Source organism: Paenibacillus sp. 7541, from assembly GCF_002276395.1.
GTDB lineage: Bacteria > Bacillota > Bacilli > Paenibacillales > Paenibacillaceae > Paenibacillus_AQ > Paenibacillus_AQ campinasensis.
On the sequence record NZ_NQLZ01000021.1, the window covers coordinates 1 to 57,671 of the forward strand.

Consider the following 57,671-nt stretch of genomic DNA (forward strand, 5'->3'; position numbering starts at 1 on the left):
ACAGTAGATCAATGAGATACAATAGATCAATTAGATAAAGTACCTCTATCAGATCAAGTGGATCAATAAGATCAAGGTAAGTAAAAACAGGTGAAAGTGAAAATAATCACATTGAGTCATAGGCTGTTTTCTTTTAAGTCTGGTGCCCTGTTCAGCCGCGACCGCGAGTTCTTTCGTTGCCCTTTTTTCTGACATCTAGCGTCTTTGCGCGAGCAAATCCATGCTTTTTCTCCCCAAATGAATCCCATCCTTTCTTCCTGAACAAAAGGGATAATGGTGCAAAGGTAAAAAAACAATACTGGAATCCGCGGAACGGGGCTCCGGAAAATACTAAATAATGCTAGATTCTACGTTTATATCTTTGCCGAGCGGACATACTGGTAGCATCATAGATTAACGATGAGAGAGGCGATCAGGATGCTGGCAAATAATCAAGAGACTCTTCGTATTGTTGTTAAGAAAATCATGCTGCTATTATCCAGTATGTTCATGGTTATGATGGTGTGGGGAGGTCAAAGAATCGACGCCTCGGTGGTAGGCGGACCGATTCCGCAGGAGTCGATCCGGCTGCGCATTCTGGCTAATTCGGATAGCCCGGCTGACCAGCTTGTGAAGAGAGAAATTCGAGACGCGGTGATCGAGCAGATGCAGCTGTGGGTCATGCAGCTCGACGATCCGCAAAGCCTGGAGGAGGCCAAGGCGCTGACGCAAAAGCACTTGCCTGAGATCCACAAACTTGTAGGAGAAGAGCTTGCCAAGCGCGGATTGAGCTATGGCTATCATGTGGAGCTCGGCGTGGTGCCGTTTCCGACCAAGATGTATGGGGGAACCATCTACCCGGCAGGAGATTATGACGCGGTTCGCATTACGCTGGGAGAGGGACGTGGACAGAACTGGTGGTGCGTCTTGTTTCCACCGCTTTGCTTTATCGACGGGGGCAGCGGCGATGCTGCAGCTCAGCCGGCTCCAGCGGCGTCTGTCAGCACGGCTTCCGCATCGGCGGAAGCGTCAGCGTCCACGGAGACACTGGTCCATGCGAGCGCGAGCGAACCGGAAGTGCGTTTTTTCCTGGTGGATATGTTTCTCGGATTGTGGAATTGGGTGTCGGGTTTGTTTGGATGAATGTGAGATTCCTGATGTTGATGCTTCAGCGTCGCTTGACTGGACCGTGCAAGGTATCGGTACCGGGAGACTTAGGTTTCCAAGGGCTGGAGGGAATATGGCGGGGTGGTAGGGGCGATATTTTCAATCCTGGTATGGTATGATACACTTGATCGGAAAGAGTGCTTTCTCTTGGGCGCGCCAACGTTATCTTGGGTTTGGCCGGGCTTGAAGAATCAAAGCGCTTTTTATTATGGAGCGGTAGCTTTCAGATCGAACTTTCGGATTGAATGAATATACTAGAAGGCATGGGATGTGCTCATGAATATCAATAAAGATCGGGATATGGACAACAAGGAACGCTTGCTTGCCAGGGAGGAGCTTGAACGCGGGATAGACACCCTGGTGTGGCACATCAGGTCGGTGACGGAGCAGGAGACGGGCGTGGCTGCGAGCCGTTTGACTCAATCGTTAGAGAAGGCGGCTGTGCTGCGAGTGAAGCTGGAAGAAGCGGGGCAAACGCTCGCGCATGGCGGAATTGTGGCGTTTCCGACCGAGACGGTATATGGGCTCGGCGCAGATGCAAGAAACACGCAGGCGGTGGAGAACGTATTCGCAGCTAAAGGCCGTCCGTCGGACAATCCGCTGATCGTGCACATTTCGGACCGGTCCCAGCTCGAAGCGCTGGTGACGGGAGTCAATGAGACGGAGCGCGCCTTGATGGACGCATTCTGGCCGGGCCCGCTGACGCTGGTGCTGCCCGTGAAGGAGGGGGCCGTCTCCCCGCGGGTGACGGCCGGGCTGGACACGGTGGCGGTCCGCATGCCGGACCATCCGGTAGCGCTGGCGCTGATCAGCGCTGCCGGATGTCCGCTCGCTGCGCCGAGCGCCAACCGCTCAGGTCGGCCAAGCCCGACGCTGGCCGAGCATGTGCTTGTGGATTTGGCCGGCCGGATTGACGGCGTGGTCGACGGCGGCCCCGCCGGGGTCGGCGTCGAGTCGACGGTGGTGCAGGCCGGCCCGGACGGTGCCGTGACGGTGCTTCGTCCCGGCGGCGTCACGGAGGAGCAGCTTGCCGCAGTGGCGGCAAGCGTGCAGCGCGACCCGGCGCTAGCGCAGGCCGGGTCGCTGGAGAGCCCGGCGCCGCGCTCGCCGGGCATGAAGTACACGCACTATGCGCCGAAGGGCGCGATGTGCGTGGTGCAGGGCCGGGACGCCGATGCCGTGGCGTCCCGCATGGCGGCCGAGCTCGAGGCAGCGGCGCGGCGCGGGGAGGTGACCGGTGTGCTGTCGTACGACGAGCACATCGATCGCTTCCGCGCCGGCGTAGCCGTCTCGCTCGGCAGTGCGGCGGCACCGGAGGAAGCCGCCCGCCGGCTGTACGCCGGGCTGCGCCGGTTCGACGATGAAGGGGTCACCTTCATCGTCGCCGAGGCATGCCCGGAGCAAGGGCTTGGCGCAGCCGTCATGAACCGGCTGCTGAAGGCGGCGGGGCATCATGTCATCCATACGGATTGAACGCCCCGCCCTGCCTCACGCCTCTGCCTGCGCCGCATATCATTAAGGCGCCGCAGGTATGGACAAGCTGCCGCTCGGGCAGCTGTCCATATGATTATTGCCCCGCGTCTTAATCTGCGCGGCGCCAGTCAAGGCACAGCCATCACGAGCGGCTGTAGGCGCAAGCCGCGTATCGGCGCATGCGTGGTTGTGCCATGGCCCGATAACGCGGGCGGGCCGCTGCAGCGCCTTTCCAGGCATCTTTTCCCCCTTGTCCGCATAAGGTGTACAAGACCACAGAACTTGGGGGAATCGGCATGCAGATGGCATCTGTCCATTCGGGACAGCTTGCGACAATACTCATGATGGCGTTTGCGCTTGGGCTTGACGCCTTCTCGCTGGGCATCGGCATGGGCATGAGAGGAATCCGGTGGAGGCATGTCTTGATGACCAGCCTGCTCATTGCCGTGTTCCACATGATTTTGCCAATGCTCGGCATGATGGCTGGCCGCTATATGGGCCTGCTGCTCGGTCAGGTGACCGGGTTGGCAGCGGGCGGGCTGCTGGCTCTGCTTGGGATGCATATGATCTACAATGCCTTCCGCGGCGGCGGACAAGTGATGAAGCCTACCGCCTGGTTCGGAATGCTGCTGTTCTCCCTCAGCGTCAGCATGGATTCGTTTTCCGTCGGCCTCTCGCTCGGGATGGTTGTCAACGATATGGTGCTGATTGCGCTCAGCTTCGGCGCCGTTGGCGGGCTGATGTCCGTGCTTGGACTGACAGTGGGACGGCAGGTAAGCGGCAGACTGAGCGAGTATGGCGAGATGCTCGGGGGCATTATTTTGTTTGTGTTTGGTTTGATGTTTATCTTTTGATAGAATACTGGGTAATAGATACTTCGGGAGGTGGGGGTCGTGAAACATATTTTATTCGTCTGCACCGGGAATACGTGCCGTAGTCCCATGGCCGAAGGGTTGCTGCGCAAGCTGGCCAAGCAGCGTGGAATCGAGCTTGAGGTTCGCTCTGCCGGCGTTGCGGCGGTAGAAGGGATGCCGATATCACGGCATGCGGAATCGGTGCTGAAGGACCAGGATATTCACGATCAATTCTATTCCAAGTCGCTCACGGGCGAACTGGTTAATTGGGCGGACTTGGTGCTCACGTTAACGCAGTCCCATAAGCAGTATGCGATCCGCCAGTTCCCTGATGCTGCGGACAAGACTTATACCCTTAAGGAATATGTGGAAAATGACGAGCGGGTGCTCGGCGATCTGAAGGAACAGGACAGCCTGTACGTGTCGATGGAGCTTGCCAAATCGCTGGGCAATGACATCAGCGACGCGGACAGGGAGCGGCTGATCGAGCTGCGGCAGCGCATACCGAGCTTTGACATCTCCGATCCGTTCGGCGGATCCCGAGAAGAGTATGAAGCGACAGCTGCGGAAATCCGCACCGCTTTATTCCGGCTGCTGGACAAGCTGGCGTCCTCGGACCAGAATCGGGCTTGATCCGATCATCGGATGTTCGTCTCATCCTGCGTTCTCATCAGGCCCTACATTTTTTTGTTTATTGTTAAAGATGCGTGATGGTGGCGGTGAGGTTTATTTGGGGCCTTATTTATGAAATGTTGTCAGGCGCCTGAGGCGCGAAAGCAGTCTGGTTTATCATCAGGGCATCCGCAAATGGCGCTTGCCTTTCATCTGCAATTGCTTTAAGATGAAGGGGAACCTAAAGATCCGGTGTAACTGGCGACGAAGTGGATGAAACCACGATGGAGCATCGGATGATACGGCCGGTCGCCTGGGCAAAGAGCATTTAGTACACTATCGGTGTGCTGACTGCTCTTTTTTCGTCTTTTGCGCGGAAATTGCGGTATAATGAAACAAGCTTAGTCGCAAAAGCGAACATGAATGAGGGGGTTATTCATAGATGAAGGTAGCACTCGGAACAGATCATGCTGGGATTCGCTTGAGAGAGGAAATTGCCAGCGTCATTACGGGTCTCGGACATGAGGTCATCGATCTCGGATGCGGCTGCACGGATTCCGTCGATTATCCGGACTACGCGCTTCCGGTCTGCGAGAAAGTCGTATCGGGCGAGGCGGATCGGGGGATATTGATATGCGGAACAGGAATTGGCATGAGCATTGCTGCCAACAAAGTGCCTGGCATCCGGTGCGCATTGACGCATGACGTATTCTCCGCCAAGGCGACCCGCGAGCATAATGACAGCAATGTGCTGGCGCTCGGGGAGCGAGTCATCGGTCCGGGTCTGGCAGCAGAGATCGTCACCGCCTGGCTGACTACGGAATTCAGTCATGGCGAGCGTCATGTGGGCCGTGTTGACAAGATCAAGGCGATTGAAGAGCGGTATTTGAAGCGTTAATCGTCCGGTGACGGAATCGAGCAGGGCGCTGAATCGCATCCCTTATAGGTTTGGGGGCTTGTGCGCAGCTGCTTGTCCGGCAGATCAGCGGTATGAAAGGAGACGATCGACTTGAGTACATCTTCGAACATATCTTTCAGCGAACAGACAGCGGCCATCGTCCGGGAATTGGCCGAGGCGGCGAAGCTGGGTCCGGGCAAAGTGCTGGTGGTCGGTGCGAGCACCAGCGAGGTGGCTGGTCGGCGAATCGGCACCGGCGGTGCGGTGGAGACGGCGGAGGCGCTGTATCAGGGCATCGCGGAAGTCCAGGCGGCGTTCGGTTTCGCAGTGGCCTTTCAATGCTGCGAGCATCTGAACCGGGCGCTGGTCATGGAGCGTGAGCTGCTGGAGACGCTGGGCCTGAATGAAGTGGCTGCGGTGCCGGTTCCCGGAGCTGGCGGCTCAATGGCGGCTTACGCCTACCGGAAGCTGAACGATCCTTGTCTCGCGGAGCGGATGGAGGCCCATGCGGGCATCGATATCGGCGAAACCTTGATCGGCATGCATCTGCGGAGTGTGGCGGTGCCCTTCCGTCCGAGTCTGAGGTATATCGGCGAGGCTCGTGTGAACGCGGCCTATTCCCGGCCGAAGCTGATCGGCGGCCAGAGGGCGGTGTACCAACTGGAGTCTGAGGGCGGCTCGGCCCTGTGTGATTAATTCGATGAGACGCTTGGTGTACAGCTGCGCCTGACATAAGGTGCGGACACAATAATCTACAATATGGGAGGATTCGAATCATGATGGAACACTTGCGGAAGAATGACCCAGCGGTGCTGGAAGCGATGGACCTGGAGCTGAAGCGTCAGCGCAGCAATATCGAGCTGATTGCCTCGGAGAACATTGTCAGCGAGGCGGTTATGGAAGCGATGGGCTCGGTGCTGACCAATAAATATGCGGAAGGGTATCCTGGCAAACGCTATTACGGCGGATGCGAGCGCGTGGATATCGTGGAGGATATTGCGCGCGATCGTGCCAAGCAATTGTTCGGTGCGGATCATGCCAATGTGCAGCCGCATTCCGGAGCTCAGGCCAATATGGCGGTATATCTGGCGGCGCTTAATCCAGGCGATACCGTGCTCGGGATGAATCTGGCCCACGGCGGTCACCTGACTCACGGCAGCCCTGTGAACGCATCGGGTGTGCTGTACAATTTCGTGGCTTATGGCGTGCAAGAGGATACGTTCCTCATCGATTATGATGAAGTGCGCAAAGCGGCTTTCAAGCACCGTCCGCGCCTGATTGTTGCCGGAGCGAGCGCATACCCGCGCATTATTGATTTTGAAGCGCTGGCTTCCATCGCGAATGACGTGGGTGCCCTGTTCATGGTTGACATGGCTCATATTGCAGGTCTGGTAGCTGCAGGTGTTCATCCAAGCCCGGTTCCTCATGCCCATTTTGTAACAACGACCACTCATAAAACGCTTCGCGGCCCGCGCGGCGGCATGATTCTGTGCAAACAGCCTTGGGCGCAGGCGATTGATAAAGCGGTGTTCCCGGGAAGCCAGGGCGGTCCGCTCATGCATGTCATTGCATCCAAAGCGGTAGCTCTCGGCGAGGCGCTGTCCCCGTCCTTCAAGACCTATGCCGAGCAAGTGGTGAAGAATGCCAAAGTGCTGGCTGACACGCTCACGGAGGAAGGTCTGAACATCGTCTCCGGCGGCACGGATAACCATCTGATGCTTGTGGATACCCGCAACCTGGACATCACAGGCAAGGATGCGGAGAAGGTGCTGGATTCCGTTGGCATCACCGTCAACAAGAACGCCATTCCGTTTGACCCGACAAGCCCGTTTGTCACAAGCGGCATCCGGATCGGTACGCCAGCGGTCACTTCGCGCGGCATGGACGAGAAGGCGATGGCTGCGATCGGCAAAATCATTGCTATGACGCTCAGAGCGCCGAAGGATGAAGCTACGCTTGAGAAAGCGAGCAAGATGGTTGCGGAGCTGACCGAGCAATATCCATTGTATGCGGACATGAAATATTAATTATACACCGGTCAATATAGAATCGAATGAGGCCTCATCTTCCCGTTTGGGAAGATGGGGCTGTTTTTATGCGGAAAATAGCTGGAGAATCGCGGATATGTGGATGAGCTGCATATCGTTCTCTTATATCCCAACATATACTGCAAGAATGAAAGGGGGACAGACCAAAAATCAGCAAGGCCAATGCATAGGTGCGCCCTGGCATCATTCTGCTGAGATCTGGAAATCCTAGTAAGGAAGCCCGGCCCGGCTGCCGCCCTCCGCAGCCTTTGGCGAACGATGAAGAAACATGACTTGTGCAGGTGTAAAATCGCGAATGGGAATGATATAATAGACAAGATTTATGGAGCTTACGCTGTTTTTTGCCCATATTTGATGAGGATTAAGCAAATCCTGTAATAACATTTGGATTAAACCGGAGGGACCTGAAATGGGAAAATTGGTGATATGTGATCACCCATTGATTCAACACAAACTGACCTTTATACGCGATATGCGCACCAACACGAAAGATTTTCGTGAACTGGTTGATGAAGTCGCCACTTTGATGGCTTACGAGATTACGAGGGAGGTTCCTCTTGAGACGATATCGGTACAGACACCGGTAGCCGAAACGGAAGGCAAGGTCATTTCAGGAAGAATGCTGGGCTTGATCCCGATTCTCCGCGCGGGTCTTGGCATGCTTGACGGCGTTGTGAAGCTTCTTCCAGCGGCCAAAGTCGGACATGTCGGGCTGTTCCGCGATCCCGAAACCCTCAAGCCGGTTGAATATTACACCAAACTGCCAACCGATGTGACCGAGCGCGAGCTGATTGTGATCGATCCGATGCTGGCGACCGGCGGCTCTGCGATTGCGGCGATCGACGTGCTGAAGAAGCGGGGCTGCACCCAGATCAAGATGATGAATCTTGTAGCCGCGCCGGAAGGCGTTAAGGCGGTGCATGATGCGCATCCGGATGTGGATATCTATGTTGCTGCGCTGGACGAGGGACTGAACGATCACGGTTATATCGTACCGGGTCTCGGCGATGCCGGAGACCGCCTGTACGGCACGAAGTAGATAATGATAATGACCAATGGCCTGGAATATACGCTTAGAGTAGAACCAGGCCTAGCATGTATACAGAGGGGGAAATCGAAGCATGTCAAAGATAAAAGTAATGACGATCTTCGGCGTTCGTCCGGAAGCGATCAAAATGGCGCCGCTCATTCTCGAGCTGCAGCGTCACCCGGAGCATATTGAATCCATCGTGTGTGTGACCGCCCAGCATCGGCAGATGCTTGATCAGGTACTGGACGTATTCAAGATTGTGCCGGACTACGATCTGGACGTCATGAAGGACCGTCAGACGCTGAATGAGATCACCGTTCGCGTTCTGGAGGGCCTGGAGCCGGTTCTGAAGGAAGCGAAGCCGGATATTGTACTTGTCCACGGTGACACGCTCACGACGTTCCTGGCAAGCTATGCCGCGTTCCTGCAGCAAATTCAAGTCGGGCATGTGGAGGCCGGCCTCAGAACGTGGAACAAGCTGTCTCCTTATCCGGAAGAGATGAACCGCCAGCTCACGGGCGTGCTGGCCGATATTCATTTCGCGCCAACCGAATGGTCTGCTGGCAATCTTCGTAAGGAGAACAAGAAAGAGTCAAGCATTTACATCACAGGCAATACGGTGACGGATGTGTTTCAATATACCGTACGGCAGGACTATACCCACCCTGTTCTGGAATGGGCCGAAGGGAAACGGCTTGTGCTGATGACCGCTCATCGCCGGGAATCCCAAGGGGAGCCGCACCGCAACATTTTCCGGGCGATCAAGCGGATTGCCGACGAGTTTGAGGATATCGCTATTGTGTATCCGGTCCATCCGAGCCCTGCGGTGAAGGAGCCCGCACATGAGATTCTGGGCGGCCACCCGCGCATCAAGCTGATCGAGCCGCTGGACGTTGTGGATTTCCATAACATCTATGCGCACACCCATCTGATTGTCACGGATTCCGGCGGAATGCAGGAGGAGGCGCCTTCATTCGGCGTGCCGGTTCTGGTACTGCGTGACACGACTGAGCGTCCGGAAGGCATCGATGCGGGCACGCTGGAGCTGGTGGGTACGAATGAGGAGGATGTCTATGGACGTACGAAGGCATTGCTGAGCGATCAGGAGCTGTACAACGCGATGAGCAAGGCAGCGAACCCTTACGGCGATGGACGCGCTTCCGAACGAATTGTCAATGCGATTTTGCACCATTTCGGGGTTCGAAAGGATCGTCCGGAAGAATTTCACAGAATGTTCACAAAGTAATTATTGGCTGCATTCTGACCGCAAAGTTGACAGCATACAGTTGAACTGTACGGTTATTGCGGCGTTTTATGTAGTTCCGGCTGCATAAAACGCCTGTTTTTCACCATAAATCCGGCAAATCGATTCATTGACAAACGCTTGTTATGTTAAGTAAAATGAGTTGGGATTAGAGGTTCATATGAAAAATCCGAGAAGTCAAGATAGCCCTTGGTTGATAGCGCTCTATATTAGCGGGGCCGGTGGCATGCTGGCCGCTTACATTGTTGTCGGTTTTTTTGTCGGCAGATGGCTGATGCTGCAGTTGGACGGGCCCAGAGCTTGGCTCGCTGTTGGAACCGTGACGGGACTGTTTTTGGGGATTTTGAATATCGCTCTTCTCATTAAAAAGTTTCTTGGGGGCACAAAGTGAATGATTTGACGACATCCATTGTGAATGCCGTAACCAGGACTGTGCTGCTGTGCTTATCCGCCTTCCTGTTGGGATGGGCGCTGTACCCGAATCTACAGTCGGTATTTGCCGGTCTGACTCTCGGGGTCGTTGGCGGCCTGTTCAATGTCCGCTACCTGTCCGTCAAGATCAGACAGATTGCTGACATGGCTGTGAACCAGGATCACAGAAGGCTGGGCTTTGGATTTGTCACAAGACTTTGTATTGCTTTCTTGGTTGTAATGCTTGCTGCCAGACTGGACCAGGTGTCTCTGGGTGCAACTATTGCAGGGCTGTTTATCCCCCAGTTGTTGACCATTCCAGTCAGCATTATTGTTAGCTTGAGGAACAAGAAATGATCAGCGCTAATTGGAAAGGGGTGAATACAATTTCATGCATGAATCACCGATCATAAAATTTGGCGGATTCCATCTCGATCTGTCGGCCGTCATTATGCTGTTTGTAACATGTACCATCGTGTTTGTGTTAGTGCGGCTGGCCGTTCGTAATCTATCTGTCGAAAACCCTTCCAAATTGCAGAACTTTATGGAGTGGGTCGTGGAATTTGTGCAAGGCATCGTAGCGAGTGCTATGGATTTGAAGAAGGGGAAGGGGTACATATCGCTTGGTCTAACCTTGATCCTGTTTATCTTCGTAGCTAACCTGCTAGGCTTGCCATTTGCCATCATCACGGACTTGCCTGCGAACTTCCAGGTGTTTGGCAAGACGATCGAAGCTACAAGAGAGCTTCATGACGGCCATTTGGCTCACGTTCTTTGGTGGAAATCGCCGACAGCGGACATCTCGATTACAGCAGGGCTTGCGATCATCGTCTTTATTCTGATGAACTATCTCGGATTGAAGCTGAACCGCAAGCATTACCTGAAGCACTATCTGGAGCCGTTTCCGATTTTCCTGCCGCTGAACATCATCGAGAACCTGGCGAAGCCGGTCGCGCTGGCCATCCGTTTGTTTGCAAACATCTTTGCCGGTGAGGTGCTCATTACGGTGATTTTGAAAATGGGGATCCTCGGGATTCCGTTCCTGGCTGTATGGCAAGGGTTCAGTATCTTTGTCGGTGCCCTTCAGGCCTTCATTTTCACAATTCTGACGATGGTTTACATCGCACAGACTACGATTCACGAAGAAGCAGCACATTAATAAACTCCAACGGATTACCTGATCTTTTATCGGTACTTCGAAAGAGATATATTATAGTAACTATAATTTTGTAAATGTATAAGGAGGATATTTATCAATGGAATTTTTAGCAGCAGCTATTGCAGTAGGTTTGGGCGCACTTGGCGCAGGTTTGGGTAACGGTATGATCGTGAGCAGAACAGTAGAATCCATCGCTCGTCAGCCAGAGGCTCGTGGTCCGCTTCAAACAACGATGTTTATCGGTGTTGGTATCGTCGAGGTAGTACCACTCGCTGCTACCGTTATTGCTTTCTTGATCATGTTTTCTTAATAAATATACAACGGTTTGGCGGGGAGGGCCGATGCCATCCGCGCCTTCGTTTTGTTAAGAACAGTACGCGCATTAACGGAAAGGAGTGAGCTTAATCCATGGAGGTACTTTGGGAGAATATTTTAATCTCGATCGTAGCATTTGCCATCCTATACTTTCTGCTTCACAAATATGCGTTCAGCAAATTGTTCGCCATTATGGAGCAGCGCCGTGAACTGGTGATGAATCAGATGAATGAGGCCGCGGAGACGCGTAAGCAGGCGGCATTGTATGTCGAAGAGCAGAAGAAGGCGCTGGATCAGGCTCGGCAGGAGGCTCACGAAATTATCGAGCGTTCGAGACAGACCAGCAACAAGCAGGCTGAGCAGCTTATCGAGCAAGCTAAGGAAGAAACGGTTCGCTTGAAAGCCGAAGCCGTTCGCGATATTGAGAATGAGAAGAACAAAGCGGTTGAAGAACTCCGCGGCGAGCTTGGCAGCGTATCTGTGAAGATCGCATCCAAGCTGATCGAACGCGAAGTGAAAACCGATGAGGCCCAGGAACAGTTGGTCGACCAATACCTTAAAGAGGTAGGAGGCAGATCATGAGCCAAAATACAGTAGCAGCCAAGCGGTATGCGCGAGCGCTGTTCGAAGTGGCGGCTCAGCAGCAGAAGGGGCTGGAAGTAGAAGAGGAATTGCGGGCGATCGTCTCTGCCATCGAGGGAGATGGCGACATCCAGAAATTCATCGCTACTCCGAATATTCCCCAGTCCGTGAAGGTAAACGTTCTTAAGCAGGCACTGGAGGGCAAAGTATCCCAACCGGTGCTGAGCACACTGGAACTGCTTCTGGACAAAGGGCGCACGGAATTGTTCGCCGAATTATTGAACAGCTATGTGAAGATTCAGGGTGAAGCTCTTGGATTCGCGGATGCTGTCGTATATTCGACCTACCCGCTCAATGATTCGGAGAAGGAACAGGTGGCTGCCGAATTCGGAACGGTCGCGAACAAGAAAATCCGCGTGAACAACGTTGTTGACAAAGGCTTGCTCGGCGGACTGAAAGTGGTTATCGGCGACAAGCTGTACGACGGCAGTCTCGCAGGGAAGCTGGAACGTCTTGAAAAGTCTTTTAATAGACGAGCAAAGTAGATAGGGGTGAAAATGTTGAGCATCAGACCTGAAGAAATTAGCACTTTAATTAAAAGTCAAATTGAGGAATATAAATCCGATATCGCGGTTTCTGAAGTGGGAACGGTGATTCAAGTTAGTGACGGTATTGCTCGCGTTTACGGCCTGGAGAATGCGATGTCCGGGGAACTCCTGGAATTCCAGAGCGGCGTGTTCGGTCTTGCACTGAACCTTGAGGAAAGCAATGTCGGTGTCGTTATCCTCGGTCCTTACTCTGACATTAAAGAGGGCGATCAGGTTAAACGTACCGGACGGATTATGGAGGTTCCAGTAGGGGAAGCTCTGCTCGGCCGCGTCGTCAATCCGCTCGGACAACCGCTTGATGGCAAAGGCCCGATTGAGGCGGCAGCGTTCCGTCCGGTAGAAAGCGCGGCTCCTGGCGTTATCGATCGTAAATCGGTACATGAGCCAATGCAGACCGGGATTAAAGCGATTGATGCGATGGTTCCGATTGGCCGCGGACAGCGTGAGCTTATCATCGGGGACCGTCAAACTGGTAAAACCTCCATCGCCATCGATACGATTCTGAACCAAAAGGGCAGTGGCGTGAAATGTATCTACGTTGCGATTGGTCAAAAACAATCCACGGTAGCTCAAGTAGTGGAAACACTTCGTCGTCACGGCGCCCTTGAGTATACCATCGTCGTTACAGCATCGGCTTCCGAGCCAGCTCCACTGCAATACATCGCACCATATGCGGGCTGCGCGATGGGTGAATATTTCATGTTTAAAGGTGAGCATGCGCTCATCATCTACGATGACTTGTCGAAACAAGCAGCAGCTTATCGTGAGCTGTCCTTGCTTCTCCGTCGTCCTCCGGGCCGTGAGGCTTATCCGGGTGACGTATTCTATCTGCATTCCCGTTTGCTGGAGCGTGCTGCGAAGCTTAGCGATGAGCTTGGCGGTGGTTCGTTGACGGCGCTGCCGTTCATTGAAACACAGGCTTCCGACGTATCCGCATATATCCCGACAAACGTAATTTCGATTACCGACGGTCAGATCTTCCTGGAGTCCGATCTGTTCTATGCAGGTCAGCGTCCGGCGGTTAACGTAGGTATTTCCGTATCCCGTGTCGGCGGTTCCGCACAGATCAAGGCGATGAAGAAGGTTGCCGGCGGTCTGAAGCTCGACCTGGCGCAATATCGTGAGCTTCAAGCGTTCTCCCAGTTCGGGTCCGACCTGGATAAATCGACGCTGGCTCGTCTGAACCGCGGTTCGAAGCTGATGGAGATCCTGAAGCAGGGCGTAAACCAGCCGCTGTCGGTTGAACAGCAGGTTGTCAGCCTGTACACCGCAGTCAGAGGCTACCTCGATGACATCGAAGTTGCCGACGTTCGCCGCTTCGAGAAGGAATTCCTGGAGTTTGTGGAAGGCAACAAACCGGAAATCCTGCAATCGATCACAGATACGAAGGACCTGACTTCTGAAAATGAAGAGGCGCTGAAAGCTGCGATCGAACAATTCAAGAAGGGCTTTGCCGCTTCGGTGTAAGCTCCTCGGGCACACTTTAGGAGGGGAGCCGGGCCTTGAAGTCCGGCATCCTCTTTCATCATATGGAATATAACGGTGGCTGCATTGCCAGCGACAGAATTGATAGATTTGCGAAGTAGCTTTGGCTTTGCCAAAGTTAGGCTTATGCTTACGAAGTAACTTTGGCTCAGCCAAAGTTTTAAGGTGGTGAAAACATGGCAAGAGGCTTACGTGATATTAAACGGCAAATCAAGAGCATCCAGAACACCAAACAGATCACCAAGGCAATGGAGATGGTGGCCGCCGCGAAGCTGAGAAGAGCGCAGGAGAAGGCAACGGCCGCTCTGCCGTATTCAGATAAGCTGAAGGAAGTGGTTTCCAGCATTGCAGCCGGTACGCAAGGCATTAGCCACCCTATGCTGGAGAAGCGCGAAGTCAAAAAGACCGGTTACCTGGTTATTACGTCTGACCGCGGTCTTGCCGGTGCGTCGAACTCCAACATTTTGCGTAAAGTGTACAATTTCATTTCCGAGCGTCATCAATCCAAAGACGAGTATGCGATCTTTGTGATCGGGCGCAAAGGGCGCGATTATTTCCGCCGTCGTGAAATGCCGGTTGTAGAGGAGCTTACCGACCTGTCGGACAGCCCGACCTTCGGGGATATCAAGTCCATTGCTAATGCGGCCGTGGGGCAGTACGAGCGTGGAGAGATTGACGAGCTGTTTGTATGCTATAACCGCTTTGTCAATGCCTTGACGCAGGATCCTCAAGTGGACCAGCTGCTTCCAATGGAGAACATTGGCGGCGGTGACTCCGCGGCAAGCTATGAATATGAGCCTTCCCCGGAAAGAGTGCTTGAGGTGCTTCTTCCAAAATATGCGGAAACCCTCATTTTCAGCGCAATGCTGAATGCAAAAGCAAGCGAATTGGGAGCGAAGATGACGGCTATGGGAGCGGCTACGAAGAACGCCAGCAAGCTGATCTCCGAGCTGACGCTGACATACAACCGTGCGCGTCAGGCAGCGATTACGCAGGAAATCTCCGAGATCGTCGCTGGGGCGAATGCTCAGCAATAATTGCACTGAAAATTTGTTTATAACGGATATGCGGCTGAGGTTATGGCCGCGCTAAGAAGATCGTTCGCCGCCTAGAGAGGTGAGCGTGTAGGAGGGAATACGTTAACATGAAAAAAGGACGCGTTGTCAGCATTACAGGCGCTGTTGTTGACATTGAATTTGAACGCGGTCATCTTCCCGAGATTTTTAACGCCATCAAAGTAAGCTCGGAAGGCGATCGCCCCATAAACCTGACTCTTGAAGTAGCCAACCACCTGGGAGACAATCTGGTTCGTTGTATCGCGATGTCTTCGACGGACGGTCTCGTTCGCGGCATGGAAGCTGTTGACCTTGGCGCTCCGATTACGGTGCCGGTTGGCGCTCCAACGCTGGGCCGTGTATTTAACGTGCTTGGCGAGCCTATCGATAATGCAGGGGATGTTGTAGCTGAGATCAACGAACCGATCCACCGTGAAGCTCCTGCTTATGATGAGCTTTCTACGCAAGCAGAAATGCTTGAAACAGGTATCAAGGTTATCGACCTGCTGGCTCCGTACCAAAAGGGTGGTAAAATCGGTCTGTTCGGTGGTGCCGGTGTAGGTAAAACCGTAACAATTCAGGAACTGATTAACAATATCGCACAGGAGCATGGCGGTATTTCCGTATTTGCGGGCGTAGGCGAGCGTACTCGTGAAGGAAACGACTTGTACCATGAGATGAGCGATTCCGGCGTTATCAGCAAAACCGCGATGGTGTTCGGACAGATGAACGAGCCTCCGGGCGCGCGTCTTCGCGTAGCATTGACCGGCTTGACGATGGCGGAATATTTCCGCGATCAAGAAGGCAAGGACGTGCTTCTGTTTATCGACAACATCTTCCGTTTCACACAAGCAGGCTCCGAAGTGTCCGCACTTCTCGGACGTATGCCTTCCGCGGTAGGTTACCAGCCAACGCTGGCTAGTGAGATGGGTCGTCTGCAAGAGCGGATTACTTCCACTAAAAAAGGATCGGTTACATCCATTCAGGCGATTTACGTACCTGCGGATGACTATACGGATCCGGCTCCTGCAACAACGTTCGCTCACTTGGATGCGACAACAAACCTGGAGCGTAAAATTTCCGAGATGGGGATTTACCCTGCCGTTGACCCGCTGGCATCTTCATCCCGTATCCTGACACCGGAAGTGGTAGGCGAAGAGCATTACAACGTTGCTCAAGGCGTGAAACAGATTCTCGCCCGTTATAATGAGCTTCAGGATATCATTGCGATCCTCGGTATGGACGAGCTGAGTGAGGAAGACAAAGCGATCGTTGCTCGCGCACGTCGTGTACAACGCTTCCTGTCCCAGCCATTCCACGTTGCCGAAGCGTTTAACGGTATTCCTGGTAAATACGTGCCGGTTAAAGAAACGGTACGCAGCTTCAAGGAAATCCTGGAAGGAAAGTATGACCATCTTCCTGAAGCAGCCTTCCTGTTCGTAGGTACGATCGAAGAGGCAGTTGAAAAAGCAAAAACATTGTAATCTGACACTATTGTGTTCGGTTGACCGTACCCGTGCGGCTTGATTAGGCCTGTACGCGAGTTTTTCGCGGATAACGGTTAGGAGGGATGGAAGTGAGCACCTTTTTGTTGGAAATCGTAACGCCGGACCGTGTTGTGTACTCGGAACAGGTTAATGGGGTTACGGTTCGCGGTGTGGAAGGGGAACTGGGTATTTTGCCTGGCCACATCCCGTTTGTTACACCGCTTCAGATAGCACCCGTTTATGTCAAGATCGGGAATAACAGACAGCCGTTTGCCGTTCAGGGCGGATTTATCGAGGTGCGCAAGGAGAAGGTTGTTATTCTTGCCGAAAGCGCCGAGAAGGCTGACGAAATCGATCTGGAGCGCGCGGAAGCCGCGAAGGAGAGAGCACAGACCCGTCTGAATGCCAAAGGCAGACAGGACGAAATCGACCATCGCCGTGCAGAGCTGGCTCTGCAAAGAGCGATGAACCGGATCAAAATTTCCGGCAACACCAAGCACTAACATCACCAAGGCAGCAGTTTCTGCGAAAGCGGACTGCTGTCTTTTTTTGTGGGGAGGAGGATACTCTATGTTTAAGTTCCGTGCTAGATTTCCATCAGGAAGCATTTCCTGCGGAAACAATGCCTTAATGATCGAACCGTTCCTCTGTATCCGGACCTCATCGACCTCATCGCAGCACTGCGATCAGCCCTCAACCCACGGATTACTCCTGCAAGATGAGTCGTCAAGTACATATGGTTTTGCTATATATAATAGAAGTTTGAGGTCTAAGAAGGGAACCTAAGTGGGGAATCAAAGATATCAATCTCTTATTCTCTTAAATGTGCGAATCTCCTATGATATCTACCATTCCACTTACTAGAGTCATAGCATAGAATATTCTATCTAAGAGGAAGGGAGGAATCACAGATGGCTGTACTTCTTCCACTGCAAGTGTTCTCGCTGGCCCCTAATGTTGGCAAGTCATACTATGAAAATCTGAATGGAGGCGCGGATGCGGCTGTAACGGTGAACAACTTGTCTGAATTTGATGTTGCGCTCGTGATCACCAGTGTCAACGCGCCTGTTCAAACCTATGTCATTCCAGGCAACAACAGTCTCACCCTGGTTGTGCCTCGGCTTCTGGTGGCTGCGCTGTTGACCGGCGCTGTGCCTGCTTTTGGCACCATTCAGGTGGTGTCTGCACAATTGTAATGGAGAAGAAGCATAACGGAAAGCCGGCCCTGTAGGGTCGGCTTTTTGTTAGCAGCAGAGAATGAATACCGGATAAACATAATAAAAGCAGAGCTGAAAAAGGCGAGAGCTGCAAAGGGAGCTGACAGACCCCATCGAGCGCGCAGTGCTTTGCTGTAGGGAAGCGCCCGTCAACGACATAAGGGGGCTAGCGAGCGTAGTATAAAAAAACGTTTGAACCAAAAGCCCAGATGATACATATTGTATTTTATGACAAGTTTCTTGAATTATTAAGGGAATTTAATTATTTCCGAGGAAATGGAGTGTAGAAAGGTCTGGATTCTTGGCGACTTGCCAAGTATTATAGAAGAGTCGGGCCCTTAAGGGCTGAAACTGTACGAGATGGAGGGAGGAGTATGCGCGAGGATATCCTTGGAAATTCGGTTATGAACACTGTGGGTGTGAATGGACTGATATCCATTATTGTATCATTGGTCTGTATAGCGCTGGCATGGTGGGCTCTGCAGCAAGTAAAGCTGGATTTGGTCGTTCGAAATCCCAAAGGTCCGCAAGGCAAGCTGCTTCATGTGCTGCTGGCCGTGGTACTTGGGCGTTTTGTCGCCCAATTCCTGATTGACTATATTACTTGGAGCCAAATGATCCGATATATATTTTAGCGGGTTTACCGCATTAAATACTCGACATACTTATGTGGGCCGTGAGCCTGATCATAAATGGCATGGAACCGTGAGGCTAAAAGGTGATCCGGAGCGAGCATCATGACGCTGCTGTTTCGTGTGAATAAGGACGATTATCGTCATGTTTGAATTGGCAAGCAAATGGTTATATCTCTGTTAGGCTGCTAAGAGAAGATGTCGAATAAACGTATTTTATTATGTTAACACTGAAAACAAGGATAAGGTCTGGGGAACGAAACCGTGTGACTTCGGGACTATGGCGTTCACCCGGAACAGTTGGGCTTTAGGGGGCAGCCGTGGAAATGAATGGCATCCGCTCACAACCTAAACTGCGAATAACAGGCGTTTCACGGGCGCATGGTTCCATGAATCGTAAATAGTTCAAAAAACGCTTGTACAGCTTAATTCATCGGTGATATGATGAAGCTTAGTGATTTAGCAATGAACTACTCAACTTATTGAATAAAAGGAAAAATATGGACGCGGAGGGAACCATGATGAGCAAATTTATCGTCCGCGGTGGCAAAAGACTGACCGGAAGCGTCAAAGTCAGCGGAGCAAAAAATTCTGTTCTTCCGATCATCGCTGCCTCTCTCTTAGGGGAAGTAGGGGAAAGTGTTATTATGGACGCACCTCCTCTTGACGATGTAATTACAATCAGCAAAGTGTTAGAGTCACTCGGTGCGGGCATTACATACGAGGGCGAAGTGATACGTGTTAATGCAGAGCACATAACATCCTGTGAGGCGCCTTACGAATGGGTGCGCAAGATGCGGGCATCTTTTCTGGTTATGGGGCCTTTGCTGGCGCGTTGTGGCCAAACACGAATTTCCCTTCCGGGCGGATGCGCAATTGGTACAAGACCGATTGATCAGCATTTGAAGGGGTTTGAGGCACTCGGTGCTGACATCAGTCTGGGCCAGGGATATATAGAGGCGAAGAGTAATGGCAGACTGCGCGGGGCGAAGATCTACTTGGATGTTGCCAGCGTAGGAGCCACTGAAAATATTATGATGGCAGCCACATTGGCTGAAGGGGTAACCACGATCGAAAATGCGGCGAAAGAGCCGGAAATTGTCGATTTGGCCAATTATCTCAATGCGATGGGAGCCAAAGTTCGCGGCGCCGGTACCGGGGTCATCCGAATCGAAGGGGTTGAGCAGCTGCACGGTGTTCAGCATAACGTCATTCCTGACCGGATTGAAGCAGGCACCTTCATGGTCGCTGCGGCCATTACGGGCGGAGACGTCTATGTCGAAGGCGCTATTGCCGATCATCTGGGACCTGTCATTTCCAAAATGGAGGAGATGGGAGTCACTGTCCTGCCGGATGAGAACGGAATTCGCGTCATTGCCGACAAGCCGCTCAAGTCCGTGGATGTGAAGACACTCCCTTATCCAGGATTCCCTACGGATATGCAGTCTCAGATGATGGCGCTGCTGCTTGTATCCGAAGGTACAAGTGTCGTGACGGAAACGGTGTTTGAGAACCGGTTCATGCATGTGGATGAATTCCAGCTGATGAATGCGGAGATCAAGGTAGAAGGCCGATCTGCGATCGTGACGGGCGGAAGCAAGCTGCAGGGCGCGAAGGTGTGCGCGACAGACTTGCGCGCCGGTGCGGCGCTTATTCTGGCTGGTCTCGTAGCTGAAGGTACAACGGAAGTTAGCGGTGTGCATCATATTGACCGGGGTTACGTGGACCTGGCTGAGAAGCTGTCGGGGCTTGGTGCCGATATTTGGCGGATTTCGGCGGATGAAGCACCGAAGCCAGTGTCGCCGTCGACTCCTGTCGAAGCGAAGGACACACCGGTCTTGAAAGTACAGCCAACCTGGGTATAAATCCGGTTCGTTATTTTATTTATTACTGAAGTGAGAGAAGCTCTGCCGTTTGCGGCAGGGCTTTTTTTGTACATATATGATTTGTGCAGTACAGATGAAGGACAGACATTATAAGCTGAGGGTGAAGTACCATGGGGGGCCGTTGTCTCCCAATAACCTGGGGTGATTTGTATGATATGTCGCACAAAACTCACTTATACTCGATGAAATGGCTGGGTTTGTAGATTTGGCGCACAAAATCGGAGGGTTGGATGGGGTGACGAGCATATTTGTATGATGGATCGTATAAGTTGCTTGTCATCCTGGGATTCCGTATAGACCTTATACGATAAATCGTACAAAGTCATCGTGGTGAAGCGCGTAGGCCCCGATCATGCTGCCTGAGCAGAGTGAATGGGGATTTTATTGTAGTTGTTACATCCAGGAAGGTTCCTTTGGCCTTCTCGATGCATATGCGGCATTGATGCCGGCGTATGCCGAGCCTTCTTTTCGATTGGTCAACGATGAAGTGCTGTTGTCTTTATCCCCTAATTGCTCGAATGGCTCCCTTCTGCCGCACCCGTTCGACCAGCCGCATTTCGCTCCGGGGCGCCTTACCCGGGTTACTCCATCGCCGCATCCCTTCTACAACCCATCCCTCGCACATTGTTTATGGAATATATATCGAGGAGCGTTCCCAAACTGAGGATATAGGTATCTATTTCAAGTCATCTACTTAAGGTCATCTACTTTTCTCTTAAACAGGTTCTATCAAATGGCCGGGCCCCATAATTATAAGTAGAACGAGCCGTCACGGCAGGATGCAGCAATTGCACAGGAGGGAAGACAGATGAAAGATTCGAAGTATCGGATTCATGTAGCCTTGCATCAGGAGGAAGCGCAGCGAGTGGGACCGGATGATAGGAAGCTTGAGGCCCGCCGCGTGGAGACGTCGAAGGATCAGGGAGCAAATGTGCTCACGTGGCGGTTCCCGAGCGAGCAGGCTGCACAGCCGGGGCACCCGGCTGCCGATCAGCATGCAGGCGAGCGAGGGCCGGCAGTCACGCGGGCGCAGCCGCGTGACGCCGCGGGGACGCCGGACGCCTCCGGCATGTCCGGCGCTGCCTCCCGGGCGGCCGCACCGCCGCCCGGGAGCCGGGCCGGGGCGGCTCCTGCGGATGCCGCCCCAGGCGGCGGGCCAGCGGCACAGCCGGGCCCGCCCCTCGCGGCCGAGCCGCCGCGCCTGGCGCAGCCGGCGGCGGCTGGCCGCGTCCCGCGCGAGGGCCGCACGTTCCGTGCGCGGCCCTCGCGCGCCGGGCGCCGCGGCTTCGCTGCGCGGCGCGGCACGGCCGCCCGCCCGGGGCGGCGGGTGCGGGTGCACCCGGCCCTGTGGGCGGTGGCCGTGCTGCTGGCCCTGGCGCTCGCGCTGCCGCTGCTTGTGGTTGACCCCGGCAACCACAAGCAGGCGCCGCTCCCGCCGGGCCCGGCCCCGCTGCCGTCCGCGGAGCCTAGCGGCGCGGACGAACCGGTGGTGTCCGTCTACCTAAGTGCGACGGACACCGTGGAGGAGCTCCCGCTGGAAACGTACCTGGTCGGCGTGCTCGCCGCCGAGATGCCGGCCGAGTTCCAGCTGGAGGCACTCAAGGCGCAGGCCATCGCTGCACGGACTTACATCGTGCAGCGGCTCGCGTCCGGCGACCGCAGCGGCGTGCCGGACGAGCGGGCGCTGGTGACCGATACGGTCAGTCACCAGGCCTACATCTCCAGCGAGCGCCTGACCAAGGAATGGGCCGGCGCCGGCAAGGAAGCCGAGCTTGCCAAGCTCGCCCGGGCCGTTAAAGAAACCGAAGGCGTGGTCATGACGTATGAGGGAAAGCCGATCACGGCTTCTTTTTTCTCGACCAGTAACGGCTATACTGAAAATTCAGAGGATTATTGGAAGAACGAGATTCCTTACCTGCGGAGCGTAGCGAGTCCCTGGGACCGAGAGATCTCTCCTAAATATGAGGATACGGTGACGATCCCCCGGTCGGAGTTTCTATCGAAACTCGGGCTGTCCGAGGGAGCCGTTCCCGTCGCTGCAGGAGGAGAGGGAGCCTCTTCTTTCATCAAGATCCTATCTTATACGCAAGGCAAACGGATTGAGAACGTGAGAATCGGAGGGAAGACATTCACGGGCAGGGAAGTAAGAGAGAGACTCGGGCTGCGCTCCAGCCAGTTCAGCTGGAAGGTGGAGGACGGGAACGTCGTCATTACCACTTACGGATATGGCCATGGCGTAGGCATGAGCCAGTATGGGGCCGAAGGAATGGCACGGGAAGGGCGTACCGCCGAAGAGATATTGGCCCACTACTATACGGGCATTTCTTTTGATAAAACTTCAAATCTTCTGTCTTCAAAAAAATAATAGTCAAATACGTATAAAAGAGTTGGCCCCGGTAACAATGGTTACTGAGGTGATAGCCAATGAATGAACAGAACAAAAATACCAAACCCCATGAAGAAGCTCCTAAAACCAATCAGGGAGATCAGGCGCAAGCGCCGGCTTCATGGAAGAAAGTGTTGTCCAAACGGTGGGTGTTCCCGGCAGCATACTTAGCGGCAGCGGCAATTATACTAACCCTCGTGTGGGTCTACCAGGACGCCAGCCAGAAAGAGTTGAAGCCGCTAGAGAACGCGTCGGAGGTTTCCAGCACGGCCACAGGTTCAGAGCTTGATCCAGCAGCCGAAGGTCAGAATAACGAAGCTGTTGAAGTGGTTGCCAATGCCGAGGATATGATCTGGCCGGTAGCCGATGATGCAGCGGTTAACGTCGTGAAGCCTTTCTTTGACGAAAGCGATCCGGAGACGCATCAAGCAGCGATGGTTCAATACAACGATACGTTCAGTCCGAACCTCGGCATTGACCTGGGAACGGAAGACGATCAGTCCTTCGAAGTCAGAGCTGCGCTCAGCGGAAAAGTAACGCATGTGGAGAACCATCCAATCAACGGTTACGTGGTTGAGATTACCCACCCGGGCGAGCTCAAGACCGTATACCAAAGCTTGACGGATGTAAAGGTTGAACAAGGCGCTGAGGTGAAGCAGGGCGACGCGATCGCCATGGCTGGCCGCAGCGAGTATGAGAAGGACCTGGGCAACCACGTACACTTTGAAGTGTATGAGAACGGGAACCTGGTGAACCCTTCGAAGCTGCTTCCGCAGCGCTAAGCTTGTCCTTGCATCCATAACGAAATGCGCCCACCGCGCACATGATTCAGGCAGGAACATTTGGTTCCTGCCTTTTTTCTTTGCTCATTTGCAGACGAAGCTGAAAACCCTTCCCCCGCCTTGGTTTTTCGCGTTGTGGTCCAAGCCCTGACCCGGCATGTCCGGAAAATAAATGGGCCCGGGCAAGCTTGTCAGCCCGTGAAACCGCGAATATCCCGTCATGCCCCTCATATAATGTACCAAACTATCCACACAGTAGGGAGGCGGGAGCGTGCACGATTACATCAAAGAGCGGACCATTAAGATCGGACGCTGTATCGTGGAAACGAGGCATACGGTTCGAACAATTGCCAAAGAGTTTGGCGTGTCGAAGAGCACGGTGCATAAGGATCTAACCGAACGTCTGCCGGAGATTAACCCGGACCTGGCGGATCAGGTAAAGCACATTCTCGAGTACCACAAGTCCATCCGTCATTTGCGAGGCGGAGAAGCGACCAAGATCAAGTACAAAAAAACCGGCAGCAACCGTGAGCCGGTAGCTACGGCAAAATCCTGAGTTTTTTAGGGCTCAGGTCGCTAGATTGTCGTTGAATCCCTCCCCTAAAGTATGATATGTTAAAAGCTGGTATAGGATCGAATTATGGGACCTGATTTGCCGAAGATCATCATGAAATGCAGGATTTTGTCGAGAATCGGAAACCGGCGCAGTGTACACAGACTCTTTACCATAAAATAATTACTTTGGGGGCTTTTCATGATGTTGAGCAAGGATATTGGAATCGATCTCGGGACAGCAAACGTGCTTATTCACGTAAAAGGGAAGGGGGTAGTGCTTGACGAACCTTCCGTAGTCACTATTGAGGCCGACACCAAACGAGTCCTTGCCGTAGGAGAAGAGGCGCGGCGTATGGTCGGGCGAACTCCTGGCAACATTACGGCGATCCGCCCGCTGAGGGACGGGGTCATCGCCGATTTCGAAATTACAGAAGCCATGCTGAAGTACTTTATTGATCGCGTAGGCGGACGCAGCTGGTACAGCCGGCCCCGCATTCTGATCTGCGCACCGACGAACATTACCTCGGTGGAGCAGAAGTCGATTCGGGAGGCAGCTGAGCGCAGCGGTGCCCGGGATGTTTTCCTCGAAGAGGAGCCGAAGGCGGCAGCAATCGGAGCAGGCATGGACATTTATCAGCCAAGCGGTAACATGGTCGTGGATATCGGGGGCGGCACGACAGACGTAGCCGTCCTGTCCATGGGCGATGTCGTCACCGCCTCTTCGATTAAAATCGCAGGGGACAAGTTCGACGAAGCGATCACGAAGTACATCAAGCATAAATATAAATTGTTGATCGGGGAACGGACAGCAGAGGATCTGAAAATTGTGATCGGCACGGTTCGCCCGGGCGGGCGCCAGGCGGAGATGGATATCCGGGGCCGGGACATGGTTTCGGGCCTGCCGCTGACGGTGACGGTTTCCTCGTCAGAGGTGCAGGAAGCGCTGTGGGACCCGGTGTCCTCCATTGTACAAGCAGCCAAGTCGGTGCTGGAACGCACGCCGCCGGAGCTGTCGGCGGATATTATTGACCGCGGTGTCATTCTGACAGGCGGAGGCGCGATGCTTCACGGCCTGGACGAGCTCTTGACCGATGAGCTGCGGGTACCGGTCCTCATTGCAGAGGATCCGATGCACTGTGTGGTAAAGGGTACGGGAATTATGCTTGATAATTTGGACAAGGTCGTTAAGAAAAACTTCTAACCTTCCGATATATAAAGTAATCATTCATCAATATGCATCGTTGATATGGACCTTGAATTTGGAAGGGAGTGCCTCCATGATAAGAGGATTGTATAATGCAGCTTCCGGGATGATCGCCCAGGAGCGCAGGCACGATACGGTAACCCAAAATATCGCCAACATCAATACGAACGGATATAAGCAGGTGAACAGCGTTCAGCGCACCTTTCCGGAGATGCTGATCTCCATGATCGGGGGGAACGCTCAGAATCCGAACCGTCAGGTGGGAAGAATGAGCACCGGCGTTTTTGCCGAAGAGAGCATCTCGATGCATCTTCAAGGAGCGCTTCGGGAGACCGGGAAGACCACGGATCTCGCGCTGGTCACCAGCCTCGAATTGTTGAATCCGGCAACCGGCGAGAATTATCCTTTTGACGCTTCGGGCAAATACGTGAATGAGAATGGCGATGTGGTCTACCGTCCGGAAGGATTTTTCACGGTACAGAACGCAAACGGTGATGTTTTATACACAAGAGATGGCAGCTTCCGCGTCAGTCCGGAAGGAAATCTGATCACCTCCGGCGGTTATCAGGTGCTGGATAACAATAACAACCCGATTGTGTTGACAGGCCCGGTCTCGAACCTTAAAGTGAATGAACAAGGACAAATCGTGGACGCGGACGGAAATGTGGATGCAACGATCGGAATCAGCGTTGTGCAGCAGCCGCATCAGCTAATCCGGGAGGGTGAAGGCGTATTCCGCTTGAGAGACCAGAATGGCAGCGAAGTTCGCTGGCTCGCCGCCGAGGACAATGCGGTGATCCGCCAAGGGTATATTGAGGCTTCGAATGTGGATCCGGCACAAGCGATGGTAGATTTGATGGCCGCTTTGCGTGCTTATGAAACGAACCAGAAGGTGGTTCAATTTTATGATAAGTCACTTGAGAAAGCGGTCAACGAAATCGGCAGAGTCTGATCATCTCGTTTGAAATATAGCGGAGCTGCATAATTGCAGCTTTCATTGAAGTAAGCTAACAGGAGGTTAGTGATGAACAACTCCATGATCAGTGCCATGGTCTCCCTGAACACCCTCCAGCAGCGTCTGGATGTGATCGCGGACAATTTGGCCAATCAGAATACAGTCGGCTATAAGAAGAAGGAAGCGTCCTTCGAGGATGTTCTGACCCAGGTTCAGCGGCATCATCAGGATTTCAGCAGACCGGGCCGGGCGACGCCGCCGGGCTTCACGCTCGGGTATGGCATGAAGCTGTCTTCAATCACCCAGAGCATGGAGCAAGGCCAGCTTCTGGAGACGGGCTATCCGCTCGATCTGGCGATCCAGGGCAACGCGATGTTTGTCGTGCGAAGCGGAGGCGAACTGCGTTATACCCGTGATGGCAGCTTTAACCTGGTGCCTGATCCAACCGCCGATGGCAATCTGCTGCTTGTGGATGCCAAGGGCAATCCGGTGCTGAACACCAACAATGCTACAATCTCCATTCCGGATAACGGCAAGGTAGCGGTGGATGAAGAGGGACGGATCCTTGTTGAAACGGCTGCCGGCCGGACGGAGGCTGGCCAGCTTCGCTTGGTCGAGCTGCAGCGGCAGGATGGTCTGGTGCCGATGGAGGACAATCTGTATATGATCGGCAATGGCCTGGCGGAAGGGGATGTGTTCGATCTGGCACCGCCTGCGGATGGCATGCGCCGTTCCACGGTGTCTTCCGGGTTTCTTGAACAGTCCAACGTCAATATGGCGGATGAGATGACCCGCATGATGGAAGTGCAGCGGGCATATCAACTGACCGCACGCGCGCTATCGTCCAGCGATACGATGATGAACCTTGCCAACACAATGCGAGGGTAGGTGGGCTTCCCATGAGTGAATCGAAGGAGAATAACCGCCCGAGAACATCCGGGTGGAAAATCACGCTTCGGATTATGGTGCCGGTGCTGATGGTGCTGGCCTTGTTCGGAGGGATGACCTTCGGCTATGTTGTTTTAGGCAAGCAGGAGCTCAGCGAGGTTTTTGAATGGAGCACGTGGCGGCATGTGTATGATCTGATCTTCGCGCCGTAACGGAGGTGAAGAGATGTGGAGCCTGTCCGGATCCCCGGATGGATTCCAGTGGACACGCCGCATATGGTAACCTTATGGCAATTTACAGAAACTCCCCTTTAAGGGAGTTTTCTTTTTTTTCGGTTAAACGGTATAATGGGATGGGACTTAGCATTCTTTCGGGTGAGGATGAGTGCGCGGTAAAAGGGCCTTCCCCATGAACAATAATGTCGAAGGAGAAAGCCCCTTATCTTAACCTTCACGTCTGCAGTCATGAAGGATATTACTCATTTTTTCCGTAAACCTGTGAATTTATGCAAGGCTCTTTTATTCTGTCGAAATTCGAGATTTTTGATAGCCCGAGACGTTCCTGTGAGCTGCTTTTGACAACCTATTCGGATCAGGCAGGAAACGATATTTTTTTCAAACGCCCTCGCTGGCGGGTAAGTACATAAGGTGGATTTTGCAAAAGTCCAGGTGTGATGTTTTGCATCTTCCTGAAGGAGGAAATACCGTGTTGAACATTAAACAAATTCAAGAGATTATTCCGCATCGCCCTCCATTTTTGCTGGTGGACAAAATTGTGGAGATCGAGGATGGCAAACGCGCCGTCGGGATTAAAAACGTAACGATTAACGAGCCTTTTTTTGTCGGACATTTTCCTGAGTATGCCGTTATGCCGGGTGTGCTGATCGTTGAGGCACTGGCTCAGGTCGGTGCTGTAGCGATTCTGAACGTAGAGAGCAACCGGGGCAAGCTGGGCTTTCTTGCGGGGGTGGACGGCTTCCGTTTCCGTGGACAAGTTGTTCCTGGAGACACGCTTCGCCTGGAAGTTGAAATAGTTCGTCTTAAAGGTATGATCGGAAAAGGAAAAGCGACGGCTACCGTAGACGGCCGCGTGGTTGCCGAAGGCGAGATTATGTTCGCGCTGGCGGATAAGGAGTAATTCCATCATCACTCTTGTTGGTCGAAGGAGGAGACTTTGTTCATGACAATGATAAGTCCAAAATCAATGGAAACGGTTCAGCGCTGGCTGAACGACCCCTACGTAGATGAGGAGACCAAGAGCGAGCTTCGCGCATTGGAGAATGATCAGGCAGAGCTAGAGGACCGCTTTTATCGCGATCTGGAATTTGGTACAGGCGGACTGCGTGGCGTCATTGGTGCAGGAAGCAATCGAATCAACAAGTATACGGTAGGACGAGCCACGCAAGGCTTGGCCGAATACATTAAAGCAATTCACGGGGATGCGGATGGCAAGCCTTCTGTCGTGATCGCGCATGACTCCCGCCACTTCTCGCCGGAATTTGCGCTGGAAGCGGCGCTCGTATTGGCGGGCAACGGCATTGTAGCGAAGCTGTACCCTTCCCTTCGTTCCACGCCGCAGCTGTCCTTCAGCGTTCGTCATCTGGGGGCGACCGGAGGCATTGTCATTACGGCAAGCCATAATCCGCCGGAGTACAATGGATACAAGGTGTACAACAGCGAAGGCGGGCAGCTGGTGCCCCATGAGGCGGAGAGGGTAATCGCTCTGATCCAGCAGGTGGACTCCTTTGCAGCCATTCGGCGATTGTCGAGGGAGGAAGCCGAGGCGCAGGGCCTGTTGGTATGGCTCGGCGAAGCGGAGGATCGGGCGTTTATTGATACGGTGGCCAGCGTTAGCGTCAATCGGGAGCTGATTGCCTCCAAGCTGGCAGACGATTTCACAATCGTGTTCACCCCGCTGCACGGGACAGGCAATATGCCGGTGCGGCAGGTGCTGGAGACGATCGGATTCAAGCATGTGCATGTGGTGAAGGAGCAGGAGCAGCCGGATGGCGGATTTCCGACTGTGAAGTCCCCGAACCCGGAGGAGCGCGAAGCCTTCACGCTGGCCATGAAGGTTGGCGAGGAGATTCAGGCCGACATTCTGATCGGAACGGACCCGGACGCTGACCGGATGGGAGCGGTCGTGAAGAATGGCAAAGGGGAGTACGTCGTTCTGACTGGCAATCAATCCGGAGCGATTATGATTCACTATCTGCTGAGTCAGTTGAAGGAAACGGGTAAGCTGCCTCATAACGGCGCCGTCATCAAAACGATTGTGACCAGCGAGATGGGGGCGGCGATTGCCGAGCATTACGGGGCAACCATCTTCAATACGCTAACCGGATTTAAATATATCGGGGAGAAAATGACACAGTTCGAGCAGACCGGCGATTATACGTACTTGTTCGGGTATGAGGAGAGCTACGGCTACCTGGCTGGCAACTACGCCCGTGATAAGGATGCAGTGCTTGCATCCATGCTGATCTGTGAAGCGGCAGCTTACTACAAGGCTCAGGGCAAGACCTTGTATGATGTGCTGCAGGAGCTGTACGAGCAGTTCGGATTTTTCCTTGAAAGTCTGGAGTCGCGCACGCTGAAGGGTAAGGATGGTCTCGCACAGATTCAGGCCAAAATGGCGGACTGGCGCAGTCAGCCGCCACAGCAGGTGGCTGGGCTTGCGGTCGAGAAGGTGCTTGATTATTCACAAGGGCTGGACGGGCTGCCGAAAGAAAATGTGCTGAAATATATGCTGGAGGACGGATCATGGTTCTGCCTCAGACCTTCCGGCACGGAGCCGAAGATCAAAGTATACTTTGCCGTCCGCGGAGCATCGCTGGAGGATGCCGAGCGTAAGATCGAGTCGCTGCGGGACGAGGTTATGGCCCGGGTCGACGGTTAATGGAATGAAATGATCATCAGTGAATGAGAACGATGGGACTTCCTTGCTGAACATTGCGGAAGCGATGAGGCGAGGGGTCCCTGTGGTTCGATGAGGAGGTACTTTAGTGGTTCAGAAATGGAAACGCTGGAACACGGCAGCCCGGAAGTGGCTGTGGATTCTGGTTGTTCTTGGCGTGGCAGCTGCCCTGCCGGTTGGATATGACCGACTGCAGACAGAAACAACATCCAAAAATGTAGAATTGGTGTTTAATTATCGCGATTTGGTTGACATATCTGCGTATCAGGCTCATCCGCAAGATTTCATCAGTGAACAACTGGATCGTCTTCAAGCTGCAGGTGTCACAAGCATGGCGCTGTTTGAGAGCACGCTGGACGAGCTTGTGAAGTCCCGCCGGGTGGTGCTGTACGATTCACAGCAGGTTGCCGATCTTACCGGGAACGTAATTTCCCCCAACGAGAATTTTACTTATGTAACCTTCACGAATGAGGATCAGGCACTCCGGATTCGCCCCATCATTGAACAGACGTTCATGATGCTCGATATTCCGGTCCGCAGCTGGGAGTATAACGGCAGTGAAGGGTTGGTGATTGAGACCCCTCGGGCGAATGCCATCATCAAACCGTTGTCACCGGATCCTATTGCCTTTGAGATGCTCCGAGACCGTGGTTTTCAGATTGTGCCTCGTTTAACGGACAGCCTGCCGTACAATCAAGAGCACACGGAAAATCTGATCGCTTATTTTGCTGAAAACGGGGTGAAGCGGATCCTTTTTGATGGTGAAGCCGTCAAGGGATTTAATGATGAGGCCGAGCAGGAGAGTATGACAGCTTTTGCTGAATTGCTTAATAAGTATGATATCGGTCTAGTTGCTATTGAAAATATCCGGAATCAGCAGAAAGGGTTCGCAAAGCTGGCCTACCTTACGGATTATAACGTTACCCGCGTTTATTCACTTAGCGCGCGGGATGCGAACCTGGATGTGGACGTAATCAGTGATCGTTTTGCCCTTGCGTCCAAGGATCGCAACATCCGGATGTTCTATCTCAATGCGGAGCCAAGCCGGGATATGACGAAAGCTTCGATCACCCATCCGTTGGATAATCTGATCGAGAGCTTGACCGAACCGGGACATGCGATCAAGAAGATAGAGGATAACGGCTTTACGATTGGGCCGGCTGAAGCATTTAAGGTGACGGACTCTTCCCTTCAACGTTATTTCAAAATGGTCGTTGTTGTCGGAGCCGTTGCGCTGATCGCGCTGATGATTTCCTTCTACATTCCGTTTCTAACGATAGCGGCCTTCTTGTTCGGTATGGTGGGCAGCGCGGGCTTGTATGTGTTGAACGCCTCCTTGATGGAGCAGGCGTTAGCGCTCTTCACGGCGATTAGCGCACCGACGTTGGCTGTTATTCTGGCGATCCGCAAGGTCGATCATAGCCGCAAACAAGTGCAGAATATGAAGACAGGCCAAAGATTGTCGAATGCCATTGTTCTGATGCTTACAACAACCGTTCTGACGTTGATTGCAGTGCCGCTTGTTGTCGCACTTTTGAACAATGTCACGTACATGCTCGTATTGGATCAGTTCCGTGGTGTCAGCTTGCTTGCTGCTGCGCCGATCGCACTGATTGCCTTGTATGTTGTGCTGTATCGCGGAAGCTCGGCGGGCTCCACCTTTGCAGCGATTCGTAAACTGCTCCAAACGCCGATTACGCTGGTATGGATCATTGGAGCAGGTGTCGTGGGCATTGTGGGCATGTATTACTTGAGCAGAACCGGTAATGCTGGCACGGTGTCGTCCATTGAGATGGCGTTCCGTTCCTTCCTCGAGAATACGTTCGGGGTACGCCCGCGCAATAAGGAGTTCCTGCTGGCTCATCCTCTGATGGTGCTTGGGTTGTTCCTGTCGTTTAAGTACCGCTACGGGGTGTACTTGCTCATCATCGGTGTGATGGGGCAGCTGTCGATGGTCGGAACCTTTACGCATATTCATACGCCGCTGGATATTTCGGCGATCCGGGTCGTTCTCGGGCTTGTGCTGGGTCTTCTGATCGGATTGATTGCCGTAGGGGTATGGCAGGTCGCAGAAAGGATATGGAAACAATGGTCTCCACAATTAAAACGATAGTCATATCCGGATATTACGGATTCAAGAACAGCGGGGATGAAGCCGTGCTCAAGTCGATCCTCACCGCGCTGGAGCAAGAGGGACAGGCTGCGGGCATACAGGTGCAGCCCGTGGTCCTGTCCATCGATCCGGAATGGACGGAGCGGACCTATGGTGTGAAGTCTGTGCACCGGATGAAGCTGGGTGAAGTGCGCCGGGCGATTAAGGAAAGCGACGGATTGATCAGTGGCGGGGGCAGTCTGCTGCAGGATGCCACCAGTCCGAAAACGATTCCCTACTATCTTGGCATCTTGAAGCTGGCCCAATGGGCAAACAAGCCGACCTTCATCTATGCCCAGGGCGTCGGTCCGGTGAACCGGGGCTTGTTCCATCCGATGATCCGGTCCGTGTTTCGCAAATGTTCGTATATCTCGGTTCGGGATGTGCAGTCAGCCGAACTGCTTCAGTCGTTCGGGATTGATCAAGCCAGCATACAGGTAGTACCAGACCCGGTCATGGGGCTTCCGCTTCCAGAAGAAATCGGGGCAGGGGTAGATACAGGGGCACCAGGTACTTCAGTTGAAGCTGCCGAGCGCAGTGTATCCGAGGCGCCGCCTGTAGATAGCGAGGTTCAAGATCGCAGTCCTGTGCCTGTTGTCGGGATATCAGTCCGGTACTGGAACCCGGAGAAACGCGAGCTGGCAGCGATCGCCGAAGCTCTTCGGGAGATCAGCTCCGACCGTGCAGTGCATTTTCGGTTTCTGCCTTTTCATCAGCCTGATGATTTGCAGGCTTCGCGGTATATTGAGCAGCTGATGGGGGATATTACGCGCGATGGATCCCGAATCAGCTACTATCTTGAGGAGAAGCAGGCTCAAGATATGCTGCGCGAGGTGGGCAGCTGTGACGTGGTGCTGGGCATGAGGCTGCACAGCTTGATCTATGCAGCGAACCGAAAGGTGCCATTGATCGGCATTTCGTATGACCCGAAGATCAATCACTTTTTGAACAGATTAGACAGTGAGCCGGCCGGCAGCAGTGATTCGCTGGATCCGGCCGTATTGAAGGATCGGTTGTTGAAGCTGCTGGATGATGCTGAATCCTGGAAGGCCGAACACGAGGAGCAGATTGCCGTGCTGAAGCGGGAGGCGGCTTTGCCTGCACGCCGTATTGTTGAATATTTACGCCACAGAGGATGATGAACATGAATGAAACCACTCAAATTCCGACCGTATCGGTTTTTGGAGTCCCTTTTTCCAAACTGGATATGAAGGAAACGGTGAAATACTTGACGGAGGCGGTGCAGTCGGGACAGCCGCATCAGGTGATTACGGCAAATCCGATTATGGTGATGACGGCCCTTGATCGTCCGGAGTACAAGCAGATGATGAAAAGTGCGGAATTGATCGTTCCGGACGGGACGGGGATTGTCTGGGCTGCGGGGGTCGGCGGCGATCCGCTCGACGGGCGTGTAACCGGCTTCGATCTTTTACATGAATTGTTCAAGGCAGGGGAAACCTATAGATGGAGATTTTATCTGCTGGGTACGACGACCGAAGTGATTCAGGAAGCTGCCAAGCGGTTACAAATGCAGTATCCGGCTGCAGTGATTTGCGGCTATCGGGACGGATTTTTTGGAGCGGACGAGGATGTGGCTGTCATTGAAGATATTCGGGCTGCCCAGCCGGATATTTTGTTTGTCGCCCGTGGTGCGGACAATCAGGAGCCGTGGATCGCTCAGCATAAGGAAGCGCTTGGTGTTCCGGTCATGATGGGTGTTGGCGGTTCCTTCGATATCATTTCCGGCAAGCTGAAGCGGGCGCCGAAGGTGTTCCAGAAGCTGAGATTGGAATGGTTTTATCGTCTGCTCAGGGAGCCAAGCCGGTATAAGCGAATGCTTGCGCTGCCGAAATTCGCCCTGAAAGTGCTCCGTGAGAAAGAGAATGTGACAAAACCAGGCTATTAAGTATGATTTTGCACGTTTAGTCCGGTTAATCGCCGGATATTGGCATTGGATTTCGTCCTTGAAGGGAGTATAATTCAACCGGTAGACAATATTGGGGGTCGAATGATTACATGTTAACGCTATACATCGTCGGGTTTGTTGTGTCGCTCCTGCTGGCGCTGCTCCTGACTCCTTTCGTCAAGAAGCTTGCGGTGCGTATTGGGGCTGTTGACGTGCCAAACGCCCGAAAAGTGCATACAAGAATCATGCCCCGGCTTGGCGGGCTTGGCATATATCTGGCTTTTGTGCTCGGACTGATTGCCGTGCTTCCGTTTTTTCCTGAGACGCTCTCGGCGCGTGATGCCAATTTTATGAAGGCATTTCTGATCGGTGGTTCGATGATCGTGTTGATCGGAGCGCTGGATGATCGCTTTGAGCTGTCGGCCAAAGTCAAGTTTCTGGCTCAAATCGCCGCAGCTTGCGTCGTTGTGTTTGGTTTTAATATTACGGTGGATTTTGTTAATATTCCGTTTCAGGATCGCTACTCCTCGCTGGAGAGCTGGGTGTCGATTCCGCTTACGATATTCTGGATTGTCGGCGTGACCAACGCCATCAATTTGATTGATGGGCTGGATGGTCTGGCTGCCGGGGTGTCGGGAATTGCCATCGGGACGATCCTGGTCATGGCTTTCTTGATGGGCAATACAACGGTGGCGTTGCTGTGCCTCTTACTGCTGGGCAGCATTATCGGGTTCCTGTACTTTAATTTCCATCCGGCTAAAATTTTCATGGGTGATACAGGCTCGCTGTTCCTTGGATTCAGTCTGGCTATGCTGTCACTGCTTGGCTTCAAGCAGATTGCCATCGTATCGTTCATTACTCCGCTGATCATTATCGGTGTGCCGCTGTCGGATACCTTCTTTGCTATCATTAGAAGAAAGATCCAGAAGAAGCCGATCTTCTCGCCGGACAAGGGACATTTGCATCACTGCCTGCGTGAGCTTGGCTTCAGCCACCGCCAGACGGTGCTGATCATATATGTTATTGCTGCGTTCTTCGGTGTGCTGGCTGTGATTCAGTCTTCAGCCGCCATGTACGAAGCCAACTGGGTAACGTTTGTTGTTATCTGTATTATGATGTGCTTCATGCAGATTGGGGCTGAAGTGATAGGACTTGTCAGCAAGACCAAGCGGCCGATCCTAAGTTTGATCAATCGGCTGCGGATGAAGGCGAATACGGAAAGCCGTTCGAAATAATTTCTATTTTTTTACTGAATAAACCAATTTATTTGGACCTCACCTTTTTTTGGTGGGGTTTTTTTGATATATTCTAAAAATTTGGATATCTGTAACCGATACATATGGAAGATACCTTCGAAACTAAATGCAAGGGAGAGATTAATCAGAGATGAAGCGAGCGAAACGTATCATGGTCTGGTTGATGCTGACGACCATGCTGGTCACGCTGGTCCCGGCGGGAATCATCAAGCCTGTCCAGGCGGCATCTGCAGCAACCTACTTTATTCCGGATATTGTTGAGATCAGAAATACGGCTTTGTTAACGACGGAACCGGGGACTTCCCAGATTACGCGGGAAAATGTGTACAGAACCAACAACCCGGCACTGTCCATCACAGGTACGTATTCTCATGTGGCAAGTGATACTCTGTCGGTCAAAATCGAGCGCCTCAGCTCTGAGCCTGTAACCGGGGGCGGTGTAAGATGGGTGACGGACAGCTCGACTGCGATTACAGCGCCTGTAACTGCAGACACAACCTCCACGAACAAGTTCACCGCAAGTAATATGACCTTGTTCTCAGGGTTTAACAAAATTACATTTTCCGGGATGCAAGGCAGTGTTGAGCGTTCCGATACATTCTATGTATTGTATGACAGAATTCCATATATCGAAGGCCTGCAGCTCATGGGTGGCGCAACACCGGTGAACCTTAATGAAGGTACGCGCGTGGTTGTGACAAACCCGATGGGAACACTTCAAGGTAACGCGAAGAATGCAACGCAGGTCACGGTGTCTTTGAATGGTGGAACAGCGTTTGTTTCGTCTTTATTGGAAGACGGTACCTTCTTCACACCTGCGCTGAACTTTACTCCAGGACTCAATACGATTGATCTCGAAATTAAGAATGCTTCGGATTCGATCCGTGTAAGTCGCGGGGTGTATTTCTTCGATCCGGCTGAGCCTTTCATCGGAATTGATATCGTTCACGGAGGAACTTCTTATCCGTCGATTAATAAAGTGCCTGTTCTGACGAGTCCAGCGACAGACGCTACACTTGAGGTTGAGGCATTGGTTCCATACAGTGCAAATGCTTTTGCCGGGAATGCCACATATAGCCTTGGCGGACAAGCTGCAGTTCCAGTGACGGCGGCGGATGTGATCAGCGAGACGGTCATTCCGGGTCCTGACGGTGTTACGCCTGCTTATCGCCTTGTGAAGTTCAGAACCGGAACGTTTCCAGTAGCTGCTGGAACACAATATTTGAATTTGGCTTTAACCTATGAAACGTTCTCAGCCGCTTACAATATTAGTTACAGATATCTTCCTGGCGAGGTCGTAATCACAGGTATCGATCTCCTTCCAGGCTACAACGGAACGGATAATGTATCGACAGTAACCCGCATTCCGCTGAATAAGTCGGAGACCGAGACCGCTGATTTTTACATTGTGGTCAAAGCGGATAAAGCGCCAACGACGACTGTAGAAGCTAAGTATTTGCCGATAAGCGCAAATGCTGTCAATATTACTCGCGTGAATCCACAGCCAGCAGGGCTTGGAGCCAATGAGGAAGTATACAGAATTACGGGCTTCTCTAACGGTCAGCATATGATTGGCTTCAACTACCAGGGCTCGACCTCAGTGTACAACGCTGAAATTTCTTATGTTTCGAAGAACTACATTTATGTAGCGAATTTGCATGATGGTCAGACCTATTCGTTTGATTCTCGTTCGACACATACCCTTAATGTAGAAGGGGAGTACATCGGGTTTGAGAATATTAACAGCCCTTATTTCAACGCCCAAGTGTTCGTGAACGGAATTAACGGTGATCCGAACCCAGCCAATCCGGGTCAATGGCTGACGATTAATGGAGGCAGAGCGACCTTCAATTTAAACTTTACAATTGATGCCGCTGGCCCACTTGTTTACGGGGAAAACCGCATTGTATTTACCGGTACGGCTACGGATGCTGCAGGAAACGCGCGGGAAATCCGTAAAGAGCTCAGAATTTATATCATTGATACGAATATTTCCAAGATTACAAACTTCATGCCTACCTTGGCAGTTCAGGGCAGAGAGCCATTTGATAATCAGGACCCAAGCACATACCCTGATGACAAAATGAACCGCATCTTTAATGTTTCACCTGAGTTTGTGTGGAACAACGAGCGATATGTAACCAGCGAGCAACGATATGACCTGGTGATTCGCGGTAACGGCGCTTCCAAACTCAATGTCTATTTTGGATCACAGCCATTCTTCTCACGAGATATTAGAGATAGAGGCAACTTTGATCATATTCCGTCCTCCGTGTTTACATATAACGGAAGAGACTACACTTACAGCTTTGCAGGGAATGAATCGGACTTCATCCTGCGGATTCAAGATATTCCGTTTGAAGAGCCAGGAAGTCATGTATACAGTCTGGAGCTTATAAACGGTACAGGTGCACGTGCCACACAGCGCCTTGAAATTGTACGCGAGGTATTGCCTTATCGTATTCTTTCGCCTCAACCTACCGTTGGCGAGGAAATTGTCGTAAACAAAAACTTTGTACGGTTTGACATCGAGGCCGAAGGGGCCACCGAGGTTCTGATTGGCAAGGAACGCGCGATTAAGCGTGAAGATATGGATAATCGTTTTGTGTACGACTACGTTGGGCTGAAGCCAAACAGATCGAACAAAATTGATATCCAGGTTGTCCGTCCTGGTGGAACCATCAAAGAGTCTATCTATGTGTATTACACCGGAACGGTGACGGTCGACAGCCAGTTCATGGCGGAGAAGGTAGCTAACAAGTATACTGCGTTCAACAAAAAACTGGAGCTTTCGTTCCCGAAAGGCACCATTCTGCAATCTGCAAGCACATCCGGTAATGGGATTACAAAGTTCTATCCGGACAACAAAATCCTCTTCGGAATCGCGGATCCGCGGGACGGGGTTGTGGAGCGGCGTAACGATTATGGAAACATCATCAATGTAACGCCGGATGATCGTACTTCAGGCGGAGCTGGCATGATCCGTATTCCGGAATACCTGGTGCAGCGCTTTAACTCGACGGCAGATACGAACAACTTCACACTCGCATCAGATATTTACTGGATTCATGGCGGGATCGGCGAGCAGAATGATCGTGGGCAGATCGGCTATAAGCCAAGCACGAACGGACTGTCTCCTTACTCGCTCGAAGGTAACTTTACCGAGTTTACACCAGATCGTAAGATCGTTCCTTCCCAGCGCGGCACCCTGAAGCTGTCCTTCAACAGCAACATTGTGGATGAAGCCGGAACGACAGTATCGGTATTCCGTTATGCGGATAATGGCCGGTGGGTAAATATCGGCGGGGAAGTCGACATGAAGAACAACACGATCACCGTGCCTTTTGACGAGTTTGGCTACTATAAAGTAATGAAGATGCGCCTTGGATTTAGCGATATTACGAACCATCCGTGGGCGAGAAACATTTTGAATGCTCTATATGCGAAAGGAATCATGAACAACCTCCGCTTCGGTGAATTCGGTGCGGATGACCAGACAACTCGCGGCGAATTTGCGATGCTGCTGGTGAAGGGGCTGAATCTGCCGCTGAATTACGACAATCAGCCAACCTTTGTGGACATTCAGCCGGGAACCGGCACGACAACCTGGGATTATGCCCATATAGAAACAGCAGCAAGAGCAGGTATTATTCAGGGACTGGGCGACGGCTTCTTCGGCCCGACTCAGCGTGTTACACGGGAACAGGCAGCTGTGATGATCGCCCGCGCGCTGGATCTGAAGATGGCAGCCAATGACAGCAAGCTGGAGCAGTCACTGTCCAAAGCGTTTGCGGATGCTGGCAGAGCTGATTACTATGCGCGTCCGGCCATCCTAGCCGTGTCCAATGCGAAGATTATGCAGGGTAGTCCATTCACAGTACAAGGGCAGAGCAAGCCGCTGTACAACTTCAATCCGAAGGGCAATCTGACCCGTGCGGAGGCAGGGAAAATTGCGGTTGAGCTGTTGAAGAAAAGCACGAAGATTTTCCCTAAAAACTTGAGCTAGTCCATTTTGAAATCTTGCCAAAGCTGCTCCTGAAGCGGAATAATCCGCGGCAGGGGCGGCTTTTTTTTCCGAGGCTGGCCCCGATTACCAGAATCTATTGTTTTGTAATTTATTGTAGAATACGCTACAATAGCGGAAGCACATACTATTTTTAAAGGGTGAAGATGAATTATGAAGCCGATCTTATCGAAAGCGCAGCTCGATTACATGAAGGCCAAAACGAAGTTTGAGGATAAAGCCAAAGTGATGGAGAAGAAGATTGAGCTGGCTCGCGCCGCTCAAAATGAGATATCGCAGGAAGTCATGGAGGAGCTCGTCGTTGAGACAGGTTTTCATGATGCATTTAACGAGTTGACGATGGCAGAGAATGCGCTGATTCAGTGGTCGCATTCCACGATTAAGCATGAGAAAACTTACCGTGATAACAAGGCAGAGATTGAACTGATGTACAGCCGGCTGAATGACGATCCGAAGATGCGGAACCGAATTATCCAGCTTGCTATGAAGATTCGATAGATTTCAACAGAAGGCGCCAAACAGGCGTCTTTTTTTGTTGTCGTTTGGTGGCGGAAGCGTATTGTTACTGGAAATTGCGGTTTCCGAAAAAAAAATTAAAAAAACTTTGCAACTGCCGCAACTTTTTAAGAAACAGAACGTTTAAAGATATAGAACGCGGCGAGCGATCCAGGATTAACCGAAAGAAGAAACTTGTCTATAAATTAGAAAAATGTTCTTTACGGTTATAGGGACTCGTTGTATAATACCTAGGTAGGATTCTATTCTAGTTATGAAGTGTTCTCTCGTTAACAGGATTCTGTGATATCATCACAGACATCATTATTGATTACTGCTCAACTCGGGAAAGGAGGTGCACGGCTATGAGTGATAAGAGCTACCAAATTAAAGAAAACAATCAAGTGATGATTCAAGGAGGAGAAAAAAAGGTTATGAAGAAAATTTTATCCGTGGCACTGTCTACAGCAATGGCATTCTCCATGTTTGCTTCTGTTGCATTCGGTGACGACGCACTGACTTCTCAACAAAAGTTTGACATTCTTAAAGAAGAAGGCATCTTCACTGGTTATCCAGATGGAACTGCTGGTCTGGACAAGGAAATGACTCGCGGCGAGTTCGCCAAAGTCCTGGTTGAACTGCTTGGTCTTGAGCCAATTCAAAACAAAGCTTCCTTCAATGACAAAAACTACGCTGCTGGTAAATGGCCGGCTCCATACGTAGAGGCAGTATACGCTGCTGGTATCATGGAAGGTAAGAACACAACGAAAATGATTTTCGACTTCAACGGTAACATCACCGTTCAAGAAATGGCGAAAGTCCTCGTTACTGTTCAAAACCTGGAAATTCCATCCGAGACAAACAACAACGCATCCAACTGGGCTAAAGGTTATGTTCAAGCAGCAATCAATGCTGGTCTGATCAACAGCAGCGTGAACCCACTGGCTAACGCTAACAGAACTCAGCTGGTTGAAGTTGCTTACGCAATCTACCTGGCTCAAAACAAACCAAAAGTTGCTTCTTATGACGTTCAAGAAGACGGTAAAGTGGTTGAGTTCACCCTCGCTAACAGCGAAAAAGTGAAAGTAACCCTTGAAACTCCTCTGAAAGCAAACGTTGCAACTGAGGTTAAATTTACTTACAACAACTACGAGTACACTGAAAGTGTAACTTGGGTAGTAACTGCTGCTACTAAGATCGAAGGCGTATCTGCAACTAACTACAAAGAACTCACTGTTAACTTTGACGGTGAAGTAGATACTGCTACTGCAGAGAACGAAGATAACTACAAAGTAACTGGTGTTACTTTCGAATCTGCAAAATTGTCCGATGACAAGCGCAGCGTAACATTGCTTGTTGCAGAAAATTCTGCAAACAACTTGCCTCAACAAAAAGACGCTAAACTGGAAATTAACAATGTTAAGAACTCTGATGGTTCCAGAACGTTCAAAGAGACAATTACATTCAGAGCGGTTGACACTCAACTTCCAGAAGTGACTGAGGTTGTTGGTCTGGGAACTAAGGCATTCAAGGTTGTATTCTCTGAGCCTGTTCAAGCTAACACTGCAGCGAACATTTCTAACTACAAAATCGATGGAAAAGCAATTTCCGGCTGGGTGAAATTCACTTATCCTAATGTTGCTTTCATTACAACAGACATCGCCGTAGGCGAGCACACACTGAGCGTTCAAGGTGTAACAGACTTTGCTAACTTCCAAGTGAAGCCAGTTGACGTTCAGTTCAATGTTGCTGAAGATACTACAGCTCCTGAGGTTGTTTCCGTTAAAACTAAGGATCTGACAAAAGTTGAAGTTGAATTCAACGAATCCGTTAAATCCGTTGACAAAGTGTATCACACTTCTTCCAGTAGAACTGCTGACAAAGTCGAAATCAAAGACAATGTTGTAGTTCTGGAATTCAACGGCGACAAAAAACTTAGCCTGGGCGAGAATACAATCTATCTCCAAGGCGTAAAAGACTACAGCGACAACTCCGCTAATCGCGAAGCTAAAGTAACTCCAGTACTGGATACTACTCGTCCTGTTGTGAATGATGTCAAGGTAGAAGTTGAAGATAATGCTACTGTTATGACTGTAGAATTCTCTAAAGACGTAAACCTGGATGACATCCAAAAACGTGACAACTTCGTTCTGAAAAACTCTAAAGGTGAAGTTGTGACTGATAAAGGCTTTAATAGCGGTAAACCTGTAAATGCTCCTGCTTATGTAGTTAAGGATGCTAAAACTTACAAAAACCGTGTTGAAATTAGGTCCATTGGCAAACTTCCAGCTGGTACGTACACTCTCGAAGTAGCAAACATTCGTGATACTGCTACCATCGGGAACACAATGCTGCCACAAACTTTGACAGTTGAAGTTACCAACTCCGAGACTCTGCAAGTTGTTAGAGCTTGGGTAGACACAACTTCCAGCAACGATGATCTGTACATCGATGTCCAATTCAACAGAGCTGTAGCGGTTGATGGAAATGGAACAGCACTTGACATTAACAAATATAGCTATGTAACTGGTAGTGTATACAAAGTATTCCCTACGAAGAATGCTCCACAACCTTCGTTGAGAAATGCTGAAACAGTGCGTATTACACTGCCTAAGAAGGACATTAGTGCCGATGAACTTAAAGGTGCAGAGCTGCGCGTAGTTAACGTTGCTGACCTTAACGGAAACTACCTGACTACTGCTCAGACTCCTATCGCTGATTCTGTAGCAATTCCTGTGAAATCTGCTAAGGCAACTGCTGAAGATAAAGTAACTGTTGAATTCAACGGGAACATTACTTCGGTATTCTCTAGCGACTTCTACTTCGGAACACTGAGAGGAACAGCTGGCGAGCCTAAGTATAACGACGGTGTTACAAAAGTTGAGTTTACTTTGAATGGTAAGTTCAGCGATGTTACAAACTTGCCTCTACTGACAACTGTTGCTAACCCTCAATCCTCTGATAATCTTGGACACAAGATTGCCAAGGTCGATGGTCTGCAAATCACAGACGGAATTGCTCCGAAAGCAATTGAAGCTAGATCGGTTGTTGGCGATGTTTATGTAGATATCGAGTTCAACGAAGAAATCAACGTATACTTTACTCCAGATGCATTTAAAGTTTATGTAAATGGAGGAGAAGTTAAAGTTAAAGGTGCTACTAAAGCTAGTGCCAACGTTGTTCGCGTAGAACTGGAACAACCATTCAACCCAACAATTCCAGGTGCTCAAGTTTCGGTACCAAACAACAAAAACGGTAAATATATCGTCGATCTGGAAGGAAATGCTCCAGACACTGTTTACGAATCCATTAAGTACTAATTATTGTACTTCAGAAAACTGCCCGGACTTGATCCGGGCAGTTTTTTTATTAAAAAATGAAGGAGATAACAGCATGATGACAAAAAGGAAATACTTCGCTGCAATCATTTCTGCCTGTATTTGTATCGGTGCCGGTTCGATTCTCAGTGTAAAGGTAAACAGTGCAAGCACCACCCCAGGCACGACCGACGATCCGGTTGTCACCAAGAGCTATGTGGATCAGCAGATCCAGAAAGCGCTGGGTGGCGGGGCCACCAATCCAACACCGACTCCTTCTACTCCAGAGCAAAACTCAAATGAAGTAAAAAATGTATCGTTGAAACCCGGACAGATCCTGGTTGCTGATGCGGGTACCGAGTTTATTGTACGCTCTGGCCATGCGGTCATCTATACAGAGGATTCGAACGGCGTTGCAGACTTGACAGCGGGTGTTGACCTGTTGAATGGACAAGCTGCTCCTAAAAACCATCTGCTCTCCTTCCCGCGTGATGGGCGCGGCATTCAAGTAAAGCCTGGGCAAACGAGCGGTCTGATCGTCATGGTACGCGGTGGCTACACAGTTAAATAAGATAAAGGCTACTTTTCCGCCAGTCTTAGCTTTGCCATCTGTTGATTCGTTGATCCGTTGTATATTCATTACCCTATCCAAACAGATCTTAATATCTATAATTATTACCAACAGTGACAACGTTTAATACGTGTTGCGGTCATGCTTACAACACATAATACGTCTGTAAACAATTACAGGAGGTGTTGGTCATGGCGCGCAGCAATCGGAATCGACAAGTTGTACCAGAGAGCAGACAGATGCTGAATCAAATGAAATATGAAATTGCAGCAGAATTTGGTTTGCCTGTCGGATATGGTGGTGGCTCAGACGGAGCCGATACGGAATTCGGATCTGAACTAGGGATGATGAGTACAGCAAACAGCCGTCGTCCGGGATGGGGGTATTTAACTTCCCGTGACAACGGATCTGTCGGAGGAGAAATCACCAAACGTCTGGTACGCAATGCTGAACAGTCCCTGTTCGGACAACTGTAAATGATTCATGGATTTATGAACTTATACCTGTATGAAAAGCATATTGAAAAAATATCGAAAACCCTCGAAAACTGCTTGTTTATTGGATTGACAGGGGGTAGCAAATAAGTTAATATGCATGTTGAGGATTGTACATTCAAACCTTTTCCAATCGGGAAAGGTTCATTTTTTGTGTAGGACCTCTTAATATTTCACATACTACTATATGGGAGGTTGATCTCATGTCTTTAACAGGGCGACGTTTATTTACATCCGAGTCCGTAACAGAAGGACATCCGGATAAAATCTGTGACCAGATTTCCGATGCGGTACTCGATGCATTTTTGGCCAACGACCCTTATGCTCGCGTAGCTTGCGAAGTTTCCGTGGCAACTGGTCTAGTGTTGGTAATTGGTGAAATCAGCACCAAATCCGAATATGTGGATATTCCATCCATCGTGAGAAATACTGTGAAGGAAATCGGGTACACCCGTGCAAAATACGGTTTTGATTCCAATACATGTGCTGTGTTAACATCGTTGAACGAGCAATCTGCCGATATTGCACAGGGGGTAAACGCTGCACTGGAAAGCCGTGATCCTTCCCAAGTGGATAAGGAAACCGAAAACATTGGCGCTGGTGACCAGGGCTTGATGTTTGGCTTTGCCACCAATGAAACGCCTGAATATATGCCGCTCCCGATTGCGCTTTCTCACCGGATCGCTCGTCGTTTGTCCGAAGTGCGTAAGGACGGTACTTTGGAGTACCTTCGTCCAGACGGTAAGACCCAAGTGACGATTGAATACGATGGCGACAAGCCTGTACGTGTAGACACCATCGTTGTGTCCACACAGCATTCCGAGGAAGCGACGCTGGAGCAAATCCAGAAGGATATTAAGGAAAAGGTAATTCTTCCTGTTGTACCGGCAGAGCTGCTGGATTCGGAAACGAAGTATTTTATTAACCCAACAGGCCGTTTTGTTATTGGTGGTCCTCAAGGGGATGCCGGCTTGACCGGTCGTAAAATCATCGTGGACACTTACGGTGGATATGCCCGCCATGGCGGTGGAGCTTTCTCTGGCAAGGATCCTACGAAGGTTGACCGTTCTGCGGCATATGCTGCCCGCTACGTAGCTAAGAACCTCGTTGCCGCAGGTTTGGCTGACAAATGTGAAATCCAGCTTGCTTATGCGATCGGCGTTGCGAATCCGGTTTCCATCAGTGTCGACACCTATGGAACAGGAAAAATCAGCGAAGATAAGCTGGTTCAACTCGTACGCGACAATTTCGATCTTCGTCCGGCTGGCATTATCCGCATGCTGGATCTTCGTCGCCCAATTTACAAGCAGACCGCTGCTTATGGACATTTTGGCCGCACGGATCTGGATCTCCCATGGGAGCGTTTGGATAAAGCTGAAGCGCTCAAGGAGCAGGCAGCAGCGCTCTAAACCGATGCGTGGGTTAGGGGCAGTAGATCTGAAACCTGTGAACGTTACAATTTAGACATCATAAAGGGCCGGTATCCGTTATAGGGTATCGGCTTTTTGGTATTTAATATTTGGAAATACAGGAAATTGAACTTGTACTTTGCCCTATTTTTTTATATATAAATACTAGAACAGGAATTATCCCCCTGCTAGACCAGGAACCCCCGCTTTGATACCGCAAAAGGTTGAGTTAAAATACGCGCATGCAATTTTTTATAACAAAATCGTAACTTTTCCGCTAAAACGAAGTCTATTAAATATAGACTTTATTTGTTCGGGCAGTGGTTCTGAACAAGAGATGGGAGAGTTACAAGAACATGAGAGGTCAGGAAAACGCGTTACGCAATGCGGGGAAAAAATGGGCTATTATTACGCTTGCAGGTGTCATTTTTATAACTCCTGTTCTGGGAAGCGGAGTACCGATCATCGAAAGATTGGCCCCCGTGTCGGTCGCTCATGCGGCGGCATCCTCAGTCCAGAAGCTGGGTGAGGAGATCATTACCTCGGGTGCGGTGTTGATGAAGTATCAATACACGAGCACCACCGGTACGAAATCACTGGCGAATGTGATCCGCGTCGATCTGAGCAACAAGCACGTGAAGCTAGATGTGATGACAGGGCAAGGGAACCAATTTACAACAAGACAAAGCACAGGCGGTATGGCAAAAGAGTATGGAGCTGTTGCCGCATTAAATGGAGATTTCTTTAATACGAGCAGGGAAGGGGCGCCAATTGGGGGACAAGTGACAAGCGGGGTTCTCATGTCTACCCCTTCGGAGCTTAAAGGGATGTACGCTTTTGCCGTGACGAAGGACGGTAGGCCGATCGTGGATGAATTTGCATTCTCCGGGAGCGTCACAGCCGAGAATGGAGCATCTTTCCCTCTGGCAGGTATGAACAAAACGGCCTACAATCCTGAAGGAACGGGATCGAGCTACAGCCATGTGGATGCTGCATATATCTACACAAGTGCCTGGAAAGCAGTGGAGCGTCCGCAGAACAGCTCAACGACACCGACGGAAGTGCTCGTGAAGGATGGCGTCGTTGTCGAAATTTCGGATCGTGCCGGTCTGCCAACATCTGTGCCGGAAGGCAGTTATATTTTGCGTACACATGGCCAGGCGGCTACCTTTGTTCGAAATAATCTGGCTGTTGGACAAACGCTGAAAACCGATTATGCACTTGTCTCCAAAACGACAGGGCAAAAGCTGGACCCATTGAGCCTCCAGATGATGATTGGCGGCCATTCGATTCTGGTTAACGACGGAAAGGCTTCCTCTTTCTCTCGTGACGTGAGCAGCCTTGGGGGCTCCCGTGCACGCTCAGCCGTTGGATACTCCAAGGATGGGCGCTACGCGTATCTGGTTGCGGCAGAGCGCAATGACAACAGCCCGGGCATGACATTGGCACAGCTGCAGGACTTCATGGTGAAGGTTGGCGTGTGGAAGGGTGTCAATCTGGACGGCGGCGGATCGACGACGATGGTGAACCGTCCTTTGGCGGAGACGAGCACGCAATTGACCTTCCATACGGAGTATGGCACAACACAGCGCAGCATTGTTAACGCCCTGGGCGTCTTCTCTACAGCACCGCAAGGCACCTTGAAAGGTTTGAAGGTAAGCGGCAGCAATACGCTCTTGATCGGGCAGACAGGCTCTTATCAACTGAAGGGCTATGATACTTACTATAATCCGATCGAAGCGGGATCGATCACGCCAACGTGGAAATCGAGCAACGGCAATCTGACGGTTAGCGGGCAAGCGATTAAGGGCGTGAAGCCGGGAACGGCTACGTTGACAGCGGTGAGCGGCAGTGCAAGTGCCTCAATGCAGGTTAAGGTGCTTGGAGCCGATGATATTACGGCCCTTACATCAACCGTATCCAGTGCGCCGCTGAAAGCAGGCACGAAGGTGTCTGTACCGGTAACGGCAGTGACAAGCAGCGGCCAGAGCCTGGAGGTGCCGAGCAGCGCGCTCAAATGGGAGTTCATTGGGTTCAAGGGCAGCGTATCGGACGGGCAGCTGACGGTCTCCTCTGTGAACAGCGGGACGAAGGTGGGCTATGCTATCGCCCGTTATGACGGCTTTAGCACGGTGATCATTCTCTCGGCAGCAGGGGAGAGCACATGGGAGGATTTTGAGAAAGTCAATTATCCGATCGCTTTCACAACCAATGTGTCCGGTGTGACCGGGACAGCCAAAGTGGAAAAGGGCAGCGGCAACCGATCCGACTCGAACGTGCTGAAGCTGACTTATGATATGACCGCCGGGCTGGGACAGAAAGTATACGCCTATGCCCAGCTTAATGGAACAACCGGCAAAACGATTCCGGCTCAGGCAACTTCGATGACCCTGGATGTGGAAGGGGACAACAGCTTGAACTGGCTGCGTGCCGAGCTGAGAGATAACAATGGCAAAACGGTGTACGTCGATCTTGCCAAAGCGATTGATTGGACCGGCTGGAAGACGCTCCAGATTGATCTGACAGGATACAATATTGCTTTCCCGGCCGAGATGAAACGCATGTATGTCGTGAATGTAGAAGAAGGTCAGGATGAGCGGGCGCTGACGGGGTCGGTAGCTTTTGATAATATTCGCTTTACCATGCCGTCTCTATCCAGCAATGAAGGGCTGCCAACAGGAAAAGCCGTCATGACGATTGGCCAGAAATCAATGATGGTGAATGGGTCAAAAGTAGCGATTGATTCAGCCCCTGTACTCCGCGGAGGAACGACATATGTGCCGATTCGGCATGTGCTCGATGTCTTTGGCGGACAGGCTTCTTGGAACAAGGACGCGCAGCGCGTCAGTGTGCTTCGAGGCGCAGTACTGCTGGATTTAACGGTTGGCAAGAAGGAGTACGTGATGAATGGAAAACGCCACTCAGCGGCTGTTGCACCTGTCATTATTGGTGGAAGGACTTTAGTCCCATTAAGGCTGGTTTCCGAGCAGCTGGGAATGAACGTAAAATGGGACAAGAAAACGAAGACCGTCACGATCGAATCATGATATGGTATGATATGTATATGAAACGTTAGAAATGGAGTAGAGTGCGTGGATTATCAAGCCGATGCCATTGATCGTGTCATAAAAAATGCCCTCAAAGTCATGGAGGACAGCAAGTACCAAATGTTTGACATTCTAGAAGCCTCTAGACAGGAGCTGCTGTCTCTCAACCAGGAATTGAAACGAACTTTAAAAGAAACAACCGAAACCATCGAGAAGGTGGACCAGCTCGAGAAGAATTACCGTAAATCCCGGATCCGGCTGACAGAGGTCAGCCGGGACTTCGTCCGGTATAAGGAAGAGGACATCAAGCAGGCGTATGAGAAAGCGACGCAGCTGCAGCTGGACCTCATGATATACCGGGAGAAGGAGATGTATTTGAAAGCTAGGCGGGAGGAACTGCAGAAGCGTGTTCGCAACGTAGAAAAAACGGTCGAGCGCGCGGAACTGATCGGGTCCCAGATGGGGGTCGTCCTGGAGTATTTATCCGGCGAGCTTGGTCAGGTCTCCAGAATTATTGAAAGTGCCAAGAACAGACAGGCAATTGGGCTCAAAATTATTTTGGCCCAGGAGGAAGAACGCAAACGCATATCCCGGGAGATTCATGACGGACCTGCTCAACTGCTGGCAAATCTGGTTCTTAGGACGGAAATTGTAGAAAGAATGCTCGCAAAGCAGGAATTTAAGATGGTGCAGGACGAAATAGTAGATTTGAAGGGTCAGGTCCGATCCAGCCTGGAGGAAATGCGAAAGGTTATCTTTAATCTGCGTCCTATGGCACTAGATGACTTGGGATTAATCCCGACGCTGCGGAAGTATGTTCACGACTATGAAGAAAAATCGAAAATCCGCACAATTTTTGAGACACGGGGCAAGGAGCATCGTCTCTCTTCTGCGATGGAGGCGGCCATCTACCGCTTGGTGCAGGAAGCACTCACGAATGCTGCAAAGCATGCTTACCCGACCTATGTGCTTGTGGAGATTACCTACCAGGCGCAGCTGGTCAAGATCGTGGTACAGGACAATGGCCTGGGCTTCAACGTAAGAATGCTGGAACAGAAAAGCAAGGAGCACTTTGGGTTAATAGGCATGCGGGAGAGGGTTGAGCTGCTCGAAGGGAGAATGGAGATCGAGTCAGCCGAGAATCAAGGAACGAAAATCGTGATTCATATCCCGACGAACGTAGAAAAGAGAAAGGAGTAATAGGATGGAAAATATGGAGAATGAAAAATCAATTATTAAAGTCCTTTTAGCCGATGATCACCAGTTATTTCGGGAGGGCTTGAAGCGCATTCTGAACATGGAGGATGACATTGATGTCATTGGAGAATGCGGCGACGGCATTCAGGTGCTGGAGTTCTGCAACGACGTCAAGCCGGATATCGTTCTGATGGATATTAATATGCCAACGGAGAACGGGGTTCAGGCAACGGAGAAGCTGCGTGAGATGTTCCCGGAGATCAAGGTCATTATTTTGTCGATTCATGACGATGAAAGCTATGTGTTTGAGACGCTCCGCAAGGGAGCCAACGGCTATCTTCTGAAAGATATGGAGGCCGAGTCACTGATTAACGCCATTCGCTCCGTGCATGAAGGCTATGCCTTTATTCATCCGAAAGTGACAGGGAAGCTTATCCATCAGCTGCGCCGCATGACGTATGTCAACGAGGCTGGGGCGATGTCCGAGAACGGCTCGCGTGAGGCTGGTGTGAAGTTTGTAGCCGGGGAGAACAACCCGTTGACCCGCCGTGAAGCGGAAGTGCTTCGTCTGATGGCTGAAGGCAAGAGCAACAAGATGATTGGTGAATACCTGTTTATCAGTGAGAAGACAGTGAAAAACCATGTCAGCAGCATTTTGCAAAAAATGGAGGTTGATGATCGTACCCAGGCGGTAATCAACTCGATTAAATATGGCTGGGTAACATTATAAGCAGGCCAGTCCGAATCCAGGACCTGGCATACATAGGGGAGAGGGGCTGCCGAGGGGCGGTCCTTTTTGTTTACGCGGCTCTTCGTGGCGAACTAAGGCGTTCACTGGACAGTAGTTCGTTCATTGAGGCGATTGTAGAAGACGTTAAGTGTCCCCGCCCATCCCGGACCATGACGTGTGGGCTCCGGTTACACCTTTGTCACCGTCCAATCTGAACCGGCATATAGTGGTGGTATCAGAAGGAGGTGAGTCTCATGGTTGCCCATTTGTTATGGATTCTCGCGGTGTATGGAGCTGCGGTGGCGCTCGTCCATATCATCCATCGACGCAGCCGGGACGGATACGATCAAGGCCGGACCCGTACCAAACATTACGTATTGATCACGTCCAATCATGAACATCGGGTGGAATGGTATTTACGAGCTTTGTCGCTGTACGCTCTGTTAAGCGGGAGTCGGGTGAAAGTCACCGTCCTTGATAAGCAATCGGATGATGATACAATGAAAATTGTCAGCAGGCTAAAAGGATTGACCGGCATTGAACTCGAGTATCACAGCCTGGGAGCTGAAGACCCAAACCTGGTCGCGACCGATCGGAATCCTCTTCATGATCTCCTATTCTATGTCGATCTTAGACTGCCAAGAGAGGCTGCTCGAATTCCATATGTACAAGGATAGATGCAGGCGGCCAGCGAGACGTGATATAGCGAGACGTGATATAATGAAGAAGCAGGTTCATAGCATGCGGCGAATAGCATACAGCAAGTTGGTGTGAAGCACACTCCGGACTGTCTGATCGACAGGGGAGTGTGCTTTTTTTGTGGGAAAAGAAGAGCGAGAATCAGCCGGAGTGCTGCCTATAGCAGCGATCTGCATCCGATTGCCTGTGCCTTGCATGATTATCCCGTTTGATCAGGAGGGGGCGGATGACTGAACATTACATAATTAATGTCAGGTGTGTGACGGATGACTGAACATTGAACTGTCAATGTGATCAGGTGGAGGATGAACGAGCACTGAATCGTCATTTTGTCGGAATCTGTCCGCCTGGGTTTGAAGTCTGGAAGTCAGAACATTAAAAAGTCAGAAAGTTATCCATACTTGAAATCTCAAATCTTAAACCTGCTCAAATCTTGAACCTTCTCGAATCTCGACCTGTTTAAATCGAATGTCTCTCTTCTAGCATCCGATTGTCCTCCTGAACGAAAGGGATAACGGGGCAAGGCGAAAGCCAGACGAGGGGCAGGGCAAGGACCTGGCTCTTCAAATAACAAGCGGGTTCTTCACCCTTAACTTGGAAGTGGACGTCCGCATCCTCGCAATGGCGTTGAACTGAATCATATCTCGTTAGACGACCAGCTTTTGTTCAAAGCGAGGAAATTATAGTAAGGAAAGGATGAAACCTGATGCGGGTGGCGCTGTATATGCTTCGGAACGAAGAGCAATGGAATTGCTGCTTATCGCTCGATCTGCGCGTGGATATAGAGTGGTGGCTAGGATCGCTCAGGAATAACGGCAAGGGAACGCGTATGGTGGTCCTCTCGGAACACATGCCCCTCGGATGGGCCGTAGCATGGAGGGATCATTATACGCCGCTGACGGGGATGGACGCATGGGGGGAGACGGAATGGCGGCGGTATATGCGGGGAAAGCTGATGTCCTTTGTAGAAACGGAGCCACCTGAGAACCGAGCGTCTTGGGAAGCTTTGCTCCATGAGGTGAGCTTATGGGGAGAGTTCGAGCAGAGCTCTCAGAAGGTGCGGCGGACCGCTTCGCACACCTTGAGCGCGTCGCTGCCTTTGGGAACAAACGGGGCATTCGCGGCAGCAAGGACGTTGCCGGCGGAGCGGCAGGGGAGGCGAGAGTCGCAAGGGATAGACTTGGACGAGCTGATGCGGCGGACGGAGCTGTTATGCCGCCGCATGGTAGGCCGAGCCTTGCTGGCTGGCGAGGTGGAAGGGCTGCTCGCGGAGGTCGCCGGGGACGGCGGCGACTGGCGCCCTGCTGCCCAGCTGGGCTGCCTGCTGGGCAGGCTTCGCCTGGAAGCGGGGCTGGGGCCGGATCGGCCTGCCCCGCGCGGAGTGCCCGGCTGGCTGCGCCGCCGCCGGGCACCGGCCCTTCGCTGCCGGCGATGCGGCAGCGTGGCCGAGAGCCGCACGGCATGCGCCGCGTGCGGCTCCGCGGCTTGCGCCTATTGCGAGGCCTGCCTCGCTATGGGGCGCAGCCGCGCTTGTGCCCTGCTGCTGCAAGGCACAGCAGGGCCGGCCGTGCGGGGCACGGCCGGGGGTTCCCCCACCGAGGCCCTGGGCCGGTGGGGGCTGAGCGCAGCGCAGAGCGCCGCCGCTGGCGCTGCGCTGCGGTTCTTGGCGGAGCCGCGTGCCGCGGGCTCCGCGGGGGCCGCCCAGTTTCTCATCTGGGCGGTGACAGGAGCCGGAAAGACAGAAATGATCTTTCCGCTCCTGCAAGCCGTCCTTGATGCGGACGGCAGGGTGCTGGTCGCGGCTCCCCGTAGAGATGTCGTACTGGAGCTGGCGCCGCGACTAGCGAAAGCTTTCCCCAGCGAGACCGTCGTTACGCTGTATGGCGGGAGCCCGGACAGGTGGAAGGAGGGGCGCATTACGCTTGCCACGACCCATCAGCTGCTACGTTTTCGCAGGGCGTTCGATCTGGTGGTGATCGATGAGATTGACGCTTTTCCGTATCACAACAACCCCATGCTGGATTATGCGGCAACGGGAGCGGTCAAGCCTGGAGGGAAGTACATTCTTTTGTCCGCTACGCCGCCAGCCAGGCTGCAGCGACAGGCGGCGGCAGGAAGGCTGCCGCATGCCAAGGTGCCGGCGCGGTTCCATGGTCATCCGCTGCCGGTGCCGGAACGGATGCAGATGATGACGCTTGCCCAGTGCCTGCAGAAGCAGCGACTTCCGTCGGCGCTGTTGAACCGGCTCAGGTCCTCGCTGGGACGGGGAGCGCAGGTCTTTCTGTTTGTGTCGCGGATTAAGCATATCGAGCCGATGCTTCGGCTTTTGCAGCAGGCGCTGCCTGGGACACCTGTTGACGGTACGTCCTCCGTGGATCCTATGCGGGCGGAGAAGGTGATGTCGTTCCGCAACCGCGACATTCGTGTGCTGGTCACCACGACGATCCTTGAGCGCGGCGTAACGGTACCGAAAAGCGATGTGTTTATCGTGGACGCCGATAGCGAGCTGTTCGACGAGGCCGCGCTTATTCAAATGGCCGGACGTGCCGGACGATCGAAGGATGATCCGGCCGGGAGGGTGCTGTTTGCAGCCTCGCAGTGGACGCGAAGTCAACGTCTGGCTGTGCAGCAGATCAAGCAGATGAACCGGATTGCGAGTGCGGGAGGGTATCTCCGACATGGTGGTTCATGAAGAAGTTAACTTTTGAAGCCAGTAGAGGCGAATATCGGGCACCTACGCATCTGGCATTTAGTAGATATATGCGGTGCTTGAAAGTACATAACGGGGGGCTGTCCATATGTTTGGGCATGGTTTAGGCCAATTATTAAATCGAGTGCAAGAGTTGTTGGGGCCATCCGATCCAAGCTGCTTGACCTGCGGCAGGCGCACCCGGCTGACTCGTGAACTGCCGGGTATATGTCCGGCTTGTTTCAGAATGATACCTTGGATCACGAGCATTCGCTGTTTCCAATGCGGAAGGGCCATCGGTTGTCCCGATTGCAGCCGGCCAGGGGCAGATGAAAGGGCCTTTGTCCTGAATCGAAGTGCCGTTATGTATAACGGGCCGATGCGGGAGTGGCTGGCCCAATATAAGTACCGGGGAAATGAACGCTACGCGGAGCTGCTAGGAGAGATGATCGTTCGTCCGTATGTTCAATTAGAGCAGGACTTGCGCGTGGTATTAGGCAATTCGGAGACTTCCGGCTTTCATTCGGCGAATAGGCTGATCCATGCGGTTACGTCCGTCCCTGTCAGCGAGGCGAGGCTTCAGGAGCGGGGGTTTAATCAAGCCGAAGTGCTGGCACAGCTGCTGGCAGACAAGGTGAAACTGCCATATGTTGGCCTTCTCCGACGCGTACGGCACACCGATAAACAGAGCTTCAAGAACCGCATGGCGCGATTGAAGGATATGGGGAGCGCGTTTGACAGGGATCCGAATGCTTGTATGAGATTGTCTCAAATTGCGGAACGGGCAAGGGGGAAGCGAAGGGCCCCGTTACGAATTTTGCTGATTGATGATATTTATACGACGGGCAGTACGGCGGATGCCTGTGCTCATGTGCTGCAGTCCTATGAAACGGAACTGGAAATGCCGATTGAGGTCTACTGCTTGAGCTGGGCACGATCCTAGGGCACGGATGAAGCGAAGAGAAATTCTATGAATTTGCCGCGCAAGCCAATAGACGTGGCAGGCAATATCATGTAATCTAGGAGTATTAAAGGTTTCATACGTAAGCGGAGGTCGTTGAGCATGAATCTTGGAAATTGCCCTCGTTGCGGCAAATTATATGCCTTGAATTTTCGTGATATGTGTCAGGATTGCTTGAAAGAAATTGAGAAAGAATATGAGAAATGCGCGACCTATTTAAGAGAACAGAAGGGTGCCACGATCCATGAGGTATCGGAAGCCACGGAGGTTTCTGTCCGGCAGATTACGAAGTTTATTAAAGAAGGCCGAATATCGATAGCGAATGCGCCGAACATGGCGTATCCTTGCGAAGTGTGCGGAACGCTGATCCGTGAGAGCAACATGTGCGACTCCTGCAGATCACGGTTGACACGGGAGCTTAGGCAAGCGGCGGAGAATGAGAACGAGGATCGAAAGTCCGGGTCCGGCAAGGAGAAGGAGACTTATCGAGCCATTGATAAACTGCGGAAAAACTAACTTTTGAACTATTAACTATGTTTCAATCCGGACCGATAAACTTAGTAAAGCTTATCGGTCCTTTAATTTAAGCGAGGTGATTTGAGAATGAAGATCAACGAATCGGGACGCCTGAACGGCATCAATTCGTATCAGCGGAATATAGAATCGAGAGAAGCACAGCATATCGATAAGAAGCAGCGCCGGAAGGATGAAGTGTCCATCTCCATGAAGGCAATGGAACTGAATGCACAGAGCAAGGTTCAGGATCCGGAACGCGCTGAGAAGGTTCAACGTTTGAAGGAGGAAGTGGAGAGCGGGACGTACCAGGTGCCTGCCGAACGACTGGCAGATAAATTGCTTCCTTATTTTCAATCCTATAACAAATCGGGTGAATCCAAGTGAGCGTTAGGTCCATTATCGATTGTATGAGACGGCAGATTGAGCTGCACGAGCAGCTGATCGAAGCGGGGAAAGACAAGAGACAAGCCATCATGGTGAATGATGTGGAACGTCTGACAGCAGTCATAACCAGGGAGAACCGCCTGCTGAAGCAGGTGGCGGAAACGGAAGCGCTGCGACAAGGCGCCGCTGATAACTTTTTACGTGAAAAGGGCATCCGCTCCCAGCTTCAGCTGACGGTTACTGAATTGACTCGACTTGTATTTAACCCGGAAGAGAAGGATGAGCTGCTGGCCGTGCAGCGTGAATTGACGGATCGGCTCTTGGAACTGAAGGAATTGAACAACAGCAATCGGGATTTGATTGAGCAGTCCTTGGACTTTATTGATTACAGCTTGAACTTGCTGGTTAGCAACCCCGATGATGACATGCTTTACCGACATCCTAACCAGCCGAACACGACAGGCAAGGGCCATAGCATGTTTGATACCAGGGCATAAGAAGAAAGGAACGTATACGATGAGATCTACATTTCATTTGCTTGAAGTCGGAAAACGGGGCTTGATTGCACAGCAGGCAGCCATTAATACGTCCGGCCACAACGTAACCAATGCCAACACACCGGGTTATTCCCGGCAGACCACCCGCCTTGTTGCTTCCAATCCCATTGCCTTTCCAGGAATGCAGCGCTCGGAGGCGGCAGGCCAGCTCGGTATGGGCGTTGAGGCGGAGAGTATCACGCGTGTACGCGACTATCTGCTCGATATTGAATATCGCAACCAGAATACGAATTTAGCTACCTGGGTCGTACAGCAGGAGACACTGCGTAATATTGAAGGGATTTTTAACGAACCATCGGAAAGCAGCATAAGCCAGAGCATTGCAGAGTTCTGGACGGCGTGGCAAACGCTCAGCAAAAATCCGAGCGATACCGATTTATCAGCGCGCATGGCTGTCCAGCAGAAGGCTATTGCTTTGACAGAAACATTTAATCATATTTACTCCCAGCTTGATACGCTGCGCAACAACCTGACGGCTCGGATCGACACCAAGATCATGGAAGCGAACAATTACATCGACCAGATTTCAGAGTTGACCCAAAGCATTAAACGTATCGAGGGCCTTGGCGATAACGCCAATGACTTGCGGGACAAGCGGGACTTGCTTGTTGACCAGCTATCGGCCTTGGGCAATGTGGTCGTAACCGAAACCGATGATATCTATCAGGTTACGTTTGGAGGTCAGCTTGTTATTGATGATATGGCATCCACTCCAGTTACTGCAGCGATCGCAGCTACGTTGACAGGCGGCGAGATTGCGGGCTATGTAACCTCTCGCGATGTACACGTGGAGACTTACATTAACCAACTCAACATCATGGCAAATACGCTTGCAACAGGAAGAGTGGAGGTAACCCTTCCGGCGGGTACGATATTGCCTCCAGGAGTTACGATTCCGAACGCTGTCATGGATGCGAACAATCCGCGTATGTTGGCTCAGAATACGCCGTATACGGTAGATGGCCTTAACGGACTGCACAAGCTGGGTTATACATTAAGCGAGCCTGCAACCGCTGGAGGGGACTTCTTTGTATCGGCGGATGGAACACCGATTACCGCGGGAAACATTAGGTTAAGTTCTACGATCCAGGGGGACTTGAAGAACATTGCCGCTTCGTTGCGAACAGAGATGAAGACCAATCCGGATGGAACGACGTCGGAAGTTGTTCTGAAAGGAAATGGCGGAATGGCTCTGCTGATTGCCGGCTTGTCCGAGCTCTCGTTCAGCTTTAATCCGAATAATAACAACGGCGCTTTGACCAATATTTCAAATTTCGAGGGTTATTTGCAGTCGATTGTCTCTAAATTAGGATCGGACAGCGTGAACGCCCGGAATATGACGGAAAATGGCGATCTGCTCGTACAGCATGCGGACACGCTTCGGATGTCGATCAGCAGCGTGTCTCTAGATGAAGAAAT

52 protein-coding genes and 1 riboswitch (1 of these 53 running past the window's edge) are annotated in these 57,671 nt (G+C 51.8%); of the genes, 51 read left to right on the forward strand and 1 reads right to left on the reverse strand.

Features of this window, described 5'->3' with window-relative positions:
* Nucleotides 1-417: 417 nt before the first annotated feature.
* Both spoIIR and CHH75_RS12900 read left to right on the forward strand, forming a co-directional pair.
* The gene (spoIIR, locus tag CHH75_RS12895) at nt 418-1,122 is read left to right on the forward strand and encodes a stage II sporulation protein R (RefSeq protein WP_176475557.1); all 705 of its coding nucleotides are present in this window, start codon (nt 418-420) and stop codon (nt 1,120-1,122) included.
* A 300-nt stretch (nt 1,123-1,422) separates the two neighbouring features.
* A complete protein-coding gene (locus CHH75_RS12900) occupies nt 1,423-2,619 on the forward strand; it encodes an L-threonylcarbamoyladenylate synthase (protein ID WP_255223029.1) in 1,197 nt (398 codons plus the stop codon).
* 42 nt (nt 2,620-2,661) lie between these two features.
* On the opposite strand, the gene CHH75_RS24650 is transcribed toward CHH75_RS12900, so the two are convergent.
* Nucleotides 2,662-2,859: a hypothetical protein gene (locus CHH75_RS24650; RefSeq protein WP_141235841.1), complete on the reverse strand. Its 198-nt coding sequence runs from the start codon at nt 2,857-2,859 to the stop codon at nt 2,662-2,664.
* A 56-nt stretch (nt 2,860-2,915) separates the two neighbouring features.
* Here CHH75_RS24650 and CHH75_RS12905 point away from each other — a divergent pair, with 56 nt between their 5' ends.
* The 49 genes from CHH75_RS12905 to flgK form a co-directional block, all read left to right on the forward strand.
* The gene (locus CHH75_RS12905) at nt 2,916-3,473 is read left to right on the forward strand and encodes a manganese efflux pump MntP (protein WP_095264946.1); all 558 of its coding nucleotides are present in this window, start codon (nt 2,916-2,918) and stop codon (nt 3,471-3,473) included.
* Between the two features lie 39 nt (nt 3,474-3,512).
* On the forward strand, nt 3,513-4,106 hold the full coding sequence (locus CHH75_RS12910) for a low molecular weight protein arginine phosphatase (protein ID WP_095264945.1): 594 nt from the start codon (nt 3,513-3,515) through the stop codon (nt 4,104-4,106).
* Between the two features lie 223 nt (nt 4,107-4,329).
* Nucleotides 4,330-4,411: riboswitch (ZMP/ZTP riboswitch) on the forward strand.
* A 116-nt stretch (nt 4,412-4,527) separates the two neighbouring features.
* Nucleotides 4,528-4,983 carry a ribose 5-phosphate isomerase B gene (gene rpiB, locus CHH75_RS12915; protein ID WP_095264944.1) on the forward strand — a complete coding sequence of 152 codons (456 nt, stop codon included), beginning with the start codon at nt 4,528-4,530 and terminating at the stop codon, nt 4,981-4,983.
* A 111-nt stretch (nt 4,984-5,094) separates the two neighbouring features.
* Nucleotides 5,095-5,679 carry a TIGR01440 family protein gene (locus CHH75_RS12920; protein ID WP_095264943.1) on the forward strand — a complete coding sequence of 195 codons (585 nt, stop codon included), beginning with the start codon at nt 5,095-5,097 and terminating at the stop codon, nt 5,677-5,679.
* Between the two features lie 80 nt (nt 5,680-5,759).
* The gene (locus CHH75_RS12925; RefSeq protein WP_095264942.1) at nt 5,760-7,010 is read left to right on the forward strand and encodes a serine hydroxymethyltransferase; all 1,251 of its coding nucleotides are present in this window, start codon (nt 5,760-5,762) and stop codon (nt 7,008-7,010) included.
* A gap of 430 nt (nt 7,011-7,440) precedes the next feature.
* Nucleotides 7,441-8,070: a uracil phosphoribosyltransferase gene (gene upp, locus CHH75_RS12930; protein ID WP_095264941.1), complete on the forward strand. Its 630-nt coding sequence runs from the start codon at nt 7,441-7,443 to the stop codon at nt 8,068-8,070.
* Between the two features lie 82 nt (nt 8,071-8,152).
* Nucleotides 8,153-9,307, forward strand: a complete 1,155-nt coding sequence (gene wecB, locus CHH75_RS12935) for a non-hydrolyzing UDP-N-acetylglucosamine 2-epimerase (protein WP_095398365.1) — start codon at nt 8,153-8,155, stop codon at nt 9,305-9,307.
* A gap of 178 nt (nt 9,308-9,485) precedes the next feature.
* On the forward strand, nt 9,486-9,716 hold the full coding sequence (locus CHH75_RS12940) for an AtpZ/AtpI family protein (protein ID WP_095264939.1): 231 nt from the start codon (nt 9,486-9,488) through the stop codon (nt 9,714-9,716).
* A complete protein-coding gene (locus CHH75_RS12945) occupies nt 9,713-10,093 on the forward strand; it encodes an ATP synthase subunit I (protein ID WP_095264938.1) in 381 nt (126 codons plus the stop codon). Before CHH75_RS12940 ends, CHH75_RS12945 begins: the two co-directional genes overlap by 4 nt.
* A gap of 34 nt (nt 10,094-10,127) precedes the next feature.
* The gene (gene atpB / locus CHH75_RS12950) at nt 10,128-10,895 is read left to right on the forward strand and encodes a F0F1 ATP synthase subunit A (protein WP_095398366.1); all 768 of its coding nucleotides are present in this window, start codon (nt 10,128-10,130) and stop codon (nt 10,893-10,895) included.
* A 97-nt stretch (nt 10,896-10,992) separates the two neighbouring features.
* The gene (gene atpE / locus CHH75_RS12955; RefSeq protein ID WP_006213098.1) at nt 10,993-11,205 is read left to right on the forward strand and encodes a F0F1 ATP synthase subunit C; all 213 of its coding nucleotides are present in this window, start codon (nt 10,993-10,995) and stop codon (nt 11,203-11,205) included.
* 98 nt (nt 11,206-11,303) lie between these two features.
* The gene (atpF, locus tag CHH75_RS12960; RefSeq protein WP_095264936.1) at nt 11,304-11,792 is read left to right on the forward strand and encodes a F0F1 ATP synthase subunit B; all 489 of its coding nucleotides are present in this window, start codon (nt 11,304-11,306) and stop codon (nt 11,790-11,792) included.
* Entirely contained in the window at nt 11,789-12,337 is a 549-nt protein-coding gene (locus CHH75_RS12965; protein ID WP_095398367.1) for a F0F1 ATP synthase subunit delta, read from the forward strand. Before atpF ends, CHH75_RS12965 begins: the two co-directional genes overlap by 4 nt.
* 15 nt (nt 12,338-12,352) lie before the next feature.
* Nucleotides 12,353-13,867 (forward strand): F0F1 ATP synthase subunit alpha, encoded by a 1,515-nt coding sequence (gene atpA / locus CHH75_RS12970; protein ID WP_095264934.1) that lies wholly within the window; start codon nt 12,353-12,355, stop codon nt 13,865-13,867.
* 194 nt (nt 13,868-14,061) lie between these two features.
* Nucleotides 14,062-14,922 (forward strand): ATP synthase F1 subunit gamma, encoded by an 861-nt coding sequence (gene atpG, locus CHH75_RS12975; RefSeq protein WP_095264933.1) that lies wholly within the window; start codon nt 14,062-14,064, stop codon nt 14,920-14,922.
* 107 nt (nt 14,923-15,029) lie between these two features.
* Complete coding sequence (gene atpD, locus CHH75_RS12980) at nt 15,030-16,424, forward strand: F0F1 ATP synthase subunit beta (RefSeq protein ID WP_095264932.1); 1,395 nt, start codon at nt 15,030-15,032, stop codon at nt 16,422-16,424.
* 92 nt (nt 16,425-16,516) lie between these two features.
* Complete coding sequence (locus tag CHH75_RS12985; RefSeq protein ID WP_095264931.1) at nt 16,517-16,930, forward strand: F0F1 ATP synthase subunit epsilon; 414 nt, start codon at nt 16,517-16,519, stop codon at nt 16,928-16,930.
* Nucleotides 16,931-17,338: 408 nt separating this feature from the next.
* Complete coding sequence (locus tag CHH75_RS12990; RefSeq protein WP_095264930.1) at nt 17,339-17,623, forward strand: hypothetical protein; 285 nt, start codon at nt 17,339-17,341, stop codon at nt 17,621-17,623.
* A 395-nt stretch (nt 17,624-18,018) separates the two neighbouring features.
* Nucleotides 18,019-18,279 carry a DUF1146 family protein gene (locus CHH75_RS12995; protein WP_176475558.1) on the forward strand — a complete coding sequence of 87 codons (261 nt, stop codon included), beginning with the start codon at nt 18,019-18,021 and terminating at the stop codon, nt 18,277-18,279.
* Between the two features lie 518 nt (nt 18,280-18,797).
* On the forward strand, nt 18,798-20,141 hold the full coding sequence (murA, locus tag CHH75_RS13000) for a UDP-N-acetylglucosamine 1-carboxyvinyltransferase (protein ID WP_176475563.1): 1,344 nt from the start codon (nt 18,798-18,800) through the stop codon (nt 20,139-20,141).
* A gap of 1,348 nt (nt 20,142-21,489) precedes the next feature.
* Nucleotides 21,490-22,527 carry a stage II sporulation protein D gene (spoIID, locus tag CHH75_RS13005; protein ID WP_244908138.1) on the forward strand — a complete coding sequence of 346 codons (1,038 nt, stop codon included), beginning with the start codon at nt 21,490-21,492 and terminating at the stop codon, nt 22,525-22,527.
* Between the two features lie 59 nt (nt 22,528-22,586).
* Nucleotides 22,587-23,330: a M23 family metallopeptidase gene (locus CHH75_RS13010; protein WP_095264929.1), complete on the forward strand. Its 744-nt coding sequence runs from the start codon at nt 22,587-22,589 to the stop codon at nt 23,328-23,330.
* A gap of 271 nt (nt 23,331-23,601) precedes the next feature.
* Complete coding sequence (gene spoIIID, locus CHH75_RS13015) at nt 23,602-23,886, forward strand: sporulation transcriptional regulator SpoIIID (protein ID WP_009594246.1); 285 nt, start codon at nt 23,602-23,604, stop codon at nt 23,884-23,886.
* A gap of 201 nt (nt 23,887-24,087) precedes the next feature.
* The gene (gene mreB, locus CHH75_RS13020) at nt 24,088-25,086 is read left to right on the forward strand and encodes a rod shape-determining protein (protein ID WP_176475564.1); all 999 of its coding nucleotides are present in this window, start codon (nt 24,088-24,090) and stop codon (nt 25,084-25,086) included.
* Nucleotides 25,087-25,162: 76 nt separating this feature from the next.
* Nucleotides 25,163-26,041, forward strand: coding sequence for a flagellar hook-basal body protein (locus CHH75_RS13025; protein WP_095264927.1), 879 nt, complete (start codon nt 25,163-25,165; stop codon nt 26,039-26,041).
* A gap of 72 nt (nt 26,042-26,113) precedes the next feature.
* A complete protein-coding gene (locus tag CHH75_RS13030; protein WP_095264926.1) occupies nt 26,114-26,932 on the forward strand; it encodes a flagellar hook-basal body protein in 819 nt (272 codons plus the stop codon).
* A gap of 11 nt (nt 26,933-26,943) precedes the next feature.
* A complete protein-coding gene (locus tag CHH75_RS13035; RefSeq protein ID WP_095264925.1) occupies nt 26,944-27,144 on the forward strand; it encodes a DNA-directed RNA polymerase subunit beta in 201 nt (66 codons plus the stop codon).
* 493 nt (nt 27,145-27,637) lie between these two features.
* Nucleotides 27,638-28,069, forward strand: a complete 432-nt coding sequence (fabZ, locus tag CHH75_RS13040; RefSeq protein ID WP_095264924.1) for a 3-hydroxyacyl-ACP dehydratase FabZ — start codon at nt 27,638-27,640, stop codon at nt 28,067-28,069.
* 42 nt (nt 28,070-28,111) lie between these two features.
* Entirely contained in the window at nt 28,112-29,830 is a 1,719-nt protein-coding gene (locus CHH75_RS13045) for a phospho-sugar mutase (protein WP_095398368.1), read from the forward strand.
* A gap of 106 nt (nt 29,831-29,936) precedes the next feature.
* Nucleotides 29,937-31,961: a DUF5693 family protein gene (locus tag CHH75_RS13050; protein WP_095398369.1), complete on the forward strand. Its 2,025-nt coding sequence runs from the start codon at nt 29,937-29,939 to the stop codon at nt 31,959-31,961.
* A complete protein-coding gene (gene csaB, locus CHH75_RS13055; RefSeq protein ID WP_095398370.1) occupies nt 31,937-33,139 on the forward strand; it encodes a polysaccharide pyruvyl transferase CsaB in 1,203 nt (400 codons plus the stop codon). Before CHH75_RS13050 ends, csaB begins: the two co-directional genes overlap by 25 nt.
* Nucleotides 33,139-33,906, forward strand: coding sequence for a WecB/TagA/CpsF family glycosyltransferase (locus tag CHH75_RS13060; RefSeq protein ID WP_095398371.1), 768 nt, complete (start codon nt 33,139-33,141; stop codon nt 33,904-33,906). The genes csaB and CHH75_RS13060 overlap by 1 nt, the downstream gene beginning before the upstream one ends.
* 110 nt (nt 33,907-34,016) lie before the next feature.
* Nucleotides 34,017-35,141, forward strand: a complete 1,125-nt coding sequence (locus tag CHH75_RS13065) for a glycosyltransferase family 4 protein (RefSeq protein ID WP_095264919.1) — start codon at nt 34,017-34,019, stop codon at nt 35,139-35,141.
* Nucleotides 35,142-35,292: 151 nt separating this feature from the next.
* Nucleotides 35,293-39,168, forward strand: coding sequence for an S-layer homology domain-containing protein (locus CHH75_RS13070; protein WP_095398372.1), 3,876 nt, complete (start codon nt 35,293-35,295; stop codon nt 39,166-39,168).
* A 171-nt stretch (nt 39,169-39,339) separates the two neighbouring features.
* Nucleotides 39,340-39,684 (forward strand): hypothetical protein, encoded by a 345-nt coding sequence (locus CHH75_RS13075; RefSeq protein WP_095264917.1) that lies wholly within the window; start codon nt 39,340-39,342, stop codon nt 39,682-39,684.
* 362 nt (nt 39,685-40,046) lie between these two features.
* Nucleotides 40,047-43,001: an S-layer homology domain-containing protein gene (locus CHH75_RS13080; protein ID WP_095398373.1), complete on the forward strand. Its 2,955-nt coding sequence runs from the start codon at nt 40,047-40,049 to the stop codon at nt 42,999-43,001.
* A 73-nt stretch (nt 43,002-43,074) separates the two neighbouring features.
* On the forward strand, nt 43,075-43,569 hold the full coding sequence (locus tag CHH75_RS13085) for a hypothetical protein (RefSeq protein ID WP_095398374.1): 495 nt from the start codon (nt 43,075-43,077) through the stop codon (nt 43,567-43,569).
* Nucleotides 43,570-43,760: 191 nt separating this feature from the next.
* Nucleotides 43,761-44,045, forward strand: a complete 285-nt coding sequence (locus tag CHH75_RS13090; RefSeq protein ID WP_095264914.1) for an alpha/beta-type small acid-soluble spore protein — start codon at nt 43,761-43,763, stop codon at nt 44,043-44,045.
* Nucleotides 44,046-44,266: 221 nt separating this feature from the next.
* Nucleotides 44,267-45,472, forward strand: a complete 1,206-nt coding sequence (metK, locus tag CHH75_RS13095; RefSeq protein WP_095264913.1) for a methionine adenosyltransferase — start codon at nt 44,267-44,269, stop codon at nt 45,470-45,472.
* 356 nt (nt 45,473-45,828) lie between these two features.
* On the forward strand, nt 45,829-48,519 hold the full coding sequence (locus CHH75_RS13100; RefSeq protein WP_095398375.1) for a stalk domain-containing protein: 2,691 nt from the start codon (nt 45,829-45,831) through the stop codon (nt 48,517-48,519).
* Between the two features lie 45 nt (nt 48,520-48,564).
* Nucleotides 48,565-49,719 carry a sensor histidine kinase gene (locus tag CHH75_RS13105; protein ID WP_095264911.1) on the forward strand — a complete coding sequence of 385 codons (1,155 nt, stop codon included), beginning with the start codon at nt 48,565-48,567 and terminating at the stop codon, nt 49,717-49,719.
* 4 nt (nt 49,720-49,723) lie between these two features.
* Nucleotides 49,724-50,446: a response regulator gene (locus tag CHH75_RS13110; protein ID WP_095264910.1), complete on the forward strand. Its 723-nt coding sequence runs from the start codon at nt 49,724-49,726 to the stop codon at nt 50,444-50,446.
* A gap of 254 nt (nt 50,447-50,700) precedes the next feature.
* Nucleotides 50,701-51,123, forward strand: a complete 423-nt coding sequence (locus CHH75_RS13115; RefSeq protein ID WP_095398376.1) for a hypothetical protein — start codon at nt 50,701-50,703, stop codon at nt 51,121-51,123.
* A 728-nt stretch (nt 51,124-51,851) separates the two neighbouring features.
* Nucleotides 51,852-53,837: a helicase-related protein gene (locus CHH75_RS13120; RefSeq protein WP_095398377.1), complete on the forward strand. Its 1,986-nt coding sequence runs from the start codon at nt 51,852-51,854 to the stop codon at nt 53,835-53,837.
* A 361-nt stretch (nt 53,838-54,198) separates the two neighbouring features.
* A complete protein-coding gene (locus CHH75_RS13125; protein WP_230875809.1) occupies nt 54,199-54,777 on the forward strand; it encodes a ComF family protein in 579 nt (192 codons plus the stop codon).
* 120 nt (nt 54,778-54,897) lie between these two features.
* Nucleotides 54,898-55,311 (forward strand): TIGR03826 family flagellar region protein, encoded by a 414-nt coding sequence (locus CHH75_RS13130; protein ID WP_095267055.1) that lies wholly within the window; start codon nt 54,898-54,900, stop codon nt 55,309-55,311.
* A gap of 87 nt (nt 55,312-55,398) precedes the next feature.
* Nucleotides 55,399-55,695 (forward strand): flagellar biosynthesis anti-sigma factor FlgM, encoded by a 297-nt coding sequence (gene flgM, locus CHH75_RS13135; RefSeq protein ID WP_095398379.1) that lies wholly within the window; start codon nt 55,399-55,401, stop codon nt 55,693-55,695.
* Entirely contained in the window at nt 55,692-56,192 is a 501-nt protein-coding gene (locus CHH75_RS13140; RefSeq protein ID WP_095267052.1) for a flagellar protein FlgN, read from the forward strand. Before flgM ends, CHH75_RS13140 begins: the two co-directional genes overlap by 4 nt.
* Before the next feature lie 19 nt (nt 56,193-56,211).
* A protein-coding gene (gene flgK, locus CHH75_RS13145) for a flagellar hook-associated protein FlgK (RefSeq protein ID WP_095398380.1) crosses the window boundary here: on the forward strand, nt 56,212-57,671 show its 5' portion. It continues 112 nt past the right edge of the window; the window shows 1,460 of its 1,572 coding nt (coding positions 1-1,460); it begins with the start codon at nt 56,212-56,214; its stop codon lies beyond the right edge, outside the window.

Excerpts from the sequence above, each read along its gene's own strand:
- CHH75_RS12900 (WP_255223029.1), top strand. The coding sequence starts at position 1,423 with ATGAATATCAATAAAGATCGGGATATGGACAACAAGGAACGCTTGCTT.
- CHH75_RS13075 (WP_095264917.1), top strand. The coding sequence starts at position 39,340 with ATGAAGCCGATCTTATCGAAAGCGCAGCTCGATTACATGAAGGCCAAA.
- CHH75_RS13115 (WP_095398376.1), top strand. The coding sequence starts at position 50,701 with ATGGTTGCCCATTTGTTATGGATTCTCGCGGTGTATGGAGCTGCGGTG.
- CHH75_RS13025 (WP_095264927.1), top strand. The coding sequence starts at position 25,163 with ATGATAAGAGGATTGTATAATGCAGCTTCCGGGATGATCGCCCAGGAG.
- csaB (WP_095398370.1), top strand. The coding sequence starts at position 31,937 with ATGGTCTCCACAATTAAAACGATAGTCATATCCGGATATTACGGATTC.
- CHH75_RS13130 (WP_095267055.1), top strand. The coding sequence starts at position 54,898 with ATGAATCTTGGAAATTGCCCTCGTTGCGGCAAATTATATGCCTTGAAT.
- CHH75_RS13085 (WP_095398374.1), top strand. The coding sequence starts at position 43,075 with ATGATGACAAAAAGGAAATACTTCGCTGCAATCATTTCTGCCTGTATT.
- CHH75_RS12995 (WP_176475558.1), top strand. The coding sequence starts at position 18,019 with ATGCGCGAGGATATCCTTGGAAATTCGGTTATGAACACTGTGGGTGTG.
- rpiB (WP_095264944.1), top strand. The coding sequence starts at position 4,528 with ATGAAGGTAGCACTCGGAACAGATCATGCTGGGATTCGCTTGAGAGAG.
- CHH75_RS13030 (WP_095264926.1), top strand. The coding sequence starts at position 26,114 with ATGAACAACTCCATGATCAGTGCCATGGTCTCCCTGAACACCCTCCAG.
- CHH75_RS13010 (WP_095264929.1), top strand. The coding sequence starts at position 22,587 with ATGAATGAACAGAACAAAAATACCAAACCCCATGAAGAAGCTCCTAAA.
- metK (WP_095264913.1), top strand. The coding sequence starts at position 44,267 with ATGTCTTTAACAGGGCGACGTTTATTTACATCCGAGTCCGTAACAGAA.
- CHH75_RS12990 (WP_095264930.1), top strand. The coding sequence starts at position 17,339 with ATGGCTGTACTTCTTCCACTGCAAGTGTTCTCGCTGGCCCCTAATGTT.
- CHH75_RS13080 (WP_095398373.1), top strand. The coding sequence starts at position 40,047 with ATGAGTGATAAGAGCTACCAAATTAAAGAAAACAATCAAGTGATGATT.
- CHH75_RS13125 (WP_230875809.1), top strand. The coding sequence starts at position 54,199 with ATGTATAACGGGCCGATGCGGGAGTGGCTGGCCCAATATAAGTACCGG.
- CHH75_RS13045 (WP_095398368.1), top strand. The coding sequence starts at position 28,112 with ATGACAATGATAAGTCCAAAATCAATGGAAACGGTTCAGCGCTGGCTG.
- upp (WP_095264941.1), top strand. The coding sequence starts at position 7,441 with ATGGGAAAATTGGTGATATGTGATCACCCATTGATTCAACACAAACTG.
- CHH75_RS13060 (WP_095398371.1), top strand. The coding sequence starts at position 33,139 with ATGAACATGAATGAAACCACTCAAATTCCGACCGTATCGGTTTTTGGA.
- atpG (WP_095264933.1), top strand. The coding sequence starts at position 14,062 with ATGGCAAGAGGCTTACGTGATATTAAACGGCAAATCAAGAGCATCCAG.
- CHH75_RS13110 (WP_095264910.1), top strand. The coding sequence starts at position 49,724 with ATGGAAAATATGGAGAATGAAAAATCAATTATTAAAGTCCTTTTAGCC.
- spoIIR (WP_176475557.1), top strand. The coding sequence starts at position 418 with ATGCTGGCAAATAATCAAGAGACTCTTCGTATTGTTGTTAAGAAAATC.
- atpB (WP_095398366.1), top strand. The coding sequence starts at position 10,128 with ATGCATGAATCACCGATCATAAAATTTGGCGGATTCCATCTCGATCTG.
- CHH75_RS12940 (WP_095264939.1), top strand. The coding sequence starts at position 9,486 with ATGAAAAATCCGAGAAGTCAAGATAGCCCTTGGTTGATAGCGCTCTAT.
- CHH75_RS24650 (WP_141235841.1), bottom strand. The coding sequence starts at position 2,859 with ATGCCTGGAAAGGCGCTGCAGCGGCCCGCCCGCGTTATCGGGCCATGG.
- CHH75_RS13070 (WP_095398372.1), top strand. The coding sequence starts at position 35,293 with ATGAAGCGAGCGAAACGTATCATGGTCTGGTTGATGCTGACGACCATG.
- CHH75_RS13035 (WP_095264925.1), top strand. The coding sequence starts at position 26,944 with ATGAGTGAATCGAAGGAGAATAACCGCCCGAGAACATCCGGGTGGAAA.
- murA (WP_176475563.1), top strand. The coding sequence starts at position 18,798 with ATGAGCAAATTTATCGTCCGCGGTGGCAAAAGACTGACCGGAAGCGTC.
- CHH75_RS12925 (WP_095264942.1), top strand. The coding sequence starts at position 5,760 with ATGATGGAACACTTGCGGAAGAATGACCCAGCGGTGCTGGAAGCGATG.
- wecB (WP_095398365.1), top strand. The coding sequence starts at position 8,153 with ATGTCAAAGATAAAAGTAATGACGATCTTCGGCGTTCGTCCGGAAGCG.
- CHH75_RS13065 (WP_095264919.1), top strand. The coding sequence starts at position 34,017 with ATGTTAACGCTATACATCGTCGGGTTTGTTGTGTCGCTCCTGCTGGCG.
- atpF (WP_095264936.1), top strand. The coding sequence starts at position 11,304 with ATGGAGGTACTTTGGGAGAATATTTTAATCTCGATCGTAGCATTTGCC.
- CHH75_RS13090 (WP_095264914.1), top strand. The coding sequence starts at position 43,761 with ATGGCGCGCAGCAATCGGAATCGACAAGTTGTACCAGAGAGCAGACAG.
- CHH75_RS12965 (WP_095398367.1), top strand. The coding sequence starts at position 11,789 with ATGAGCCAAAATACAGTAGCAGCCAAGCGGTATGCGCGAGCGCTGTTC.
- CHH75_RS12905 (WP_095264946.1), top strand. The coding sequence starts at position 2,916 with ATGCAGATGGCATCTGTCCATTCGGGACAGCTTGCGACAATACTCATG.
- atpD (WP_095264932.1), top strand. The coding sequence starts at position 15,030 with ATGAAAAAAGGACGCGTTGTCAGCATTACAGGCGCTGTTGTTGACATT.
- CHH75_RS13100 (WP_095398375.1), top strand. The coding sequence starts at position 45,829 with ATGAGAGGTCAGGAAAACGCGTTACGCAATGCGGGGAAAAAATGGGCT.
- CHH75_RS13120 (WP_095398377.1), top strand. The coding sequence starts at position 51,852 with ATGCGGGTGGCGCTGTATATGCTTCGGAACGAAGAGCAATGGAATTGC.
- mreB (WP_176475564.1), top strand. The coding sequence starts at position 24,088 with ATGTTGAGCAAGGATATTGGAATCGATCTCGGGACAGCAAACGTGCTT.
- atpE (WP_006213098.1), top strand. The coding sequence starts at position 10,993 with ATGGAATTTTTAGCAGCAGCTATTGCAGTAGGTTTGGGCGCACTTGGC.
- flgM (WP_095398379.1), top strand. The coding sequence starts at position 55,399 with ATGAAGATCAACGAATCGGGACGCCTGAACGGCATCAATTCGTATCAG.